Source organism: Streptomyces sp. NPDC058373 (genome assembly GCF_042723275.1).
Lineage (GTDB): Bacteria > Actinomycetota > Actinomycetes > Streptomycetales > Streptomycetaceae > Streptomyces.
Genome location: NZ_JBHXJE010000009.1, coordinates 115,344 through 168,881 on the forward strand (window position 1 = coordinate 115,344; position 53,538 = coordinate 168,881).

Genomic DNA, 53,538 nt, shown 5'->3' on the forward strand with positions numbered 1-53,538 from the left:
CGGACCGCTCGGGATCCGGCCCACCGCGGGCTCGGGCTGGGCCGAACGCAAACATCCCGACCGGGTGCCGGCCACCTACCACCGCACGCACGGGGTGCGCTACTTCCACGGCTGCTACTCGATCGGCGACGACACTCTGTGGGGCGTCAACCACCGTAGAAAAGGATCCGCGAACACGCTGGCCGCTCTGAAGTCGATCCGAGCCGATCGCCCGGACGGTGCACCGATCTACGTCATCCTGGACAACCTGTCCGCCCACAAAGGCACCGGCCTCCGCCATTGGGCGAAGAAGAACAAGGTCGAGTTGTGCTTCACCCCGACCTACGCATCGTGGGCCAACCCCATCGAAGCCCACTTCGGGCCGTTGCGGCAATTCACGATCGCCAACTCGAACTACCCCAACCACACCGTGCAGACCCGGGCGTTGCATGCCTACCTGCGGTGGCGCAACGCCAACACTCGACACCGCGACGTCCTGGCCGCCGAACGTAAGGAACGCGCCCGCATCCGCAGCGAGAAGGGCATCCGCTGGGGCGGACGCCTCCGAGTACGCGCAGCCTGACACCACCCGGCGGCCAGTGAGCTTCTTCGAGCTGGCCTCCGATCAGGTGACGGCCCTCAAAGCGCAACGAGCGAGGCCCCCGGGCTGTTGATCTAGAAGTTCAGTGGGACTGCCCATCGCGGATCAGCCGGTCCGCTGCCTCCAACTTGTGCTTGACATCCGTGAGTTCCCCTCGAAGTCGAGCAGCTTCGGCTTCCGCGCGCGCCCTTCGGTCTTCTTCGTAGCGGGCCCAATCGAAGTTCACCATGGCCCGCCGGTCATTGAGTTCGCTTTCGTCCTCGAAGAGGACTGCCTTATCCGAATCAATTTCAGCGAGTTGGTCACGCAAATCCTCCAATTGTCGGCCCAGCTCGCCGCGCAGCTGTTCGAGTTCCTCGATCTGCCGCTCCAGTTGTTCGTTGTGATTTCGCTCCTTTTCGAGTAGTTCTGCAAGGCGACTCAGCTCAGCCGCGACCCTGGACTGTTCACCAAGGACTTGGCGAAATTCGTTGCGCACATGAGTCGCATGCTCTTCGAGATTAGAGAGGATCTCCCGGAGATCCGATTTCGCGGAGTCCAGCTCCTGGAGGGTCGCGTCACCCGGCGGGGGCACGAAGTCGATTTGTACTGGTGCGGGCTTGTCAGGGGGACTGCCGTGCTGAACCTCGAGTGGCGTGGATTGTTTGGCCCGGTCACGCAGCTGCACCAAGCGTTTCCAGCGGTGGCCCCACTGCTGCAGGCGGCTGTCACCGAGCTCCACCAGGCACCCGTCCTGCTGGATCAGTAGGACGCGAACCAAGGCGAGCAGGAAGTCTCTGCTTGGCCAGCGCTTCCCGCTCATCACCTCGCTGACCCCGGAAGCCGACAGAGGTACGGAGAGTGAGTGCTTCTTTGAGAGCTTTTCGAAGTCGCGGTAGCCGATGCCGTTCACCAATTTGAGATCCTTCAGATCTCTTGCGAAGGCCGCAAGTTCCCTCTGGTACTCGTTCTCCGGCGACTGCTCCGGTCCGCTGCTCCGAGTGATCACATGCCTCCCCTGACGACGCGTGGCAATCATGGTAGGGCGACAGCAGTGGGGATGCGGCTAACATCGGCGAACAACGCCGTACAAACGCGATGTTCGCCGGAACAGCCAGCTTGTTCTGCGGCGTACAGCCCGTGTTCCGTCTCCTGACGCGCATGTTCGCGTTCCTCGCGCATCCGCATGACGAGCTGCTGCACTTGCCGGCATGGATGAGAACAAGAACAACGAGCCCGCCCATGCACGAGGTCGACTGCTCGAACTCGCCGCGCTGTTCGCCCTGGTCGGCCTGTCTCTGGCCGTGTACGCCATGGGCGGCCCCACTGCCCTCTCCGCGGTAGGCGGTACGGGGGTGGGCCTGTTCAGCACATGGCGATACCAGAACCGCCCGCCGGAAGGCTGAGTCGTCTTGCCCATTACCTTCCTTCGTAGAGCCCGGTTCGGGTTCGTGGCCTTCGGGGCCGGTATGACTCGTTGCCCCTGTCCTTGATGATCCGGGGGGTGCTGTCGCCGGTCCTGACGGCACCGGTTGATCGCTGATGGAAGCGTGTCCGCCTTCGGGCAGGGCTGCGTAATGTGGCTGCCGATCTCCGGTGCCCGGGCGGGCCACCGGTGGTGATTCCGGGGAGGGAAAGCCCGGTGACCAGCAACACTTTCGCCTCGATCGATGTGTTCTGTGCCCTGGACGTGGGCAAGTCCAGCCACCACGGCACGGCCCTGCTGCGTGATGGACGCACGACGTTCGACAAGCCGCTGCCCAACGGCGAGCCTCAACTGCGGGAGCTGTTCGCCCGCCTCCAACGCAAGGGGAAGGTCCTGGTCGTGGTCGACCAGCCGGCCTCCATCGGCACCCTGGCCGTGACCGTCGCCCGCACCTGTGGATGCGACGTCGCCTACCTGCCGGGCCTGTCGATGCGCCGGCTCGCCGACGTGCACCCCGGCACCGGCAAGACCGACGCCCGTGATGCCTACGTCATCGCCGATGCCGCCCGCACCATGCCCCACCTGCTGCACTCCATCGACCCCGACGAAAGCGTGCGGGCCGAACTGACCATGGTCCTGGGCTACGACGACGACCTCGCCCAGGACGCCACCCGCACCTCCAACCGGCTGCGCGGACTGCTCACCTCGATCCATCCCGCCCTGGAACGCGTCCTGGGACCACGGCTGCGCCACCCGGCCGTCCTGGCCCTGCTGCAGACCTTCGGCTCCCCGGCCACCCTGACTCAGGCCGCCACCGAGGAGCTCATCCAGGTCATGACCGACGCTGCCCCACGCATGCGCACCCCGCGCGAGCTGGCGGGACAGATCCATGGCGCCCTGGCCGAGCAGACCGTCCAGGTCCCCGGCACAGCCTCGGCAGGAGAGATCATCTCCGGTCTGGCCGAGTCTGTCGCCGTGCTCCTCAAGCGCCGCGAGGTCCTGGAGACCAGGATCGCCGCACTGCTGGAGACCCACCCTCTCGCGAAGGTCCTGACCTCCATGCCCGGGGTCGCAGTCAGGACCGGAGCCCGCATCCTGGCCGAGGTCGGCGACGCCAGCGCGTTCCCCACCGCCGCCCACCTGGCCTCCTACGCGGGACTGACCCCCACCACCCGTCGCTCGGGAACCTCCATCCGGGGCGAGGGGCCACCCCATGGCGGCAACAAGATACTCAAACGGGCCCTGTTCCTGGCCTCGTTCGCGGCGCTGAGCAGCCCCGAATCGCGCGCCTACTACGACAGGAAACGGGCGGAGAACAAGCGCCACAATGCCGCCCTCATCTGCCTCACCCGCCGCCGTGTCGACGTCCTGCACGCCATGCTCAAGCACCGCACCCTCTACCAAGCCGAGCACGAACACGCAGCCTGACCAAGCCCACAGACCTTGACCGAACAGATAGAAGCACCCCCCCCCGGCAGAACGCGCCCTGCGCCAATTCGTTGGACGGATGCACCGCCACGCGGAGCATGACCAGAGCGGCGTTGACCAGCAGGCTCCCCCCCTCAGCCCAGGTTGGACAAGGCACGAGCATTGCCGTGGGCGATCTTGCGGCGGTCGAGTTCACTGAACTTCTTCAGCGTTGCCGCTCCAGGGTGACGATGGCCTTGGCGATTGACGTCATGCGGTTGGGACTGCACCGGGATCTGTGGAAGATCCGCCAGAACTTCAGGCGAGCGACCGCGTTCGACCGGTGCCCGTGCCGCGGCCAGGGCTCGGTTGCGGGTCTTCTCGGTGAGGGTGGTTCCTGCAGGGGTCTGCGTTTGATGCCCGTGGTTACCCAGGGGTCAGCGCCCTGGTAGGCGAGGTCGGCCAGGATGGGGACGCCCTGGCGCTCGCAGATGCGGATGATCCAGTGGGTGCGGGCCGCGGTCAGGTCGTGGGCTCGGCCGGGCAACGCGGGTGAGAGCTACAGCAGCCGTCCGTGCGGATCGGTGACCAGCTGCACGTTCACACCGTGCCGGCGGTCGTTGTGGGAGTAGTCGGCGCGTCCGTCGCCGACCCGGTCGCACTCAGCGAGCGTGCCGTCCAGGAGGACGAAGTCGGGGTTGGTCTTGCGCAGGACCTTGAGCAGACCCGGCGCGCGGTCGGCGAGAAGGTCGATGACCCGGCTGGTGTAGGCATGGGCGGCGGACTCGCTAACCCCGAACCCGGCAGCGATCTTCGCCCAGCGTGGAGTGTTCGTGCAGGTACACCAGTGCCACCAGCGCACGTTAAGACGGGCGGAGCTTGCAGCGCCGGTCGCCCTCACGGGTGACGACCAGCATGGTCACCCACTCCACGAGTGCATGCGGCAGGTCGAGTGCGGCGGGATAGTGACCAACGAGGCCCCCGAGCAGCGTGATTGAGACGTCAGATATCTCGATCAACAGCCCGGGGACCTCGCTCGTTGCGCGCCACGGACCATCACCTGATCGGTGGCCAACTCGAAGAAGCTCAGTGATTCAAACCCCTCGGAACACGCCGTCGTCATCGACGGCGCCAACGAACTCCTCGAAGTCCATGTTCGCGCCCGAGAGATTGTTCTCAATGCTCCACAACTCGGCTGTCACAACGCGGACGCAACGTCCACGTTCACCGCGCCTGTCCACCACGAGGAGCGGCAATCCAGCCGAGGCGACAGCTTTGGAGTCCGCCAGGACAAGAAGTGGATGCTGGTACTCCGCGGGGATCAGGTCGAGGGCCTGGTCGGGCGTCAGGTCTTCGTACTGCCGGTCGTCGACAAGGGCGACGTTGGCCAGGAGGCCGTCCTTTCCGGGCGAGAACAGCGCCGCCCGCAGAGCGTCCCAAGCGCCATCTGCCGAGAAGTCGGTGCGCACGACGAGGGCTTCCAGGGTGCAGGGGAACTGGCGCATGCGCGGACAGTACCTCCAACCCGGTGAACCATCGTGGTCAGAGCACTAGGCAGCTTCGGCCGGATCAAATGTGGACCAGTCGATCCTGCTGATGACCCAGGCCGGCACGGACCACACCCCGTGGTTGCCTGGAAGATCAGTCGCGGAGACCGACAGCTGGTATGCGTCGGGGCCTTGGAACCCGTCCCTGCTGCTACCCCACCAAGAACTCGGGTCATAGGTGCACGCCACCTCGACCTCTCCGGTCAGATCGGAATCCTCTCCGGAGGGGTTGGTGCGCCAGAGAGCCGCCGTCAGTGTCCAATCACCGCCGTCACGTTTTATGTCCACGTCGACCCGGGCCGGCACTCCGTGGATCTTCGCGCTCAGGTCGGAGCTCCCATTCCAGGGGAAGTCGGTGTCAAGGTCGAGACCAGGAACGCTGGTCAGCGCCTCCGCCAGGGAGCTGAGTGCGTCATCGTCATCATCAAACGCCTGCTCGACGAGCAGGGCGGTGGCATCCGCCTCTGCCGCCACCGCGGTGATTGCGCCGTCCGTGAAGCGGAAGCTGAGCTGTGCCCGGACCAGGATGTTGTCGTAGTGAAGGACCGAGACTTCTGGATCGCCGCCGTTGAGCAACGTCTGGACCGTTGCCTCACCCTCCGCCAGGAAGAACGCCGTGGCGTAGGCGACATCGTGCTTGGCGGACCCGAGATCGTCAGGCCGGGTGCGGCCCGGGTTTTCCTCCGGACCGGCGGCGCCATCGGTGTCATCCGGCACTCCGTGCTCGACGCTGACGTCGTAAAGTCCGGCGAGAGCGACGAGCCTGCTCACGCTGGCTCCGTAGGCGCTGAGACTGGCGCCGTCACCGTCCCTCTCGTGGGCGATCGCGGATTCCAGCCCGAGGATGGGGCCGATGTCGAATCCCGCATCCTCGTCCTCGCCATCGAGGTTGCCGACGGGCAGTCGGCTGAGGAGGTAGCGCACGATGGACGACTGGGCGTGCCCGTCATCGACGGTGACATCGAACAGTGTCGGCCGCAGTTTCTCCCTTCTCAGGATCAGCGGCACCGGCTTGTTCCATGCCGTGAAGGCCCGTTTCACGTCACCGTCCGAGGAGACGATCACGATCTGTTCGGAGGAGGCGCGGTCCAGCACATCGCGCAGCCAGGCGCTGTCACTCGCGCCGGTCTTGACGTCGCCCTTGAGCTTGGCCGGCTCGTGCTGGAGAACCTGATCCTTCAACGCCGCGGTAGCGCTGGCTCCCGACAGGTTGATGATCTTTACGTGAGGTATCGCGCTCAAGTTGGCCAGCACGGTATTGATCACAGTGTCGCGGCTGCTGTAGTACGCCGCAGGCGTGTCCACTTGCAAGCCGGCCCGTTTCATCCCCTCGCGTTCTTGCCGTGCGGCGTTTTTGACGGCTTGCCAGTCGCGGGCCACATGCTCAGCCCACTCCCACGAAACCGGCTCGGGCACCCAGGTCTCGATGCCGATTGCGGCGAGACGGCCGGCGAGCCGTTTGAGGTGCTCGAAGTCAGGACGGGCCTTGCCGTAGGCGTTGGCATCGAAGACGACGGCCTTGAGACGTTCCCTTGCCCGCAAAGGGAGTTGAACATCATCCGCAGGACCTGATGAGGAAGCACGCGACATGCATCGCATTCTTCCAGGCCAGACCCCCATCACACACGATGAGCCAGCCCGGCGGATGCAGCAGACGAAGGCGGGCCGCGCCTCAAGCCCGGATCGGCACGGCGGCGATGCTGTGTCACTGACGCGCCCTCGGCACAGGCGGCCGATGGGGGAGTCGGCTCAGGACACCGCCGGCCCCAGGACGAGGGACACCCTCCCGCGAGCGCTCCCCATGCGGTGCAACGAGCAGATGAAAGGACGGGACGCGCGTCCGACTGCAGAATCGGATCACTGCCGAAGCGGCCGCCGCCGGTTGTTGAGGAGTCGATGATGACCTCGATGCCGGTCTCCATGACCTTCGGGGCGACCTGACAGAGTGAGATAGGACAGCGGCTTCATGCCGGTGGCCTTCACCTACGACCTCGGCGCACAACACGTGCTGCACGCCGTGGCGCCGGTCCCGCACCGGATGCCCGACGCCCTGGAGACCTACCACGGGGTGGACCGCCAGCGCGGCCTGTCCCTCGCCCACGCGCTGATCTGTCTGCTGAACCGGCCCGCCAACGAGCCCTGGCCGCCCGGCGCCCCCTATGCCGAACTCCTCCTGATGCTGCAAAGCCTGTCCGGCGACGAGCGCCTGCTGGCCGCGGACATCCTGGGACGCCACCTGCTCGATGCCGCCACCGACCTGCCCGCGAGCACCGTCATCGACATCCTCGACCAGCTGACCAGCTGACCAGCTGACCAGCTGACCAGTCCCCAGTGCACGGGCGCCGGCGGCCTGTCCGCCCCCACGTGGCTGGTCCTCGCCCAATGCGTCCACGAGCTCGCCGGACGTCCCGACATCCCGCACGACCAGCTGAGCCGGATCACACGCCGCTTCGGCCACCGCGCACCCGCCCTCGATACCGGCGGCGACACGCTGACTCGACTCCTGTGTCTGCTCACCCAAGCCCAGACCAGCACCATGTGGCACGCCACCGACCACCCCCGGGTCAGGCCGCACTCACCGAAGCCAGCACCCTGCTAGAGCGCCTTCCCCACCCTAGACCGCCCCAGGTGGCGGCCGGCCGCCAGGCCCGCGACCTCGGCGTCGACGACGGGCTTGCCCAACACGCCGAGCCGTTGCTGAAGACACTCGCCCTCGACGGACTGCAACGCCCGCGCCCCACCGACACCGACTGGCTGCAGCCCCTCGTCCGCGACGCGACCCTCCTGGACGAACTGACCCTTGCCACCCGCCGCTGGCGGCAGCAGTGACGGGCCGTCACAGGTGTACATGGCCGTTGCCGTCCCGGCTCCCGACATCGCGTCCCGCCCAACTCATCAGCGAGGGCGCCAAGCTGAGGGCATGTCAACAACTGACTCGGATCTGCCCAGGCCGCCAGGCGACTCCCGGTGAGCAGCGCTGCGGGAGGGTGTGCGGGCGCTGCCGTTGGCCCGGCCGACGAGGGCCTGGCCCAGCGGCGCCGCCCCCTCGGTGGCGTCAACCGTGCCCCCGGTGGGGTGGAACGGCCGAACAGATCGTCTAACGAGAACGTGCCAGCAGCATGGCCGGGATAACTGGTGGCCGTTTCACACGCCTGCGGCTCCTCGGTGATCTTGGTGATCACGGCATCCCAGCAGGAGCGGCACAAGCAGCTGCCTTCCTGCTGGTGCTCACCGCCGGCTCGATCCGCGGCTTCTCGCACGCGCTTGGCCAGCGCCTCGAACTTCGCCCGCCACTCGGATGCCGACGCCTGCAACTGCGCATTGTGACGACGGGCATCGTTGGCCTCGCTCTCAGCGCGTTGCTTGGCGCGGATCATCGGCCAATTCGGGCCTCCGCCATAGCCGTACGACATCGCAGTCCTCCTTCGTCCGACGTCCTCGGCACCGGTAACGCCCCGCTGGCCTGGTGCGGCACGGTGTTGTACTGCAGACAGGGGGTACCGAGTCCGCCGAGGGACACGGCCGACCGGTAGGACCGGTCGGCCGGGAACGATCCAGCAGGGTGCTGCATGAAGCGTTGTCAGCTGGCAACTCCGGAAGGGTGGCAGCGGCGGGCCTTGCGCCCCGACCCGCAGGGGCAGGGCGCGTTCTTGGCCACATTGCGCCCGGGCCCCTGCGGCGGGGAAGGGGTGGGGCGGCGGACCATGCTCTGGCCGCGGGCGCGCCAGCGTTGCAGCGGCGCGGGAAACTGCCCGTCCCGCTCGAGCACCCAGGGGCCGACGGCGCTGAATGCCTCGTCCCCCGCGCCGCTGGAGAAATCGCGGATCTCCTGCTCGGTGCCCTTCAACAGCAGCCCGGCGACGACCGGGTAACTCTTGTCGCGGTAGGGGCCAAATCCCTGCACCTTGAAGATGTCCTTGGCGAAGGCGGCTCCCGCCGCCAGGGCCGCACCGGCCACCTCGCCTCCTTCATCCAGCCGGTTGAACAGCCGGATGAGCTCGCCTTCCGGATCGGTGACCGGCAGGTCCTTCTCCCGTTCCAGGGCATCGGCGAACCGCCCGCGGATCTCGTCCGGGGTGCGGTAGGAGAACTCGTCTGCCTGGCCCCGGTGTTCGAAGTGCAGGGTGTAGATGCCGGGCTGGAGCTGCGACTCGAAGGCGTGCACCGCACTGGTGGACTCGAAGCCCGCGAACCGCACCATGGGGTCGCGCACCGTTCCCTTGCGCCCTTCGTCCCCGAGGCGGGAGCGGGGGGAGAACAGGTAGGGGCACACCTGTGCCGCATACAGTGCGCACACCTCGTGCACCGGTGCCTCCCCGCTGATGACGGAGGACGGCAACGGCCCGTCCTGGAGGACCATCTGCCAGCGCAGCTCGTCCGCGAAGGCCATGCCGCACACCGCACACCAGTCGAACGCGGCCAAGGCCAGCTTCCGCCGCTCGCTGATGGCCCCGAAGTCCACCTCCTTCGGACTGCGGTCCACCGTCGCAATCACCGGATAGCCGCGGCGGTCGACCTTAAGGTGCGTCATCCTCCGGGGTAACGCGACTGTCCCCTGCGGCGTGTGCCTCACCCTCATCCCCCTTCTCTCTCGGCCCCATCACGTTCGGGCCGTACGAACAACAACTCATCATGCAGGCCAAACCGGCAGACGTCTCAGCAAAGATGATGTGCGGGCCCTTGGACCTCCCTCCCCGGCTCCCGGGCCTGGCCCGTGATGGCCCGGCGCCTACGTGCTCCTGCTCGGCGGACCCTGGGACGGCAGCCGGGCAGCGCCTGCAGCTGCCTGGCGGCGTGTCCCGCCCGTGGGGCTACCGGCTGCAGTAGACGGTGAAGTCGCCGGCGCTGGTGTCCCGGACGAACTTCTCTGCGCCGGCCAGCAGCAGGAGCTGCTCGTTGGTGGCCTTGCCGGCCTGCAGGCCGGGTTGGACGATGATCGTGTGGAGGCGGGGCCGCAGCAGGCGGCCCTGGTCACGGATGGCGAACAGGGCCTTGGAGTTGCCGACTTCGTAGGGCGAGATACCGCCGTTGCGCTGGGCGTACTGGATGGCACGGCCGTGCAGATGGTCCAGCAACGGCAGGGCGTTCCCGCGCCGCCACTTGGCACCGCGCATGGCCTGCCCGCACACCTCGTACAGGTCCTCGACTCGTCTGCCTGGGGTGGGCTTGTGCGAGTACTTGCAGTGCACGAGCGTCACATCCAGGTAGCGGCCGTCGACTCTGAGACCGACGAGGTCGGCTGCCTCGCCTGAGCCGTCGTCGTCGAGAAGGACGTCGAAGGAGCCGGTGGCCTGCAGGTGGGCCGACATGTAGTACTGGATGGAGTCGGTGCGGCGGTGCGGCTTCTGGGACTCCTTGCTGAGGTCCACGTCTCGCCAGTCCAGTGGCATGAGCAGGGACGGGTCGTAGGGGCGGCGGGTGTAGCGCGGGGCGATGAGTTTGCCTTCGTCATCGATGAGGCGGTCGCCCTCCAGGAACAGATCAGGCTTGTGGGCGTTGAGCCATTCCTCAAGTGGCTGCGGCTCGGCCGTGGGGCCGCTGGAGACGATGACGGCGTCCCGCTCACGTGGCCGGTAGACCAGGCCTTTGGTGTCGTAGTCGGCCTGGTAGGCGACCCGCCAGGCGGGGGTGGTCAGGGAGAACAGGAACGGGCCGGTGGGGGAGTAGTCGTCGACCTCGAAGTCCACGTCGGTCAGCGCGTAGCGGACGCTGTCATAGGTGAGGGTGTACCGGTCGCGGGAGCCCAGGAAGACCTGCCAGGGCCACTCCACGCCCAGCAGCGCGTACGGCGGCCGTTTGGTGATGTCCCCGGGGATGATGAATCCGTCGAAGATCTGCTCAGGTTGATGGTGCTGTCCAGCAGCTTGGTGCCCTGCTGGTCGCACCAGTCGGTCCAGGCCTTCAGGCTCGGCGCGGTGGTGGGGGACCAGAAGCGGCCCGAGTGGGCCGCGCTGATCGAGACGCTGTCGCCGTCGTCGAAGCCGGATGTGGCGATGTGGGTCTGGCTCTTGTGCTCCTGGGCGGTGGTGAAGCCCTGCGAGACGTCGCTGCCGACGTGGAGGGAGAACCGCGTGAAGTAGTCGCGGGCGTCCTTGAGACCCACGTTGGTGGGCACCAGTCGGTCCAGGCGGGCCAGCACCCGGAAGGTGCGCTTGCCGTTGATCAGTTCGCAGTCCTCGCCCAGCACCGCCTCGGCCAGGTCTTTGTAGGCGCTCGACTTCTCCGAGCCGTGGATGTACAGCAACCGCCTGGTGGTGTCGAAGTAGAGGACGATCAGCTCGTAGACGACCTGTTCCAACTCCTGGGGTGCGCCCCAGCGTACGGGGGTGCGGCGTTCGATGACGTACCAGGCCACGGGGGAGTCCTCGCCGCCCAGGGCCATGGCGTCGTCCAGGACGCGCTCGTTGTCCTTGCACAGCGCGAGGGCGGCCTCGGGCTTCCACTCCGCGGTGGCCGCGCGGTAGGCGACCGCGCTCATCTTCGGCTCCAGCACGCTGACCGCCACGTCCTCGGGCGCACCGGTGAACGTGGTGTCGAAGGCGCTGGTCTCCTCCGCGGCCAGGGTGGCGCGGTCGGTCAGGTCGCGCAGCAGATGATTCCAGTCGGCGTCCTCGCGCAGCAGGCGGCGCAGCGGTGAGGCGCCGGCGCCCGGTTCCTGCGCGACGAACACGGTGGCCTCACCCAGTCCGTCGGCGGCCCGGGTGAAACGGCCGATGAACTGGATCATGGGGCTCAGGCTCTTGCGGGCCGCGTGCATGGCCGCGATCTTCAGGGCGGGTTCGTCGAATCCCTCGCCGAGCATGTCGACGCAGATGATGATGCGGCACTCGCGCTTCCGCAGCGCCTGTACGGCCGCCTTGCGGCGGGTGACGCCCACGTTCTGGTGGACCACGGTGGGATGGAACTCGGGCGCCAGCCCCTGATAGAGCACACCGAGTTCTTCCGCCTTCGGAATGCTCTCGGCCCGCGCCATCAGCAGGTGGTCGTGCCCGGCTTCCCGGTCGGCGCGCAACTGATCCACGGCCAGCTCGGCCAGCTCCCGGTCGACGTCCTGGACACCGAACACGGCCCGGTAGTTGATCCGCCGGAAGTACTCCAGCCGCTGGGCCTCCCGCAGCGGGAAACGGAACACGGTACGGCCGGGCAGCCGACGGCCGTCCTCCCTGAACGGGGTGGCGGTGAACAGCAGCACGGGCCGGTCGGAGAAGTCATCGATCACCCGCGCCCACGTGTCCGCGGGGGAGTGATGTGCCTCGTCCACCGATCAGATGGGAGAACGACGACAGCAGCACCATCCGCACACTCCCCACGGCCCTGCTGAGGATCTGCGGGGTGGCGACGACGACGTTGCACGCCTGAACGAACCGAGCTGCTTCTTCCGGGTCCTTGAACCCGTGCTCGAGCCGGCCCACCCGCGGTCGCAAGGCGGCGGGCGTGACGATCTGCTCCTGCTGCAGGATGCCCAGTGTCTCGAACTTCCCCGCGATCTGGTCCCGCAAAGCGGCGCTGGGCACCAGCACCAGCAGTCGTTCCATTCGCGCGGCCACCAGCAGGGCCAGCATGGTCTCGGTCTTGCCGGTGCCGGTGGGCATGACCACGATGCCCGGATCGCCAAGGCCCGAGGCCCAGTGCCCCAGTACCGCGTGCAGGGCGCCGATCTGCGGGCGGCGCAGGCTGCGGGGCTCGCCGTGTGGGCGAAAGCCGATGGCTTCCCTGTACGACTCCACCACTGCCTGCGGCGAATACGCCGTGCGGCCGCCCTGCCAGCGCACGTTCCCGGAGCGGCTGGGCAGCACTGCGGTCAGCGCGTCGGCCGTTTCCGCAGCGGTGCGTACCGCGGGCCAGCTGCCATAAACGTTGGAAACCCGCAGGAGCGGTCTTCGTCCGTGACATCCAACGTGCTGTCGGGGACCAGGAGCTGGCGGACCTTGTTGTGCTCGAATCTCTCTTCAGCCCACACGGGCTGGGTGCTCACGTTCATGCAAGGTGTGCTCTCTGTTACGGATCTGTCGAACGGCCGCGTGGGCCGGGCAGAAGAGGAAAGGGCGTTCGAGAGTGCCGGGCATCGGCTCGCCATCGGCAATGCCCGCGGCTCAGCGGCGGTGTGGGCGTCCGGGGGAACGCGCAGGGACGCTGAGGAAGTTTTCGAACCAGTTGTCCGGATGCAAGGCTGCCGGGATGCCGGAGGGCCCTGGGCCCTCCGCTCCAGGAGCGTCGTCGTCGTACGTGCCGTCGTACAGCCACAGCACGTCGTGGTCCTGGAAGAAGACTTCCGAGCAGGCGTCGAAGTCGTAGTCGTCACGGTGCTGGGGCAGCGCCGCATGTGCGCTGTCGTCGGCTACCAGATGGGTGGGGGCCTCGTCGAGGGCGAAATGCAGCACCATCTCCTCGGCCGCGCAGGAGGGCCGGGGCCACTTGCCGCGCCGGAGGTCGCCTGCCAGGTCGTCGCAGGCCCGGGCCAGATCGCGCCGCCACTGCATGCTCTGACGCCATGTCACCTGCGGCAGCCGGGCGAAGAAACCCCACACACCGTCATCGTCCTTGGTGACGGGCCGCTCGCCCAGCTCGGCAGCCTCGTCGTACGCCGCCTCAGCAAGCTCGTCCAGCGCGCTGAACAGCAGGTCGGCTGTGCGGGGGGTGAACGTCCAGCGGCACTTCTGGCAGTCCTCCTCCTCGCAGCCGCACGCCTCGGGCAGCGCGAAGAGGGAAGCGAAGTCCGGCAGCAGCTCCTCGGAAACCGGCGGGGTCGTGCCGGGGCGCGGTGCAGTGGCATAGGGGTTGGCGGCCTGCCGCAGCCGCCAGCCGGTACCGAAGTTGATGCGGACGGGTTCAGCCGACCAGTCGGCGACCTCGTCTCCCCGCCCGGGCAGCAGCAGCTGGCCTTCCTGCGCATCGGTCAGCCAGTCCATACCCGGCAGCTCTCCTGTGGTCTCCGCGGCGAACATGACCGCACCCACCACGTCATACGGATCGTCCTCGCCCAGCTCCTCCTCCGGCACCGGCACCCAGCCGCAGGCCGCCGCGGCAGCGAGCACCTTGGCCTGGTCGTACACATGGAACTCACGCAGCTGCACCACCCGGACTACCGGGCCCGGAAGATCGGCCAGCCGGGCGTCCTTGGGTGAGCGGGCCGCCGAGACGGGAAGGTCGGGCTCGTCCTGCGCCGGCTCCTCGAGCGGGTCGTCTGCAGGCCATGAGAACGATGCGGGGGCGGTGCTCGGCCACACGCCGGCCCGAGCACGCTCCAGGGCCTGACGAAAGGACGCTGCCGGGGCATGAGGCAGTTGCGTGGCGATCTTGTGGGCCGTGGTCTCCTGCTGCTCGGTGAGGGCCCCGTTCAGGGCGGCGGACGACAACAACCGGGCCGCCTGCTGGGCCGCATGGGCGTCCCGGCATGTGAATACGGCCTGCACGCAGGCCGGTCCGTCCGGATGAGCCAGCAGGACAAGGACACGGCTCTTGCTGCTTGCGTGCTCGCAGAGGAACTCGCGGGGTACGGCCGACACCGGTGGGGCTGTCACAGGAGCGCTCCAACGACCGCGGCCGGACACGGGCCGACCGCATGCGGGAAGGGAAAGCTGCTGGTAGGTGCGGTGCAGCCGCATCTCCGGACAGCGCAAGAATCGAAAGTGACTGGTGTCGTCGATACGATCGACAACCCGGGTCCGTGGAAGACGATAGCCGGTAAGCCCGTCTGCGTGAGGCGTTTCAGCATCATCGCCCCCAGCAGACCAGGACGGCGCCCGCATCGTGCCTGCGTCACGCCCGCCCCCAACGAGCACAGGTCTTTCATCCTGAAACGCATCCGCGGTGGCTGTCAGACCAGCCCGCTACTCTCCCCAGACATGACTGCATCCCCCCGTCCGGTGCCCGAACTGCCCGGCGACCCGAGCCGGTTGCGACTGGTCTACACCCACAACCACTCCGCCGAGCCCTACGACTTCGAGGACACCCTGGAGCGGTGGCACGTCTCGGTACGCCTCTTCCACGCAGAGGAGGAGGAATGCCCCCACGGGTGCAGCGAGGCCTGCGAACGGGCCACCGAGGAAGGCACGGAGATCGGCTACCTGCACCTGTGCCGGCTGCGTGACTACACCGCAGACAACCGATGGGAGGCCGCCGACGCGGAATCGGGTGACCTGGAATCCATCGTCTCCACCGTCCTCGACCCCCGGACCGGGCACTACACCGACGCCTTCGACGAGGCCATCGAATGCCCCGTCGGCGACCTGCTGATCCTCGACCGGGTCTTCCTGGACAAGCCATGGCGCGGCTTCGGACTGGGCCCCATCCTTGCGGCCGAGACGATCCGGCGCCTGTCCGGCGGCTGTTGCGCGGTGGCCGCCGAACCCGGCATGGCCGAGTGGCCCGACAATCGGGAGGAGGTGTCCGAGTCCTACCGGCAACAAGCCCGCCGCAAGATCGCTGCGTTGTGGGAGAGCATCGGATTCACCCCCTTCCGAAACGGTGTCTACCTGCTGGATCCCGCCCTGCGACAGCCGGGCGAGCTACTGACCCAGAAGCGGAATGAACTGCTCCAGCTCGCGCAGGCCTACCGTTCACAAGCCACCGCCCTCACGACCCTTCCCGAGCCCGAACCCGAGCCGACACCCGCGGCAGCGCGCGGAGGTCGTGCGGTGAACCGGCAACTGCCGGCGCGGGAAGACCGGTTGGAGACCATCGGGAGTGTGCGTGCCCAGGACACCCTGCTCTATCTGCAGGGCCGCTGCCAGCAGGCCGGGTGGGACAGTCGTGACAAGCGAACAGCGCTGGCCCTGGCCGCCGAAGTGACCAGCGAAACGGATCTGCGAGAGCTGGGCGCGCAGATCCAGGACGTCCACTTCGGACTGCACAAGGCGTTTGCCGACGCGATCACGTTCTCCGCCGACTCCTTCGACGTCGGCCCCTTCCGCGCAGATCCCAGCCGACTGGGGCCGCTGGCCGGAGTATGGGTGTACGGATCGAACCTGCACGGCCGGTATACGGGCCGCTCCCACGGCGTCGGTGATGCCTGCCAGCACGCGCGGTCGTTGGGCGCGCGCCTGGAGCGGATCTCCCTCGCGCAACTGCTGTCCCTGGAAGAGTTCTGGCAATGGAACGGCCCCATGTGCTCGTTCTGCAGCGGCTGGTCGGGACAGCGCCTGACCGAGGAGCAGTACACCCACTACCTCAGCGTCAGGGCCAACAACAGTCCGCGAACGGCCGCCCCCTGAGGACCAGATTTGGCATGACCGCAGAAGTACGGCGGCAGACGAAACAGTAGTGTCCTTGAGGAGTGCGGGGCTGGCCAGCCGCCCGGCCGTCGGAAACCGACCGGCCGCTCTGCACCCCCGAGACGGCCGGCGGGAAGCGGTCGGGCAGACGCTCAGCGGGGCTTGCCGCTGTCCTGTTCCGGAGCGCCGCCGCCTTCCCCTGGGCCAGCACACAGAGGAAGATCTTTCTCCTGGCGCGATGGGAGGGGCAGGGAAGCGTGGGGGTGGACCCGTTGAACCCGTTGAGTTCTGGGCGAGTGTGCCACCACGCGGGGGCGGCTCCGGGTTCACCAAGGCGTGGTGGGTTTGACGGTGGGACCGTGGTGCCTGTGCGGCGGCATCCCGCCGCTTCCGGCTGGTGATGGGCGCCACGGCTGCTCGACCAGTTCCGGTAGCCGGTATCGCTGGACGCGGCGAGTCTAGGCTTGGTCGGCTGGCGTCGCTGGCGGGTCGCCCGGATCCTGTCCGGCATCCGCGCGCCGGTAGTCGATCAGGGCTTGGACCTTGTGCTCGGGGTCCGGGAGTTCGTCGACCTTCTTCATCATGAACGAATCGAGCCTGCGCTGGGCCCGGTCCCGCAGCGCACGGCGTACCGGTTCCGCCAGCAGGACCAGGGCGCACAGCGTGATGACCCACCAGGGAACGTCGGCCAAGGCAGGGGAAACGGCGCCCGCGGCCACGCCGCGAAGCAGGGGCATCACCGTTGGTCCTCCCAGTCCTTTTGGTGCGGTGAGCCGTGCGCGCAGGCATGAGGTGGCTGACGGCGGGCGGTGACGAGTGTTGCGGACGGTCGGCCGGCGGTGCGCCGGCGCCGCGGGCCGCCGAGGGGCGGCTTCCGGAGCCGGAGCGCGCATTCTCCTGCGGGTACCTCTCCGCTGAGGGTGCTCAAATATGCTCAGCTGGAGGGGCGGAGAGACTGCAGCGGTTGGCCGGTGGCGTCAACGGTCCAGAATGACCAGCCGTTCCTGTTGGTCCGGATGCCCGGCTTCAGGGCGTGCAGGACCGCGCTCGCCGCCCCGCTTGGTGTCCTGTGATGCCCGGCTCCCGGGCCCTCTGGGATGGTCAGGCTCCGGCTGGCAGGATCGAAGTACCCGCTGATGCGCCGTCCCTCGTAGAGGGCGTGCACTGCGACGGGGCCGTCCGGGGCGGGGTCGGGGGTGGGCGGTGCGGCGGGGGAGTTCCAGAAATGCTCGATCAGCCGGCCTACCGCCTCGGACGGCGAGGCGTCCCAGGCGTCGGCGAGCAGGGTGAGCTTCGCGTGGGTGGTGCGGTCGAGCGGAACTGCGTACTGGTTGGGCATGAGAAAGAGGATACCTCGATTGAGGAGAATGAGCAAGAGTGAGGAAGGTGAGGGGATGGCGGAGGAGGGTAGGCAGGCGGCGGGCCGGGCCGTCCGCCCGGCCCAGAGGATGCGCCTCCCGGCGCAGGATGTGGCCGTCGAGCAGGAGTTGCTCGGCCTGCCGCGTCAGGCAAGGGGCCAGCCACGACATGCGGCCCGGATCTCCTCGGGCGCGGCTGGGGCCAGGGCCGGGAGCTTTGTGCATCAGGGTGTGGATAGAGGCCGGTCGCCGGGACCAGCTCCGACAGACCGGCCCCGGGCGGCTGCCAGTTGCGCGCACTCGAGTCCGTTGACGTCGATGTCGGTGTATAGCAGCAAGTCGGTGAGCGGGTGGCGGCGTTCGGCGAATGTCTCGGCGCAGGCTGGTGAAGGCAGCGCTGTTCTCCACAATCAGCATCCGCGGGCCCGAGTTCGAAGATGGCCAGCGGTGCCGGAGCGACGAAGGCCCGCAGGTGCGCAGGGATGCTCAACAGGCTGGTGGCGACCAAGTGGTGCGTGTCGGGCCGGGGGCGGATATTTCTCGTGGCAGTCGTCTCGTGCGTACCGAGTGCCTTGCCTGCGCTTTGGGCCATCGCGTCGCAGTCGTTGGGATCACGAAGTCCTTGATCGTCGGCGTAGCCATGCCTGCAGGCTTCGGACGCGGCCGTCTGGGACGAGCCGGGAGAGGGGGGCGCAGCATCTGCCCGGTGCCCGTGGGCTGTTGCCTCTGGGGGCCACGGTCACGATCGTGGATGCCGCGCTGTGACCTCGGGGCGGGCATTCGTTCATGTGAGGAAGCGGCCCGTCGCGGGTCGGGGCTGCGCACCTGCGGAAGGTCGTAGCGGTCCTCATCGTCGGCGAGGGCGTCCTGTGACATCAGGCGGTAGCGGTGCAGCAGCGTGGCCAACTGCTCCGGCCGGGTCTCTACGCTGGCCACCAGCGCTGCCAACGGCTCGGCGCGTGAGGTGCGTTCACCATCGGCTGTGGCGGCACGGACCAGGATGCTCAGTCGGCGGTCGATGTCCTCCGGCCACTGCACTGAGGTCGTGCGGCGCTGTTGCTGCAGATGCAGCAACTTCATGGCTCCCCCTCATGCGCGTCGTGTCCGCCAACCTGGTCCACGTCGGCGTCCTGGCGGCGCCCGAGAGCCAGTCGGATACCGGGTACGTCACCGGCATCCAGCGCCTGCTGGCTCCCGACTACGACTCCCGCGCCGCGCGCCGACTGACCGACGAGCCGGCCGACGGGTGAGGAGAACCGGTCGGCCGGCCGCACTGACTCGTGTCCCGGTCAGGCTGCCTCAACTTCCAGCTGGGCGGGGATGTAGCGGTTGCTGCGGTCCAGGCGGATCTCACGCACCCCGGTCAGCGGGCGCGTCAGAGGATCGTTGACCGCGGCGATGATCTGCATCGGCGTTCCGTCCGCGTCCGCGACGGCGGCCGCGTCGGCGAGCTGCTCCAGGAGCCGCTCGGCCATCTGCCCGTCCAGTCCCTGTCCACCTAGGCCGCTGAGCGGCGAGTCGACCATGAAGAACAGCGGGAGCAGCACCGTCGGCACCGCACGCGCCACATCGCGCAGGGCGAGCATGGCGCACAGGTTGGCCAGGGTCTGCGGGCCCCCGGCCACCGCCTGGTCGTCAAAGGCCAGCCCGTCCACGTGCGGCAGGAACGTCTCGGGGTCGATGTGGGCGTGGCGCACATCAGGGTTGACCGCCCTGAGCCGGGCCAGGAAGTGGTGCGACCACTGCTCCACCAGATGCTTGAGCTCGGTGGCGAGCTTCTTCTCGGCTTCCTTCCACATCTCGTGCGCCTGGTCCTTGGCCTCCTGCAGCCGGTCCCGTTCGGCCTCCAGCGCCGTCAGGACCCCGACCTCCTTGATGCGCTCCTGGAGCTGGTCCAGGCGTCCGGCGAGGTGAGCGGCCTTCTTCTCGTGCGTCAGGGCCGCCGCGCGGCAGGGGTCGAGGGTGGAACGCGTGACGTCACCGATTACCTGCTCGGCCGCCCGTACTGTCTCCCGGGCCGTGTCTTCCGTCTCCTGTGCCCGTGCCAGCTCGATTTCCAGCCGCCCGCAGGCCTGCCGGGCCGAGGCGAGCGACTTTTCCGTCTCCGCGAGGAGGGCCGCCTGGCCCGCCAGCCGCTGCGCGTGCAGCGCGTCCGGCTGCTTGCACACCCGGCAGTGGTCCTCGGGCAGGCCGTCCGCCTGCAACACCTGAGTGCACTGCGGGCAGTGCTGCGGCACGGACCCCTCCTTCCGGAGCCCCTCCAGACGGCCTTCCAGACGTCCCTCATGGCGCAGGGCCTGCCGCAGCCGTTCCTCCACAGCACCGGTATGGCGGCGCGCCGACTGATGTGCCGTCTTCGCCTGCTCGCGCTGCCTGTCCAGCTCGGCCACGTGCCGCTGATGCCTGCTCAGCTCCCCCTGAGCCTGCTTCGCCCGCTCGGCCGCGGCCGCGTGCTCCTGCTTCCACAGCTGCTCGGTCGCCTCCAGGTCCATCGGGCCGGGCAGCCCGGCGTCACGGCGCGCCGCGAGCATCGCCGCGGCCGACGCCTTCGCCTGTGCGTGGGCCGACTTGGCCTCCTGAAACCGCTGCTGGAGGCCGTCGATGTGCTCGTCGTGCAGGCCCAGCAGCACCCGCCCCGTCAGCCGGCGGACCGCGTCGCTTCCTCCGCCCAGGTAAGCGGTGGCAATGGTGGACTGCCGCAGCGCCATCCACCGCTCCACCTCGGCCAGCCCGACCCGGCCCCCGCCGCTGCCCAGGATCGGGATCCCCAGCAACTCCATCACGAACTCGCTGGCGCTTTGCTCACCGCCGCGCCCGCGAGCGACCGGCCGACGCACCTCGCCGACCGCCGGGTCGCTGAGGTTCTCGAAGGACACATAGCCGCCCCGGTGCACCGCCGGCCGCGTCGCCTGCCACCGCGTATCGCCGACACGGAACACCAGACGGACCTGGGTACACGACCGCACCGCATGCATGATCTTCCCGCTGTTCAGGCCCAGCGGATACAGCAGCGACTCGAAACCCGTCGACTTGCCGGACCCGGAACAGCCCACGAGCAAGGTCACCACGCCGGTGAAAACCTGACCCACCCAGTTGCCTTGGACTTGGAATTCGTGCCGCTCGATGATGAAAGACCGCCTACGCACCGCGCACATCTCCCTCCGCCCGGCCCGCATGGCCGAGTGCCCTGGCGCCAACGAACAGCGCGCGCCGCACGAGACGGGTGCCGTCGCATCTCATCCGCACGGATGATCAGCCAGCCCGCGTTCTCGGGCGTGACCTTCCGGCCGGGCGGTCTCGCGCAGGCACCTCCGAAGGGGAAGACCGCCGCCACGACACCGCTGCCCACGTACGACCCCGAAGCGCCCGCGGGAAGCCACCCATCGGTGGTGCTGCGAGGGGCCCATCCGGAGCGTCAACCCGTCATCGCGGCGGGGAGTTGACGTGACGTCATCACCAGGCAGACGCCCGTGTCCGACCGCACAAGCGGAGCCTGCCCGGAACGGGCGTCATACGCCTGCCCGCCGGATCGCGTAAATGCTCGACCATCACACGAAGTAGCGAGAAGGTGATCACATTCACCGCTCTTCGTCTCATCGGTCGTTGTCCCGGGGGAGAGACACCGCCGGCCAAAGGGGCCCGGTCATCTCCGTGACGAAGCAGGGGGCATCCATGGGACGTATGAAGAAGAACAAGCCGCGCCACAAGCTGCGCGGACTGCACGACGCCAGCCAGCGCCGAAGCACCAAGACCCGCGCGGCGCAGATCGCCTGGACGCCGCTGAAGCAGGCCTGCGGCTGTGTAGTCGACTGGGGATGGAGCAGCCAGAGTGCCGACCCGATGACGTTCACGGACTGGTACACCAGCCGCCTGACCTCCGCCTGTCCCTGGCACACCGATCCCGTGACCGGGGCGTCCGGCGCTGCTCTGCCCAACGAACTGACCCTCCAGCCGCACGGCACCGGCGTGCTGCTGCACGCGCGCAAGGCCGCCGCCGACCGCCACGAGCTCGGTGGCGAACTCGCCACCCGCCTCGCCCACGTACTGGAGACTGCCAGGCGGGGGAAACTGGCACTCCTGGACGACGCGCCGGCCGGATTCCGCAGCTGGCTGATCGCCAACACCGACGATCCGGCCCAGGCCTGGCTCGACCACGAGCTGTGCGAGATCGTCCTCAACCAGGGCCGTTCCGCCCTGCCGCGGGAGCTGCTCGAGCACCTGCCCGAGCAGCTCCGGACTTCTTCCGCCGAAGGCCCTCAGCCGGAGAGCGCGGCCTGCAACATCTGCTCCTTCTCCGCCGCCGAGGGCGGCATCCGGTGCGCCTGCGGACACGACTGGTCGTGCCACCCCGGCAAGGCAGGACAGGGCGAGCCGTGCTCGCACTGCCCCTGTACCGACATGCAGCACGTCTGAATGCCCGCACATGCCCTGCAAAGGACCAGCCCAGTGAACGCCTACGTCTCTGCCCTGCCTGTCTCCTGTCCTCCCGCCCCCGACCCCGGCGCATCCCGCGCAGTGTCCGTGTGGGAGCTCCTCCACGAGGCCCTGCACGCGCCCGCCCATCCCTGCCAGGGCGGCACGATGACTTACACCTCCAGCCTGCTGGGCGTCCCGGTGGCCCGCGACAGCCTCCTCGGCCTGGCCGATCTGCTGGCCGCCTCCGGCAGCGAACCGGAAGACACCTCCCTGCGGCTGGAAGGCCACGACAAGGAGGGCGCCGTCCTGGCCGAGACCACGCGGCGTGCCCGGCGCTTCCGACTGGGCCGCGGCTACGGGTCCGGGGTGTACCAGCTGTGTCGGCAGCCCGGCTGCGGCCTCGAGCTCACCCCGTACCGCACCCTGTGCGATGTACATATGACGGCCGCGGGTGCACAAACCGTCCAGGAACAGACCCGCCTGGTTGCCCAGGGCCTGAAGGCGGAGCGTGCGGACGCGGACTACAACGGCAGTCAGTCCATGCGGCAGCTGATGAAGGCCGCACTCGACGTCGGCATCACGGCCGCAGAACATGCCCGCTACATCGCCGCGCGACTCAACCTGCCCGACGCCGACAGCGAGGACGACTGGGACTACGACGACCACGAGTACGCGATCAGGGAGGACGAGGTGCGCCTGCTGCGCTACGGCACAGCCCGACCGGACGCAGGCCACAGCGCCGCCCGCCCGATCGGCCCCCGTGATCCCCTGCAACTTCCCGGCTCCCCCGAGCACTTGAGACTGGACTTCGCGTACATGACCGACGGGCTGTCGTTCCCTCTGCCCGACGACCTGCAGTACTGGCAGGTGCGCGTGCTCCACCGGGTACAGAAGGCCCTTTCGTACCCGGAACATGACCTGGGGCAGGTCGGCCGGCTGATCCTGGCAAGGACGGGCTGGCAACAGGACGCCTCCCTGCTGCACGACCTCGCCACTGCACACGTCGATGCCAGCGCCACCGCGATGGCCGCCCACCAGGCCGTCGACGACCCGGACAGCCCGATCCACCGGCTGGGCATCGGCGAGCACGGTGACCTGCTGCTCCTGCTCAACGTGGAGCTGGACCCGGCGTGGCGGGGCTTCGGACTCGGCTCTCTCCTCACCCGCCAGGCACTGCACGTCCTCGGCCGGGGAAGCCGGCTGATCGCCACCGGCGTTGAGGACATGGACTCGCCGGCCGGCCACCTGGTGCGCACCGCCGGGTTCCATCCGGTCGGCCCCCGCCTGGCCGTCTTCGACCGATCCTGTCAGGAGCAGCAGGCGGTGGGGCTGCGGACGCTCCACAGCGACCTTGTGGTTTCCTTGGCCAACCCGGAGCGGGACCGGCTGATGCCCTTCTGATCCGCCGGTGAGCGCAGCACTGGACAGGCCGTCCGGCCTGTCCAGCGGCGGCCGTTCGCGCCCCGCAGCGGGTACGGGCGCAGTCCTGCGTTCCATCACCAGGTCTGCAGCGGATCGTCCTCGAAATGGCCCACCAGCTGGCTGTCGAGCAGTTCCTCGGTGATGGCCTCGGCGCCGGTCTCGATGGCTTCCTGCGCGGCCTGGCACACCAGGTAGGACAGCGCCTTCATGTAGCCGCCGGTACGGCGGTGCAGGTGGGCGGCGAGCTTGAGCAGGTCACCGGGACGGTGCTGGTGCAGGCGCAGGTCCCCGTCGAGAGCCTTGACGACCTGGTGGAACAGCTCGTAGTCGGCGGCACTGTAGGGGATCGGGTTGACCGCCAGGGTGGGGATGCCGCCGGCGCCGCCGTCGGGCGGTGCGGGCCGTTTGCCGCGCCGGGCCTCGTTGACGATCTCCCGGGAGCCGGCCCCGCAGTAGACGAAGGAGACATTGCACTCGGCGGCGAGATAGCCGAAGTAGTCGAAGGCCGTCTTCAGTTCGGAGGTCTCCAGCCGGTCGATGCCGTCGACGAGGACCAGGCGGGTGCCGCGGGTCTTCATGACGTGGCAGACGGGGCCGGTCATGTCGGTGCTGCGCTGGCTGCTCTCGGGGTCTTTGGTGTGCTTGTGGCCCAGGAACTCGGCGAACGGGACCGACATGTCCAGCCTGCTGCCCGGGGCCAGCGGGGTGTTGATGTGGATGACGGGGATCCGTTTGGGGTCGGCGGGCAGCCGGTCACGGATGATGCCCTCGTAGGCCCGGCCGATCTGCCGCAGCACCGTGGTCATCCCGGTCTCGCCCGGCCCGTCGACGGCCAGGTGCAGCGGTCCCTCGCTGCGGGGGCCGCCCACCAGCCACAGCCGCCGTGCGACGGCTACCGCCTTCTTCAGCGCCGGAGTCTGCACAGTGCGCATGGTGGCGTGGTAGAGGATGCGTGGGTCGTCGAGCCCGAGGGGGTCTTCGGTCAGCGGGCAGGCTGCCAGGTCGGGCGGGTCGATGACGCGGTCGAGCTGGGCCAGCCAGCCCGGGTGGGTCGTCGGCGGCAAGAACCGGCCGGAGGCGTCGGGGATTTCGGGGAAAGCCATGGCGTGTGTCCTTGGAGACGGCCGGCGGTGGCCGGCGGGGGGTATCCGGCGCCGGCCACCGCTCGCAGACGGGGAAAGAGCTAGGACTGTTCGGCGGATGCGGAGTCGTGACCGTCGGCCGACTGGGGCGCGTGCGATGGGCTGCCCGGCAGCGCGAGACGCACAGTTGGCGCGCACAGCTGGCGCGGGTCGACGTCCATCACGGGCAGGCTGGCCACGCTGTGGTAGGCGGGGGCGGGGATGCCGCGGTAGGGGTCCTGTACCGGCGTCGGCCCGACCTGCATGCCCCGGTCGATGGGGGCTGGTTGCGGCGCAGTGGTGCGGGACGGGCCGCGGCCGGCGCGTTCGAGCAGGGAGCGCACCAGCCGGGCGATGGCCGTCTCGTCGCGGGTGTGGCCGCCCTTGTCGAGGTGGGCGGCGCTGGCCTGGTCCCAGACGTGTTCGCTCCAGGCGTCCCCGATCAGCCGCTGGTAGACGAAGTCCGCTTCCGCCCAGGTGTTGCTGCGACGGTCCTCGAGCCAGATCTTCTCCGGCTGGTGGGGGTGGTAGCGCACCGGCCACCGCTGGCCCTTGCCCGGCCACCCGGAGCGGGCGTTGCGGTAGCTGTTCAGGGCGCGGCTGTCGTAGGTGCGGTTGTTCAGGCGGATGCCCTTGTCGGTGACCTGCACCCAGGCGGTGGGCAGCAGCCGCAGCCGGTCCTCGGCGCTCAGGCGGACGGGGACGTAGCCGCTGCTGGCGATGTGGGCGGCGAACACCTGGTTGGGGGTGCGCGGCGGCATGGACGGCAGGAACGGGTTGCGCAGTTCGCTGTGCGGGCGCTGCTGCCAGCCCAGGGCGATCCACTGCTGCAGGAAGTCGTTGATCTGGTCGATGCGCCACAACCGCTCACCCGCGACGTTCTTGCCGCGGTGGGTGAGGTCCTTGCCGGTGTAGCCGGGCAGGAACTGGCTGAAGAGGCTTTTGACCGAGCCGAAGGTCCGCTCGATGATCGCCTTGTGGGTGGGGGAGTAGGCGCAGGCCGGGCGTACGGAGATGCCGAGCTGGGCGCAGGCGTCCATGAAGGCACGCCCGGCGAACACCTTCCCGTTGTCCATGATGATCATCTCCGGGATGATCACCGGCCGGGCGGCCGCGCCCGCCATCCGCTCGTCGGCCTCCACCAGCTGGGCGTAGGGCAGATCGGAGTCCTTCGCGCCCGCCCTGAGCGCCCAGTGCGGGCGCATCGGCTGCGGGGTGCACATCTCGGCCAGCAGGAACAGGGCGTCCACCGCCTTGGTGGCCCGCCCGCCGCGACGGCGGGAGCTGGAACCGGTTTTGGTGCCGCTGGACTTGGGCCGGATGACCGCGGCCAGGACCGACCGGCTGACCACGTCGATGGCCGCGGTCAGTTCCAGGGAGACGACGCGTCCGGTCTCGTCCAGGCCCAGCATGTCCAGCGAGGTGGTGTCGATCTGCACCTGCTCGCCCGGCGCCGTGGCCATGGCCGGCGTGAACGGCGGCTCGGGGCGGTGGCTGCCATCGCCGCGCCGGGCGGCGGCCTGCTTTCCGCAGACGATCCCGAGCCGGTCCAGCAGCCGGTAGAACGTCGCCCGGGAAGGCATCAGCTTCTCCGCCTTCTTCTTGAACTTCCGCACGCATGCCCTCCTGAGCAGCTCAAACAGCCGTGACCTGGTCCCGATCGACTTCTTCTCATGCCGCTTGTGCACCTTGCGCAGCAGCGTGACGACCTGTTCGTCGACCCGGCCGTGCCGGCTGGGGCCGCGCACCCGCCGCTTGTCGAGCAGCCCCCACACGCCCTGCTCCAGCCAGGCCAGCCGCTTGCGTTCCACCGTGGCCGCCGACACCTGGTGATGCGCGGCGCGCAGTTCGGCGGCCTTGGTCGCATACCGCTCGCGCAGGGTGGTGCGCTCGGGGTCGTAGCAGGCACGCGGAGCAGCGCCCGGCGCGGCGAATCCGGGCAGTCCCGTGTGTACTTCCAGGACATGGTCGAGCCAGAAGGTGACCTCCTTGCGGGCCTCCTCCGACAGCCCCTCCAGCAGGTCCGCGCCGCCCAGGGGCCGGCGCCCGGACACCGGCGGCGGGGCAGGTCCGTCGTCTGGGGCCGGTGCGTCCGGGGAGTCCAGCACGTGGAAGCCGGGGGAGCGGTGCAGCGTGTCCAGCAGCACGACGGCGTCCTCGCCGTCGGCATGCTGACTGAGCAGGTGCACTTTGCTGCCCTGCAGCGCGGTCACCAGATACGTCTCGCCGTGCCAGTGCACGGCGCTGCCCACCGCCACAACTTTGGGCCGGGCCGGTGCGTGCACCGCCATCAGCGCACCCCTCGCGGTGACCACACCAGGGAGCGGGCGGGCACGAACGGGGTGCTCCAGTCGATGAGGAGCTCGCGCTCCCAGACCAGATGCAACGCCCGGGCCACCGTGGCCAGTTCGGGAAGAGCACTGGCCCTCACCCCGTCGGTGAACGGGCGCGGCTGGGCGAACACCTGGTGCAGGACGCGCGCGGTGTCCGCATCCGCCAGCCGTGTGTGCCGGTAGCGGGCCAGCCGCTGCCGGTTCGCGGCCGCGGACGTGTCATCCGCGCCCGGATGCACTCGCGCCTCCCAGCCGGTCTGCTCGCCGGCCGCCTTCAGGAGCCTCGATGCCTCCTCCCAGCCGCCCGCGGTCCGCTGCGAGGTCTGGCACACCAGCAGCCGCGCGCGCCCGTCGGCCAGCCGGGCGAAGAAGTCCGGCACGTACCCTTCTGCGCTGTCCGCCCAGGCCAGCCGCACCGGCCAGCCCGTGAACGACGCCACCTGCGGATCGAACTCCAGCGACAGCGCCGCCTCCAGGGCACCCAGGCTCGCGCAGCCCGCCAGGTGGGCCTGTCCGGCAGGCCGCCACCAGGTGGCGATCGCCCGCCGGCCCCGGTACCGCGTCGGTCTCCACACCTCGCCCCGCTCCTCCAGCCGCTCCTGACGGACCTGGCTCACGGGTTTCTCCAGCAGCCGCCCAGCGGGGGACAGGAACTGCGCCCACACCACCTCAGCCACGATCCACACCTCTCACAACGCCACAGCACGGATATCGCCTGTGTGATCGATCAGGGCGATGCCGATCACCGTGGCCGCCCGCCGCGCGCAGGGAAAGCGATCCGGGTCGAACACCCTCGAACGAGCGAGCGCGCGCCGCCCCCGCGCGCCGTTCGATCGCACGGGCGAACCGGCCGTTGTGCCAGGTGAACCCGTATCGAGAAGACCGGGTAAGGGGGCGCAGGGCAACATCCGGCGCGCGCCTCGCTCGAACAGAGAGGGGACGCCGGGCAACACCCTGTGTGCGGGTCGCTCGAACGGAGCGGATTTTCCGGCCCGCTTCCTCGGCATCTGCGCAGGTCGACAGCCAACAAAACGTTCATGCGTGTAACGCATGCACTTTGCGGATTCCTGCATGCTGCGCTGACAAGCGCATCTGCTTCGACCGGCAGTGCCGCATCCCGGACCAAACGCCAGCGGGGGAGCCGACCCAACCTTGGACGGACTGTTCGACCTCGACATCATTCCAGAGCCCGGACCGCGGTCCGGCGGCCTGCCCGTGCCGGAGCAACGGCGCAGACTGCGCCGCCAGTCCAGGCTCTCCCTGCACCAGATCGCCGACGCCTGCGGCGTGAGCGAGGACACCGTCCGCGCCTGGGAACAGGGCAGCACCACCCCGCGCGGCGACACCGCGGCCATCTACCGCCATCTGCTGACCGCCCTGCAGGCCCGGCAGGAGGGCACTGCCGGGCCTCAACCCTCACCGGCACAGGCACCTGACTGGGCCGCGTTGGGCGTCCTTCGGCACGAGATCCCCGCCCAGGCGGCAGTCCACGCACCGTGCCGCCGCTGCCAGCAGCCCACACCGCACCGTGTCGGCGGCCACCCCCAACACCTGGGCACCCGCTGCCCCACACTCGACGCCGACCGGGCCCTGCCGGCCTCGCCCGCCCCCGGGCCGGGTCCTTCACGGTTCGCGGCCGGCGGTCCTGCGCTGCCGGTGCAGCGGCCGCTGCTCGAGGCCGGCCCCACGATGCGGCTGGCCTATCCGCCGATCAAGGCCCGGGGCATGTCCGACGGCCCCCTGGCCGTCCTCGAGGCCGGCCCGGCGGGGCTGATCGCCCATCTCGCCGACGGCCGCACCCGGACCTGTCCCGCCCACGATCTGCACGGGCTGCTGGCCTGGGCCGTGCGCACCCCGCTCGGCGCGGCCCCTGTCCGCCGCGAAGCCCTGCCGCCCGGCCCGCTGCTGGTACTCACGTCCACCGCCCGCGCCCGCCTGGCGCTGCCCGCCGGTCTGCCCGCCCTGCCCGCACGGCATCCACGCAGCGACCACCCGCTGCTGCAGCAGGCCCGGGCGATCGGCTGGCAGACCGACGCCGACGGCCTGGGCGCCTGGACCCGGCTGCACCCCAGTGGCGGTGATCCCGCCTGCGACCGCATCCACCTCGCCGCCACCGACTGGGGCGCCCTGCACCACGACGCCTGGAACCTGCCCGAACACCTCACCCCCGCCGAACTCGCCGCCGCCCTGGGCCAGTACACCGCGCTCGTGCGCACCCCGCTAGGCACTCCCGGTGCCTGCGGACACCAGCTCATGCGCGACCTGCGCCCGCCCGCCCACCGCCACACCGCCACCGGTGCCCTGCTGACCGGGGGCGTGGGCGGAGCCCTGACCAGACCAGTCGACCCGGCCCCCTGCGAGGCCCCGCCCGGCCACCAACTGGCCAGCCACCGCGCCGATCAGGACGCCCTCGCCGACACCGACATCGACTGGTGGCGCCCTCCCGCCCCCGACGAAGCCGACCGCCCATACGCGGTGTGCCTGGCGGTGAACCTGTTCCACCTCGCCGGCATCAGAGAGATCCAGGTCGCCGACGGGCCGGCCCACCACGTCCTCCGCCCGCCCATCGACCCCAAGCAGCCCGGCAGTTGGCTCATCGACCTCTCCGCCGTCCCCCAACACCCGATGCTGCCCCCGGCCTTCGCCGGCACCGGCCCCGCCTGGCACACCACACCCGCCGTCGCCTACGCCGCGCTGCGCGTGGGCACAGCCCAGCTGCCACCCCCCGCCGAGGGCTGGCTGCGCCCCGACCCGACCGGCCCCTACCTGGCCCCCTGGTACGACCACCTGCGCCTGGCCCGCCTCGCCGTCCTGGAACGCCTCGGGATCACCGCCACCATGGACAACCCCGACCTCCTGGCCGCCCTCGCCGCACTGGCCCAGGCCGACCCCCTGCAGCGGGCCCTCCTGCACGCCATGCACGCCACCGGCCAGGACGGGCTGGCCGCTCTGGCCCAGCCGCCCGCCCAGCCCGATCAGGCCGCGCTGGCCGCCTGGCCCAGCCCGAAGGAACCCACCTGGCGCCCCGACCTGTACGCCGCGGTCGTCGCCAACGCCCGCGCCAACATCCACCGCAAGCTCGCCCGTACAGCCCGCAGCGGCTACTGGCCCCTCGCGGTCGCCGGCGGCCACATCGTGTACGCCACCCGCACCCCGCACCTGACCGAGATCACCGACACCCCCTACAGCGATTTCAGGATCGGCATCTCGCCCGGCCATGTCCTTCCCGTCGCGGTGCGCCCGCTGCACTGGTACACGGCCCGCTGCGCCGAGGGCACCAACCCCGCCCAGCTGCTGAAGGACACCTGCCCGTCATGGTGAGCGCCCAGCGCGCCCGCGGCGCCCATCGCCCGTGTCGGGCGGGCGCCAGCTTCTCACTCCGCGGCGGCCACCGGCCGGCCCAGCCGCCAGTCAAGGCACGAGGCGTCCTCCAGCATCCCTCGTTCCGGCAGGCCGTGATGCGGGTCCATCACCGGCAGATGCCCCGTCCGGTAGCCGGGCGGCGGCGCGGGCTGGGCCAGCCGGTCCACCACCGGCGCGGTGATGCGATGCTGCAGCGTCCACTGGCGCAGCATCCGGTAGCCGCCGTGCTCCATCGGGCCGGGCATACCCAGACGCTCGCCCACGAAGGCGATCCAGCGCTTCGAGACCCAGCCCGGTGCACCGCCTGCGAACTCCCGGCCCCAGTGCCGCTGCCGCTCGTACACGGCCATGGCCTCGGCGACGATGACGGCCTCCGGGTAGACGACCAGCGGCACCGCCCACCGCTGCCGACCCGTGCCCAGCACCGCCTCCCGGCCGGCCCAGAGCGTTTCCGAGCCCATCTGGCGGCCCTGCCACCAGGCCGCGGCCACCTGCAGCGCATCGGCCAGCAGCGCCCGCGCGTACGGTCCCACCCGCTGCTGCAGCCGAACTCGACGCCGATGCGCCCGCACCACCTCCCCAAGCCCGGCCAGAGAGACCTGGGCGGGGCCGCCGCCGGCGGTGCTGCGCAGCCACCGGCCGTGGCGCACACACACCTGCCACGGCTCGCCGCCGGCCAGCACCACCGGGGTCACGAGGTCAGCGTGCCGGGTCAGGCACGCCGCGCACGGCTCGAGCGGCGTCCACTGCCCGGGCCAGGACTCCACCCGTACCGACGGGCGGCGGCCGCCACCGGTGCCGGCGGCCAGCGTGGGCAGAGCGCGGCACAGTTCCTCCGGAGTGCGCCGGGCCATCACCGCCAGTCGCGCGGCGGCCGGTTCGCCCAGGAACACCTCCTGCGCCCACGGATCCAGCTCCCCAGGCGGCCGGTGTGCTCCCGCCTCCCGCAGCACCTCCTTCACGGGCAGCTCGTTGAGGTGGGCCAGCCGCAGGACGAAGGAGGCCGCCGCCTCACCCGGCACCGGCTCCACCCCCACCAGTTTCGGCACCGCCTCCGTGTCCATGCCCGCCTCCCGCATCCCGGCCCGGGCCCCGCCCGGCCCCTTCACCGCGGACAACGACCAGCCACGACCCCGGTAACCCCCGGCAGGAGACCACCCCACCGTGCCGCTGCTGAACACCTCCGTCGCCCACGCGCTCGACCTCGCCGACGCCCGGCACTGGACACGGCAACCCCCCAAACGCCCGGCCACACGCCTGCGTCACCTGCTGCGCCAGACCAGCCCCAGCGCCCTGGCGCCACGCCTGTTCGCCTATCCCCACGCCCTGACCCGGTGGGCCGAGGGCGAGATCGGCGACCTCACGTCCGCCCAGGCCACCCTCATCGAGCGCGAGATCTACCGCACCTGGCAGCCGGACGTCCGCCGCCGTGCACATCAGCAGATCCTCGACCACGGCGGCTGTGTCACCGCTGAGCTCCACGCCCGTTTCGCCTACACCACCCTCAGCGGCGAATTCCACGACCCCCGCCTGCTGCGCGTCATCGAGGACCTGCCCGCCCACCACGCCCGCCACCTCTTCGACGCCCGCCACCGAGACGCCGAAGAAGACGAACTGCGCCGCATCCTCGCCGACGGAATCGGCGAGGCCTACTTCTTCCGCGCCCTGCCCGCCGACCAGCAGCAGGCCGCCGTGACCATCAGCGACCTGCACCTCATCCAGTTCCACTACTGAGCCAAGGAAATGGCCCATGACAGTCATCTACGCCTTCCAAGACCGCAGCGGCCACTGGCACGGCGACCCCGACGCCCCCCTGCTCGACCCCACCGACGAGCCCGGCCGCGGCATCCTCACCTACCAGCCCGTTCCCGGAACCCCCGAAGCAACCAGCCCCTTCGCCGGCCAGCGGCTCACCGTCCTGTACGGCGTCACCGACCTGGAGGCCGGCCCCGTCGCCTACCAACTCGACACCGGCGGCCGCTTCCTGGCCACCTGGCACATCCACACCCTCCTCGCCTCCCCGATGGGCGCCACGCCTGTGCCCGCACCGTCCGCCACGCCGTCCGACCCCATCCCGGCGCCCTGCCTGGAGTCCGCCTTGACTGAAGACGGCCGCCGCTACGTCCTGACGGGCACCCGCTGCGATAACGGACAGCTCACCCTGGAATGCACCGTCAGCGGTGAGCGAGGAGAGGTCCACGGCGAACTCTGCGGCGCCGTCACCGCGGACGACCTCGCGCCCCTGGCCCGCCTCCTGGACGCAGCCTCCCGCACTCTCACCACCTCCGCCGCCATCCCGCCACCCCGCCAGGGCGGCGGGTGGGCACCCGCAAACAGCGCCCGGCTCGCCACCCGCTTCCGCCGGGAACGCGACTTCGGCATTCTCGCCGCGGAGTTCGGCTGTTCCCGCGCTGCCATCTACGACGAACTCACACGCCAGGGACTGATCCGCGCGCGCGGAACCGACCGCGCCGCCCCCGCCAGCCGGCCCCTTTCGGAGGCCATGCGGCAACGACGTGAGATCCACCCCAACTCCCACACCGGCTGGAAACCAGAAGATGACCAGCGGCTGGCCCGCCTCTCGGCCGAAGGAGTAGTGAACCCCGAACTCAGCAAGGAGTTCGGGCGAAGCGAAACGGCCATCGACGCCCGGCTGCTGAAGATCGGGGCAGTCGGTCCCGCTGCGGACCAAGCCCGCCTCAATGCCCTCTGACATTGCAAGCCCGATCAGATATCTGATCGGGCTTGCAATGCGGGTTGGATGCCGCTAGCGTCCTGTTGCGGCACCACACACAAGCGGGGAGGCGGACATGGCCGTGCTGCTGACCACGGGTCAGGCCGCTGCCGAACTGGGCTGCGCCATCACCACCCTGCGCCGCCTCATCCGCGCCGACGTCCTGCCCGGCCTGTCCCGCCGCGGCGTCCGCGTCATGATCCCCCTCGACATCGTCCAGTCCCTCCAGCAGCGCCCGCACGCCCCGCTGCACCGCCTCGACGCCTCAGAGATCGCCGTGCTGCGCGTCGACACGGCACGCCGCGTCGACGAAGACGACCGCACCTGGATCGGCTACGCCCCCCACCTCGGGCCCACCCGTCTCCTCGAGAGCCTGCACGGCTGGTGGCGCTGCGATCCCGCCAGCATCGCCGCGGCAGGCCTGCTGCCCGTCACCCTGTCCGGCTACGTCGTCGCCGTCCTGACCGGCCTCGACACCTGGCAGCGCAACGACCAGGGCCGCTACGCCTTCCCCGGCGCCCGCCTGGCCGGCTACATCACCGACCTCGCCGCCCCCACGATGGAACTGCCCTCCGCCCGAGAAGACGACCGCGCCCTGGCCGCCCTGCTGCTCGGCACCCGCCTGCACTCCCACTCCGGCGGCGCGATCGCCTACGTCACCCCCGACACCACCGTCAGCTGACCAAGCCGCCCACGAGGAACCACGATGGATGCACAGACCTACACCGAAGGCCTCGCTGAGCTGCGCACGCTGCGCGACGACATCAAAAAGACCACAGCCGCCCTGGCACGTCTGGAAGCACAACGCGACAAGACCGTCACCGTCCTGGCCGCGCACGACAAGGCCAAGGCCGAACGGATCGCGCCCGCGGCCGGGCTCGGCATCGCCGACGTCGTCGCCCTGGCCCCCCAACTCGCCCCCCAAGACATGGACACCACCGTCCCCGCCGCGGGCGCCGCCGAACCGGCGCAGTCGGCTGTCCAACCGGCCGCCCCCGCACCGGATGCGCCCCCACCTCCCGCGCCGCAGCAGCAGCCGGCCGATCCCGCCACCCCCCGCGAACTGCCCTCCCTGCCCCAGGACACCGACACCGACCGCTGGTTCACCCCTACCTCGGGCCTGGCCTCCCAGTACCCCAACTTCGTCCAGCAGCCCCACCCCGCCGTCTTCCTGGACGCCGCCACCGGGATCCTCGTCCACCGCGACCACACCGTCCGCCTCGACCTGGGCGACCGGTCGGCCGCAGCCCTCCTGACCGCCGTCTTCCACGCCGTCCCCGACACCATCCGGCGCATCTACATCACCGCCGGGGCCCCCTGGCACCGCGACGCCGACCGCTACCCCTACCTCCGGGACGCCGTCGCCGCCTGGCTGAACGCACCCACTCCCGGCTGGCGCGTCGACACCGGCCGCGGCCGTGACCGGATGGCCGGACACTTCGTCCACGCCCGCAACCCCGTCGCCCGCTACCAGCGCACCAACGGCGACCACCACGTCGAAATCCGCAGCGTGGGGGAGTGGTTCGACCTCGAGACAACCGACCACCCCGGCATCGTCCGCGACGCCTTCCGCCTGCTGTGGGAGGAACTGCGCCGCCACTTCCCCGACGCCGTCATCCTCGGCTCGCCCTCCCAGACCGGCCGGGACCTGTGGACCCGCACCATCCCCCGCCGGGGCAAACACGCCGACGGCTTCCCCGTCCTGTCCGAGGAACTGCGCGGCCTGCTGCACGCCACCGCAGGACAGGGCCGCAACGAACTCCTCACCCCGCCCAGCGTCCCGGAGCAACTGCCCGCGCTGATCGAATACGACCGCACCTTCGCCTACGCCAAACACACCTGGAAGTCCCCGGTCGGTGCCCCCCGCCGCGTCACCGGCAAGGCCTTCGCCTCCTGGCCGGTCAAGCAACAGCACGACGCCCTCTACGGCTGCGGCCACTGGCACATCCGCGTCACCGTCCCCAACGGCTGGAACCACGTCGGCCTGCTGCCCGCCCCCGCCCCCGGCGACCGCGCCTGGAACTACCCGGCTGCGCCCGGCACCACCTTCACCACCTGGGCCGGCGGACCCGAAGTCCACACCGCCCTGACCAACCCCCTGACGCCGTGGAAGGTGGAGATCCTCGACGGCATCCTGTGGGAGGCAGGCAAACCCCTCGACGAATGGTCCAAGAAACTCAAGGACACCTGGACGAACCTCTCCGCCCAGGCCCACTTCCAGGGCGACGCCCAGCAGTCCCGGGCCGCCCACCTCGCCTCCCGCGCGGTGCGCTCCATCCTGCTCTATGGCATCGGTTCCTTCGCCCAGCGTCCCCGCATGGTCACCGGCACCACCCCCCGCAGCATGGAACGCGACGTACCCCCGGACGCCGAAATCGTCGGCTTCGACGACGACCTGATCACCTGGCAGAAACCCACCGGCTTCGCCCGCGACCCCAACGCCCACCCCGAATGGGCCGCCGCCATCTGGTCCGCCGCACGCGCCGCCCTGCTCACCCAGTACCACCGCGACGACGACACCCACGCCGGAGCCCTGCACACCCCGCCCGGCACCGTCGTCGCCTTCCGCACCGACGCCCTCTACCTCACCCAGCCCCAGCACTGGCCCTACCACCACCGCCCCGGCGACTACCTCCTCAAGGGCCACCTCTCCGGCCCCGTCAACGCCCCCACCAGCGAAGAAGAACTCCTCACCCTGCGCGACACCGGCCGCCAGAACAACGCACCGGAAGAAGCCTGATGCCGCCCCGCCGCCGACCCACCCCCCAGCCCGCACACAACGAAGCCGCCCAACTCGCCGACCAACTCCAGCAAGCCGGCTACACCAAACGCGACATCGCCCGCATCATCGACCGCGACCCCTCCCTGGTCTCGCAGTTCTACACCAAGAACAAAGGCGCCGCCTTCGTCCCCGCCCTGCGCGAAGTCCTCACCGCTGTGCAGACCGGCGGCATCACCGACCTGCCCGAACTCACCGCCATCGCCGCCCGCCACACCCACCGGCGCACCACCGCCTCCGGTGCCCGCGCCCGCGTCCGCGGCAAAGCCCTCCTGATCACCCCCACCGGCTCCGGCACCGGACGCGTCGGCGCCCAGGCCATCGCCTCCGGCTCCGCCCGCCTGCGCCCCCTGATCGCCGAAGCCGCCCGCCGCGGCCTGCGCCTGGCCTTCACCGTCCGCCTGGCCAAGACCGCCTACCTGCACCCCTCCGGCAGCCGCACCGACTCACCCGGCATCCGCCGCGACGTCATCCAGCGCGCCGACCACACCGAAGAACGCTCCTACGGCTCCGCCCAGACCGGCGGCTTCGACGCCGCCGACTTCGCCCGCCGCGTCAACGCCGCCGGAGGCGACGTCACCGCAGCCGTGCACCAGTGGCTGGTGGAGACCGGACGCATCCACTCGGACGCCCACATCCTCCACCTCGAAATCCGCACCTGGCGCCCGCGCTGACCACTCCGCCACAGCACACCGGCAACTCCCTGGCACACCGTCGTGCCCACGTACCGGTGACGGACAGCGGTAAGTTGAACACCATGGTGCTGTCGTCGGGGGAACGCGTGAGGGCCGCGATCGCCGCGCTCATGCAGTTGACGGGAGAGACACAGGCCGATCTCGCCATGGCGCTGGGACTCAGCCAGGCACAGGTCAGCCGCCGCCAGTCCGGCGCCGCGGCATGGCCCCTGGACGACTGCGACCGTGTGGCGGCCCACTACGCCATCGACGTACTTGATCTCCTGGCCGGCCCCACCCGCGCGTGCGAAGGCCTGCCGGCGACGCGCCGACGCACTCCTCAGCGCCAGTAGCTCCAGAAACTGCCGGAAATCCCCAAAACGAGCGACACCTTGATCGGGCTATGTCTTCGCCGACGTCCGGCGCGGGACAGCGCCCGGAGGGCGCCATCCGCGGTCACCGTTCTGCCGCCCTCCGACCCGGACGGGTGCTCCCGGCGGCGTCTCGGTGTACTACTCCGTTTTGGGCGCGGCCCTCAGTGACAGGCTTCAAGCGTGATCAACGATTCCGGGGCCGGAGGAGGATCACAGAGACGGTGCTGAAGGGGTCTGCTGCCAGGGTTGGCGGACGCGGGTGACCTCGACGGTCGCCTCGGGGCAGCTGTCGAGGACATCGGTGGGTGCGGACCGTTCGGCGGGGTCGATGGCGAGTCCCCGCGAGTTTTGACGGCCCCAGTTGGTTGCGTAGGTGCAGCGGTAGCCGCCCGGGGGCTGCCAGGTGGCCGGGTCCTGGTCGGCCCGACCCTGGGCAGGCCCCGGTGACTGGCTGCGGACACGGCGATCAGAGCACGGGGGGCGTCGCCGGTCCCCCCGGCCCCTGGCACCACACAGGGGCGGGGGCCTCCGGCTACAGCCGTGGAGCGTTCCGACCGGCTCCGGCGGTACAGCTGTCACCGCCCCCACACCGCCGCCAGCGGCCGAGCCCCGATCCGTGGCGGCACCGACTTGTCCGACTGGTCACCTGGGGCTGCTGCAAGGCCCCCAAAAAAAGGACACGCTCTCTTGCCGGCCTGGTCCAGGCCGGCAAGAGAGCGTGTCAGCGGCGATTGCCGTCGTTCCGGCGGGCGATCCTGATCCGGACCGTGGAACCGGGCAACCACTTGGCGACGGACGGCCGCGATCGTGGTTCACCAGTCCCTGGTGAGACGGGCAGAGTCACAGGTTCTCTTGGATGCGGTCGATGAGAGCTCGCAGCGACTCTCCCTGTGAGGCTGTCAGCGTTCCCTCGTCAACCTGCTGAGTGGTCCAGTCTCCGATGTCGTCCAGCCGCGCCAGGGCCCGGTCCACGTGCTGGTCGGTGCTCTGCGCACCGCCCGCCACGTAGGTGGTCCAGGCGGCCTTGACGGAGGTCTGGACCTGCCGGGCCTTTTCGTTTGCCGTCGGCGCGCCCGGAGCGTCCAGGCCCGCCACGAGGTCGCGCAGTTCTCTGGCTGCTTCCTTGGCTTCGCCGAGGCCGCCGAGGACGGCGTCGACGCCGAAGCTGTAGGACCCCGATCCGACTTCGAACACGGCGGCCCCGTCGTCCATCCGGAGGAACCGCACACCCTTGGCGTCGTCGGCCGGCCGGCCGCTCTCGGTGACCGCCCAACGGGTCTTGGTCGGCACGTGGACCTCCGCGACGGTGTTGACCAGCACCCTCACCTTCAGATCGACAGCGCCGTCGTGGGCGCTCCACTTCGACGACAGGCGGCCATAAACGGTCCTGAGGGTTCCGGAGCCCTCCGTCAGATTTCCGCCGGGCACCGGCGCGATCCGAGAGCGCTTGTAGCCGGGCTCTATCGCCGAGAGGCCACCGATGTTCTGGAACATCCAGTCACCCACGGCGCCGTAGGCGTAGTGGTTGAAGGAGTTCATGTCGACCGGGCCGAAGTCGCCGTTGGGCATGATCGAGTTCCAGCGTTCCCACATGGTGGTGGCGCCGTTGGCGACCTCGTAGCCCCAGGACGGGTAGTCCTTGTGCAGCAGCATCTTGTAGGCGAGGTCGTCCCGGCCGATCTTGCTCAGCGCGGGCAGCAGCAGCGGTGTGCCGATGAAGCCGGTCCGCAGGTGGTAGTCGGTGAGCGCCAGTTTGGCCACGAACTTGCTCCCGACCTTCTCGGCCAGTGCAGGATCCGGGACCAGGTCCATGCCGAGGGCCAGCGCGTATCCGGTCTGCGAGTTGCGCTTGACGGTGCCGTCGGCGGCGACGTACGCCTTGGTGAAGGCGTCGCGGATATCGGCGGAGCGCCTGCTGTAGTCGGCGGCCGCCGCGTCATCACCCAGGGCCTTGGCCATTTCGGCCATCATGCGGGCGTTCTCGGCGTAGTAGGCCGTGCCCAGGATGCCCTGCTCGGTCGGGTCGTCCAGGTGCAGCCAGTCGTTGGTGAAGAAGGTGGTGCGGCCGGGTTCGAGGAGGGCCGCTCCCGCGCTGGTGCGCACGAACTGGAAGAACTTCTGCATGGCGGGGTAGTTCTCGCGGAGGATACGGGTGTCGTCGTAGGAGCGCCACACCTGGTACGGCACGGTGATCATCACGTCGGACCACCCGACACCGCTGTCGCCGAACTGGCCCTGCGGGGTCGGTACGACCGCCGGCAGGTCACTGTTGGCGTACTGGGAGTTGCGTACGTCCGCCATCCAGTGGGACAGGAAAGCGCGGGTGTCGACCAGGTAGTTGGCCGTCGGCGCGAACAGGCTGATGTCGCCTGTCCAGCCCAGGCGTTCGTCGCGGGCCGGGGTGTCGGTGGGGATGGAGAGGAAGTTGCCGCGCTGGCTCCAGGAGATGTTGCTCACCAGTTGGTTGAGCATGCCGTCCGAGGTCTTCAGCGTGCCGGTGGCGGGGAGGTCGGATCCCCATACGGCGCCCTTGACGTCCAGGAGAGCGGGAGGTTCGTTCACCCCGGTGATCTCGATGTAGCGGAACCCGTGCTGGGTGAAGGTGGGTTCGTAGGTGACCGTTCCGGTCTCGGCGAAGGTGTAGAGGTCGGTGACCTTGGCACTGCGGAAGTTGTCGGTGTAGAGGGTGCCGTTCTTGTTGAGCACCTCCGCGTAGCGGATCTTGACTGTCTGGCCGGTGGAGCCGGTCAGCTCCAGCCGTGACACGCCGACCATGTTCTGGCCGAGGTCGTAGACGTAGGTCCCGGCTGTGGGCTCGGTCATCTTCTGGGCCTGGAGCACCTGGGTCTGACGCACCGGCTCGTCGCTCTGCGGGACCAGGAGGGCGGTGCGGGACGTAAGGCTCGCGGCGGGCTCCCACTTCGCGTCGTCGAATTCCGGCCGGCTCCAGTCCGACGGCTTCAGACGGGCGTCATAGATCTCGCCGTCCTGCAGGTCGGCCTTCGTGAAGGGGCCGTCCGAGGCCTTCCACGAACCGTCCGTGGCGATCCACTGGATCGAGCCGTCGGTGTAGGTGATGCACACCTTCGCGACCAGTGCGGGAGTGTCCCCGTACTGGCGGCTCCAGCCGAGCCCGACCTTGCCGGCCCACCAGCCGTCCGCCAGGGACGCACCGATCGCGTTGTCGCCGCTGTTGAGCAGCTTCGTCACGTCGTAGGTCTGGGACTGGATGCGCTTGTGGTAGTTCATCCAGCCCGGGGCGAGCACCTGGTCACCGACCGGCTTGCCGTTGATCTCCAGTTGGTAGAGGCCGAGTGCCGATGCGTAGACGCGCGCGGAGGCCACCTCCTTGCCGGCCTTGGTCGCGAAGTCCTTGCGCAGCAGCGGCAGCGGCCGGGCCGCGGGTCCGTAGAGGGCGTCCGTGGTGCCGGAGACCGCGAGGGCGGAGTCGACGATCTCACCGCCGGTGAACGGGTTCCGGCCGGAGGCGAAGTCGGTGTCGAGCAGCGTGCCGCCGTCGGTGCCGGTCACGACGGCGTCGTAGACGGTTTCCCGTTCGCCGCAACACGCGGTCGTACGCAAACCGATGTAGCCCTTGGTGAACGTGGCGTCGGTGAAGGTGCTGACCAGCTTGCCGTCGAGCGTCGTCTTGATGGTCGTACCCGCCGCGTCATAGCGGACGGTGTGCCGGCCGGCGAGGAGACCGGCGTTGGTGAAGCCGTGGGGTGCGAGATCCACCTGCTGAACCACGCTGTAGTTGCCCTTGACCTGCTTACGCAGTCTCAGCATCGGGGTGGAGCCCGTGACGTTGAACTGCCACATGTACCCGTTGCTCACATCCGAGGCACGCAGGAATGCCGAAAGCAGCGCTGTCGAGGTAAGTGTTGCGCGGAAGCTGTGGCACGGAGGAGTTGATGCTCCTCCGTGCCACAGCGCTACACCGGTGTTTTGGCGGTGCCTTGCTTCGTCGACCGGTCGCGGAGAGGGAGGTCCGTGGAGGTGGGGGCGCCGTGGTGGAGGAGGGCGAGGGCGGGGGAGGTGGCCACGGTGGTGATGAGGGCCATGAGGACCAGCATGGTGAAGACCTCAGAGCTGATCACGCCGAGGTCGAGACCGATGTTGAGTACGACGAGCTCGGTGAGGCCGCGGCAGTTCATGAGGGCGCCGATGGTGAGGGAGTCTCGCCAGGAGCGGCCCGTGAGGCGGGCGGTGAGGGCGCTGCCGCCCCATTTGCCGAAGGCCGCGACGATCAGGATGGCGCCGGCCCACAGCCATGCCGAGGCATTGTCACCCAGCAGTCCGAAGTTGGTGCGCAGGCCTGTCTGGACGAAGAAGAGGGGCAGCAGCACCGGTACGACGAAGGCTCCGAGCCGGGTGGTGGAGCGGGCCACGGTCGGCGAGTCGCGGGGGACGATCGTCCCGAAGACGAAGGCGCCGAACAGGGAGTGAACGCCGATCTCATCGGTGGCCAGGGAGGCCAGACAGGCGCCGCTGAAGAGCAGGGCCAGGACGAGGCCGTCGCGTGGCTGGGTGGCACGGCGCACCCAGAGCGCCAGCAGAGGGCGAACCACGTAGAGCATCGCCAGGAGGAACGAGGCCGCCAGGGCGGCCGTCGTCAGGGCGTCGAGGGCCGAGCCGCTGCCTGCGATGGCGACCACCACAGCCAGCAGACACCAGGCGGCGACGTCGTCGACGGCGGCGCAGGCGATCGCTAGGGCGGCGAGTGGGGTGCCGGTCAGTCCGCGGTCGGCGAGAATCCTGGCCAGCACGGGAAACGCCGTGATGCTCATGGACACGGCTATGAACAGCACGAACGGCGTGCGCCCGACGCCCTTGGGAGCCAGCGGACCATACATCGCCAAGGCCAGCAGGGCACCACACACGGCGGGCAGGGCGATACTCACCTGGCTGACGGCGAGAGCAGTGCGGCTGTGGCCGCGCAGCGTTGCCAGGTCGAGTTCCGTGCCGATCAGGAACATGAAGGACAGCAGGCCGAGCTGCCCCAGTCCGTCGAGGAAGGGCGTGGTGGACGAGGAGAGCAGCCAGTGCTGTCCTTCGGGCCAGAGCGCGCCGAACAGTGAGGGGCCCAGCGCGATGCCCATGGCTATCTCACCGATCACGGGTGGCTGACCCAGCCGACGGAAGACGGCGCCTCCCAACTGGCAGGTGAGGACCACCGCGGGAACGGCGAGGAGGATCTGGGTCAGGGGAAGGGAGCTGGAAGTCACACCTACTCCTCACAGGGGTGCGCAGACAGGGGACGGGGCCCGCCGGATCCTTGCCTGGGAAAAGGCCGGATCGGGCTGGCCCCGTCAGGTGGTCAGTCCGCTGTGAGCGGATGGATGCCAGTGCCCTGCCCGGGCCCCTGGCTCAGACCTCGTAGTCGAGAGTCCATTCGGCTGGCTTGCCCATGTGCATGACGAAGCTGCCGCTGCCGGTCAGACCGGCCAGCTCGCCGCTGCCCGAGCCGGGAACCACGGTCAGATCGGCCTTGACAGTGCCGTCGGCGAATTCACCCTCGTGGCGCAGTACGAAGCTGCCGCTGCGTCCGGCCAGCGTGGTGGTGATGTGCTCGACACCGATGAAGGTGACCGCGGCTCCTTCCTGCTCCGGGTAGACCAGCAGGTACTCGACCGTGCTCCCTTCGGTCTCGATGTCGCCCCGGTAAGCGTTGCCTACCTCGGCCCGGTGCAACTTGGGGGCGACACCTTCCGCGGTGAGCGGCTTCTCGTCCCAGCTCTTGTTGTCGAACTGTCCGGCTGCGTGACTCATCTTTGCTCCAAGACTTCGATTGCTTTGCTGTGTGTTCTGCCTCGTCCTCGGGGAACCATCCCGCAGACGGGGTCAGTTGGAGGCGCCTGCCGACCGGTTCGCGTCGGCATCGGCAGGCTTCGGCGCTTCGGGTGCTCCCCGCAGCGGTACCTCACGCAGGGCCAAGGACACCGGCACAGCGAGTGCCATCACCACCGCCGCGATCCAAAACACCGGGTGCAGAGCATCGGCCAGTACCTCCGGGCGTACCGTGCCCGCGGAGTGCCCGTCCAACCGCGTCGCCATCACCGCGCCGAGCACCGCGAGCGCGACCGGGCCGCCGAGCATCCGCCAGAACTGGATCTGACTCGTACCCACACCGATCTGCTCCATCGGCAGGGCGCTCTGCATCACCAGCGTGGTCAGCGGAAGCACCGTACCCAGGCCCGCGCCGACGAGCACGATGGACAGCACTGGCACCCATACTCCGGTGTCGGGGCGCACCAGCGTCAGAAGCACGAGCGCGAGCGCCGCCACCGCCATGGGCAGGGCGAACAGGTAACGGTAGCGCGGCACTTGGTGGACCACCCGGCCGGCGAGCATGCTGGTCACCACGAGTGCCAGCATCATCGGGGCCAGCAGGTTGCCCGAGGAGGTCGCGGACGAGCCCAGCACACCCTGGTACATCAGCGGCACCAGGTAGACCGCGCCCATCATCGCGAACGCGGACAGGAACGCCGTGCCGATGAGCACCGTGAAGGTGCGGTTGCGGAACAGGCCGAACGGCACGATCGGGTGCGCGGCGCGGGCCTCTACCCGGCCGAACAGCGTAAGCAGGACGACCCCGGCCAGCAGCGGACCCCAGACGATCGGCTCGCCCCAGCCGTGTCCCTCGCCAGCCCAGGACAGCCCCAGCAGCAGCGGCACTATCCCGGCAGCCAGGGTCACGGCGCCCGGGAAGTCGATGTCCCGCCATACCGCGTCCGTACGGATCATCGGCAGTGCCGCAGCCACGACGACGAGGGAGACGAGACCGACCGGCACATTGACGTAGAAGATCCAGCGCCAGTCCAGCGCGTCGGTGATCCAGCCGCCCAGCGGGGGGCCCAGCACCGAACTCAGGCCGAACAGCGAACCCGCCAGACCCTGGATCTTGCCCCGGCTCTCCGGCGGGTGGATCTCGCCCAGAGTGGTCAGACAGTTGGACAGCAGCAGTCCGCCGAACAGGCCCTGGAGACCACGCAGTGCGATGAGTTCCCCCATGCCCTGGGACAGCCCGCACAGCCAGGACGCGGCCATGAACCCGGCGATGCCGCACAGCAGGAACAGCTTGCGGCCGAACATGTCGCCGAGCTTCCCGCCGATCGGGATGACCACGGCACCGGCCACCATGTAGGAGGTGCCCACCCAGGTGTACAGCGACAGCCCGTCGAGATCCCGGGAGATCTGAGGCATGGCCGCACCGACCACCGACTGGTCGAGCGACGACAGCACCAGGGCGAGCAGCACACCGACGGTGGCGGCGGTCCGCTGCCCCGGGGTCAGCAGCGAGGCCCGGTCGGTCGGCGCGGGTGGCTTGGCGGGCGGGGCGGACTCTTCCGTGTCTTCGTTCACGTTGCCTTCCTGGGGCGATCTAGTGATTGCAGCGGACCGTGCGCGTTGTCCCGCGCTGGGCCCCCCTCGCGCAACGCACATGAGTGTGTACTGCACGTGGATGCGGTCCGGCGACTTCCGGCCAGATCGGGCTCGCGGATCAGTCGCGCCGGGCGAACACCGCCAGCCGCACCCGCCACACCTGCTGACGGGGAACGTCCGGGTCAGGCAGCGCCCGCAGCGCCGCCACCACCGGAGCAACCCGCTCGGCGAACTCCTCGTCGGACAGTCGCAGGACGAACGACGGCTCCCGGCGCTCCAGACTGCCGGCGAAGTCCGACGGCGACATGGCCCGCGGATGAGCGGCCGCCGGAGCGCTCGTCACCGGCTCCAGCCCCGCAGCCCCGCAGGCACCGGCAATCGCCTCCGGTGAGTCGGTTCGTGCCTGCTGGAGCTCGTCCAGCGCCGCCATCGTCGTCACCACGTCGTCCCGTACATCGGGCTCCGGGCTGCCGTGCAGCGCCAGCAGCCGGCCACCGAGCCGCATCACGCGGGCCGCCTCGGCGACCGCCCGGTCCAGGTCGCCCACCAGGTGCAGGACGTGCGCGAACAGCACATTGGCGAACGACTCCGAGGCGAACGGCAGCGCGGCGGCGTCGGCGCACACCACGGCGGGACCCAACCGGTCGGCGGCCTGCCGCAGCATCGGCAGCGACAGGTCTGCTCCCACCACGTGGCGTTCCGCCGCGAGCAGCGCCGCCGCCACCGCCCCGGTGCCCACGCCCACGTCGAGGACGGTGCCCGGGACCAGGTGCGGCAGCAGGTCACCGGCGGCCTGCCGGCCCCGTTCGAGGCCGCCGCGCGCCGCATCGTACGATGCCGCCTGACGGTCGAAGGCCACGCTCATCGGTCAGCGGGCCAACAGCTCGAAGGCGATCGCGGGACGGCCGCCGAATCGTTCCCCGGTGAACTTCGCGAACTGGGTGAGCGGAGTGCGCACGTCGGCCATCCGCGGGCCCAGCGCGGCCAGGTAGGCACTGTGCGCCTCCAGCGACTCCACCGCCCGATCCAGCGAGTCGGTGATGTCGACGGCGTGCGTGGGCTGCGGGGAGCTGGCGATCGCCACGTACTTCACGGCGTCCCACGGCTCCAGACCGAGCTCGGGGAAGATCCAGCGGTTGCCCGCGTCGCCCACGGCGTCCAGCAGGGCCCGTCCCGCGTTGCGGTGGTCCGGCGTGTTCCACTTGCCGCTGCCGAACAGGTCATGGTGATTGAAGCCCACCACCAGCTCCGGCTGGAACCGGCGTATGGACGCGGCCAGATCACGGCGAAGCGGCAACCCGTACTCGATGGTCCCGTCCGGATGGTCGAGGAACTCGACCCGCTCCACGCCCACGATCCTCGCCGCAGCGATCTGCTCCTCGGCACGGGCGGCGGCGGCAGCCTCGGGCTCCATCGAGTTGATGCCCGCCTCCCCCCGCGTCATCAGCAGGTATGCGACATCCTTGCCCTTGTCGGTCCATGCGGCGACGGCTCCGGCCGCGCCGAACTCGATGTCGTCGGGGTGTGCCACCGCCACGAGGGCGCGTTCCCAGTCGTCGGGCAGCTGGGCAAGCTCGTTCTCGCTCATGACCGGCTTCTCGATTCTTCTCGCAGGACGCGGATCCAATGCCACCCAAGCACGGTCCGGCCGGCGAATCATGCTCAATCCTGCTCAACCCCGCACGCCGGTTGGTGAAACCTTGGTCAAGCGGGCCGCACGCGCAGATTTGAGCAGCCGCTCGTGCCCTGTGCCTTTAAGTTCCCGAACAAACATCCATGGTGAATTCCCCATGACAAAGAGGAAGCCATGTCCCCGCACGCAAGGCTGCGCGCCGTTACTTTCGACTGCCCCGACCCCGGAAAAATGGCCGAGTTCTATCGGGCGTTCGCCGGATGGGAGGTGTCCCACAGCGACGACTCCTTCGTCGGACTCGTCAGCCAGGACGGGCTGTGGATCGGCTTCCAGAGAGTCGACGGGTACCGGGCACCGCAGTGGCCAGGGCAGGACATCCCGCAGCAGTGCCACTTCGACTTCGGTGCATCCGACCTCGACGCCGCGGAGGAGCGGCTGACCGAACTCGGGGCGGACAAGCCCGCTCACCAGCCGGGCGGTGACCGCTGGCGGGTCTTCACCGACCCGGCAGGCCATCCCTTCTGCGTCAGCCGCGCCTGACCGCGCCCGTACCAAGGAGACCCCTCGTGCCCGACTACGACGTCATCGTCGTGGGTGCTCGCTGTGGCGGCGCCCCGACGTCCATGCTCCTCGCCCGCGCCGGATACCGGGTGCTGCTGCTGGACCGTGCCACCTTTCCGTCGGACACCCTGTCCACCAACTACATACACCAGCCCGGCGTCGCCCGCCTGGCCCGCTGGGGCCTGCTCGACCAGGTCGTCGCCTCCGGCTGCCCGCCCCTGGAGCGGATGCGTTACCGGCTCGGGGACGTCGAACTGTCCGGCTGTGCCAGCGGCGTGGACGGGCACCGCGCCGCCTACGCGCCCCGCCGGCACGTGCTGGACAAGATCCTCGTCGACGCCGCGGTGGTGGCCGGCGTCGAACTGCGCGAGGGCGCCTCCGTGAGCGGCCTACGCCGCCGTGGCGAGCGGGTGACCGGCGTCGAGTACACCGCCTCCGGCCCCCGGCACACCGCGGACGCAACACTGGTGGTCGGCGCCGACGGCATGCGCTCCACCGTCGCCCGCCTCGCGGGGGCCCGCCGCCGGATCTCCGACGCCCGTATGACCTGTGCGTACTACACCTTCTGGGAGGATGTGCCGGCCGACTTCGAGCTCTACGAGAGTCCCGGGCGCTGGGTCGGCGCGGTCCCCACCCACGACAACGCCACCCTGGTCGCCACGTACTTCCCCCAGGACGAGTTCGCCTCCATCCGCTCCCGCGCCAAGGAGACCTATCTGGAGACCATCCGTACCACGGCTCCCGGCCTGTGGGAGCGGATGGAGGGCAAGCGGCAGACTGAGCGGCTGCGGGGCACCGGCGACCAGCAAAACTTCTTCCGCACCGCGCACGGCCCCGGCTGGGTTCTGGTCGGCGACGCCGGCCACCACAAGGACTCCATCAGCGCCCGCGGCATCACCGACGCCTTCCTCCAGGCCGAACTGCTCACTGAGGGCATAGGCACCGACCTGCACGACGAGGAACTGCTCGACAAGGCCCTGCACACCTTCGGCGAACAGCGCGACCAGGAACTCATGGAGAGCTACCAAGCCACCCTCACGGTCGCCCGGCTCGACGCGCGAGAGCAGCGCACCGCGCTGCTGCGCGTCATCCAGTCCGACCCCGAGCTGACCGTCAAGTACTTCGACACCGTCGCCGGGATCCGGCCGATCCGCGAGCTGTACACCCCCGAACTCATGGCCCGCCTCAGCCCGGTGGGATGAGCGCGACGCTCGGCGCCCGATGCGGCGTGACGGCAGGACGTGACACGAGGGCCGCCGGTACCCGAAGGGACCGGCGGCCCTCGCCGCATCGGTGGCCGCTCAGGCCGCCCCGGCGCCCGGCATCGCGATCTTCCGCGTCGTGTACATCCCCCAGTGCTGCGGCGTGAGCGCCAGATCGGACAGCGTCGCGTCGATGAACATGCGGTCCCAGGTGCCGCCGCCCTTCTCCGGGGAGATCCGCTCCTTGGTGTAGACGTCCCGGACGTCCTCCTCCATCCACGCCCGCATGTCGATCAGCGAGTAGTAGGACGCCAGCGACTTCATGTGGATGAACCAGTGGATACGGTCCGAGGTGCCGAACGCCTCCTCGTACAGGAGGACCGTCACTTCGCCGCCCTGCTTTGCGTTGATCGCCTCCGCCACGTCGCGGGCGAACTGCCGGCCCTCGGCGCGGAACTCGTAGGTCAGCTGGCCGACCCGGTGGATGAGGATGCCGGCCGTCGCCGAGTTCAGGGTCTCCTCGGGCAGCAGCGAGGTCTGGTGCTGCGCGGGCGGGACCACCGCGGCGCCGCCCAGCTTCGGGCGCTCGGCCTGCTCGTCGACGTCGAGGCCCGTGCCGTACATGCCGGTGAACTGGGGGAGCAGCACGGTCTCCTGCAGCGAGCCGTCCACGAACATGCGGTCCCAGGTGCCGCCGCCCTTCTCCGGGGAGATCCGCTCCTTGGTGAAGATGTCCCGGAAGCCCGCGTCGGTGCTGCCCATCCTCACCAGCGTCTCGTACGCCTCCAGCGACCTGACGTGGATCAGCCAGTGGATCTGGTCCTTGCGGCCGAACGTCTCCTCGTAGACGTACACCGACGCGACGCCCACCTGGTGGGTGTTGATGTACTCGGCCAGCTCCCGGGCGAACATCCGTGCCTCGGAGCGGAACTCGCTCTTGATCAGGCCCACCCGCTCCACGATCACCCCGGCGTTCGCCGAGTGCAGCAGCTGGTCGAGCGGAACCGACGTCTGGTACTGGGCGGACGGGATGGTGAATGCCTCCGGCGGCATCACAATGGGCGACTCGTCGGACATGGCAAAGAACTCCTACTACATATCGGGGCAGAAGACGGAGCGTCCCGATTCTTCACGTGTGTCGGCCCTCGGATCTGCTCAGTATTGAGTGCTCAGGGCTTTACGGACTTCGTTGTCGCCCGCAATGGGGCTGTGAGAGGTTGGGGGCCATGACGACGTACATCGCGCTCCTGCGCGGCATCAATGTCGGCGGCAATGCCAAGATTGGCATGAAGGACCTGCGCGGCCTGTTCGCCGATATGGGATTCGAGTCCGCCCAGACGTATCTCCAGAGCGGGAACGTGGTGTTTGGCGCCCCGGACGGACCGGCCCCCGCCGAGCTTGCCGCGGGCATCGAGAAGCGCATCGAGTCCGACCTCGGCGTGTCCGTCACCGTACTGCTGCGCACGGCCGAATCCCTAGCCCGCACCCTCGCCGCGAACCCCTACCTCGACCGCGAGGACGACCCGACCAAGCTGCACGTCACCTTCCTCGCTGAGGCGCCGACCGCCGAGCAGGCAGGCCGGCTGGAGACGCCGGCCGGAGAGACCGCCGAATTCTCCCTGGCCGGCGACGAGATCCACCTGCACGTCCCCGGCGGCTACGGCAGGACCAAGCTCAACAACGCCTTCATCGAGCGGCGTCTTGGCATCCCCGCCACCACCCGCAACTGGAAGACGGTCAACGCCCTGCACGAGCTGGCCGCCGACGGCTGATCCGCCGCTCTATCGCCGGGCCGCCGACTGGCCCAGGTCCTCCCGCAGATGGCGGACGACGTCCGGCCGCCCGTCCTTGAGATAGAAGTGGTCGCCCGCCAGCACCCGCAGGGTGAACCGGTCCCCGGTGGTCTCGTGCCAGCCCGCCAGCTCGACACAGTCCACCTCGGGATCGTCCGCCCCCATGTAGGCGACGACCGGGCACGACAGCCGCGGACCCGGCAGCGGCTGGTAGAGCTCGTTCAGCTCGAAGTCGGCACGCAGCGCGGGCAGGAACGCCTCCAGCAGCTGCGGCTGGCCCAGGACTTCGACGGGCGTGCCGTTCAGGGCGCTCAGCTCCGCGAGGAACGCCTCGTCCGGCAGCATCGAGAACATCCGCCGCTGCGAGGGCAGTTGCGGCGCCCGCCGCCCCGACACCACCAGGGCCAGCGGGCCCCCGAACGGCCCTCCGGTGAAGCGGCGGGCCACCTCGTAGGCCACCACGGACCCCATGCTGTGCCCGAAGAACGCGTACGGCCGGTCCAGATGCCCCGAGAGGACCTCGCAGAGCGGGTCGAGCAGCTGCTCCACCCGCCGGTACGGCAGCTCGTGCAGCCGCGACTCCCGGCCCGGCAGCAGCACCGGGCACACATCGATGTCCGGCGCGAGCGCGGTCCGCCACGGCCGGAACAGCGCCGTACCGCCGCCCGCGTGGGCGAAGCAGAACAGCCGTGTCCTCGCCTCCGGCGCGAACCGGCCCGGTCCGCCCGCCAGCCACTTCTCCGACCGGTAGGGCCGCCGCGCCCGCTCCTGTGCCGCCGTCGGTCCCGCCACGGTCATCACTCCCTCGTCCGTTCCGCCGCCTGTGCCGTGCCGGTCCGTGCCGCGTCCGGCGCCGTCGCCCCGCCCGTACGGGCCAGCACCACGGAGGCGTTGAACCCGCCGAAGCCGAAGCTGCTGGAGAGCGCGAACTCCACCTCGGCCGTACGCGCCCGTCCGCCGGCGAAGCGGATCCCCTCGTCGATGGGGCATTCCAGGTTGGCGTTCGGATGCACGAAGCCACCGCGCAGCTGCACCACCGTCGCCACGGCCTCGACCACTCCCGCCGCGCACAGCCCGTGCCCCACCAGCCCCTTGGTCGCGTTCACCCATGGGCGGCCCGCGGCGGGGCCGAACACCCGCCGCAGTGCCCGCAGTTCCGTCTCGTCACCGAGCCGGGACGCCGTGCCGTGCGTGTTCACGTACCCGATCCGCTCCGCTGGGAGCCCGGCGCGCGCGAGGGCCGCGGACATCGTCCGCGCCTCACCGTCCTCGCTGGGGTCCGCGAGGCTGTTGCCGTCCAGCCGCACCGCCCAGCCGGGCAGCCCGGCCAGCGGGACGGCGTCCCGGGCCCGGGCATGCGCCGCCGACTCCAGCACCAGGCACGCCGCGGCCTGCGCGGGGACGAAGCCCTCCCGGTCGCGGTCGAAGGGCCGGCACCGCGTCGCGGGCCGGTCCGTACCGCGCCCGCCCGCCATCGCACCGAGGTTGAAGAACGCCTGCCGTTCCATCGGCGACAGCTCGGTCAGCGCGCCGATCACCAGACACACGTCGGCCTCGCCCGAGGCCACCAGCCGTGCCCCGTGGGCGAGGCCGACCGTGCCGCTCGCCGATGCGCCGCCCACCGTGCAGCCCTCCCCGGTGATACCGAGGACCTGACTGACCGTGCCCACGTGGTCGGTGTCCTGGAAGTGGAGGGCGTAGCGGGGCGGCAGATACGCCGGGTCCGCCTCGAACTTGGGGCGCACCCGCTCCGACTGCGCTCCGCCCAGATTGTGGCCGGCCACCACCAGGGCGGCCCGGCCCGGCTCCGGCGCCCCGCCGGCGCGGTGCAGCCCCGCCGACTCCCACGCCTCCAGCGCCACCGCCAGGGACGCCTGGACGGACAGTGGCGACCGCCCCGCCGTCCGCAGGGCGCCGCGCCGCAGCCGCTCGGGCATGTGCCGGCGGGCGGCCACGGCCTCGGCGAACACGAAGTCGCGCAGGTCGGCGGCGAGCACCGGTCCCGGCGCGCCCGGGGCGGTGCCGCCCGGGCGGGCCGCGACCCCGCTGCGGCCCGCCCGCAGGGCCTCGGCAAACGCGGCGGTGTCCGGCCCGAGCGCGCACAGCACGCCCGTGCCGGTGACCACGACGTCCGAGGTCACCCCCGCCCGCCGTGGTACCGGTCCAGCAGCTCGACGAGCGTCCGCAGGTCGTGCACCTGGTGGAACTCGGTGACCGGCACCTGGATGCCCAGATCCTCCATGGTCATGGTGACCACATCGGCCCGGTCGATGGAGTTGCAGCCCAGCTCGCTCAGCGAGCGGTCCAGGGTGATCGCCGCCGGGTCCAGGTCCGGGACCACCACCAGCACATTGCGCCGGATCGTCTCGAAGAGCGGCGACTGCTCGGTCAGCCGCCCGTGGTTGTCGATGTCCATCGTCCCGTCCGTTCTCGGTCTCGTGCCGTCGTGGTGCCGATCAGGTCCAGGCGTACTGGCGGTGGAAGTCCTTCGTCGCCGTGTGCACGAGCAGCCGCTCGGCCGGAAGGTGGGAGGCGTAGCGTTCGACGTCGACCGTGCGGTGCTTCTCCGGGACGAGGCAGCGCAGCGTCTCGGTCAGCAGCTCGGTGTACTCGCCGAAGGCGATCGGGGCCCGGCGGTCGAGCTGCTCCGCGATCCGCATCGGCGCCAGCGCAGCCCGCGAGCCGGGGTCGACCACACCGCTGAAGAACTCGGAGGAGCAGCCCGAGCCGTACGAGTACAGGCCCACCCGGCTGGGACGCTCCAGCGCCGCGTGGTCGACGAGGCTGGCCAGCGCCAGGTACACGGAACCGGAGCACAGGTTGCCGACCAGCGCCGGATACACCAGCGACGGGGCGACCCGGCGCGCGAAGTCCTCCTCGACGACCTCCGGCGCCACATCGCCCGAAGCCCGCATCATCTTGCGGTGTCCCGCCTTCACCAGGCCGGCGAACGGGGTGTGCATCGCGAGCTGGTCGAAGGTGGTGACGAAGTCCGCGTCCTCCACCCGCGAGCGGTAGTCCTCGAAGCTGTTCGTCAGACAGTCCAGGTACGCGAACAGGGACCGGTCGACGTCGGCGATGTCGAACTCGGGCGTGGGCCGCGCCGAGTCCATCGTCTCGTAGCTGTAATTGCCGAACGCGCCCAGGTCGGCGGCGAGGACGCGGGGAGCGTCGCCGATCAGGACGGCCGCCGCGCCGTGCCCGGTGGCCGGCTCGGCGAGCCCCGCCCGCTCGTCGACGAGGGCCACGTCCGTCGCGATCACCAGGGCCTTGCCGCCCGGGGACACCCCCGACGCGGCGTACCCGATGGCGAGCTGGACCGCGGCCGTTGCGGCGTAGCAGGCCTGCTTGACCTCCACCAGGCGGCAGTTCCGGCTCAGCCCCAGATATTCGTGGACGTAGCTGGACACCGACTTGCTGTAGTCGATGCCCGATTCGGTGGAGGTCACCAGCAGCTCTATCCGCTCCCGCTCCGGCGGGGACAGCGCGTCCACCAGCGGCCTCGCGGCGTTGACCGCGTTGGTCACGGGATCCTCGAAGGGCAGGCCGACGGAGCGCTCGCGCATCATGATGTTGCCGACGCGCGCGAGGTCCATCCCCCGCCCGGCGACCAGCTCGGTCACCGGGATACGGGCCAGCCCGGCGTAGACGTTCAGCGCCTCGATGCCGTAGCGGGGCGGTGTCGTGGAGTCCGAGGTCCGCGTCATGTCAGCGCCGCTTCGTCGTACAGAGCAGTTCGATGAGGGCGTCGATGTCGGGGACCTCGCTGAAGCGGGACATCGGCTCGGACACGCCGAGCCGCTCCATCAGCGCGAGGATGATCTCGACCCGGTCGACGGAGTCGGCGCCCAGGTCCTTCAGATGCCGGTCACCGCTGATGTTCTCGCGGGGCACGCCCGGCAGGATCGTGACGATCGTGTCGTGGACGATCCGGGCGGTCTCGGCGCGGTCCGCGCCGGCGGTCTGTGTCATGGGCGTACCGCTTCCTGAGTGGTCGTGAGCGTGCAGACGGCGAGGGCGCGGCCGGTGCGCGCGTCACCGAGGACCAGGTCGACGAGTTCGGTGCCGGACGGGTCCCCGGGCCGGTTCCAGGCTCGTACGCCGATGGAGAGGACGGCGTCGAGGTCGGCGTTGCCGAGGTAGCACAGCCGCTGGTCCACGACGATCCGGTCGAGGAACGCGGTGTCGGGGCGGCCCAGCGCACGCCAGTATCGCAGCAGTGCCCAGTCGACGATGG

The 53,538-nt window shown here is 69.9% G+C and carries 47 protein-coding genes and 2 pseudogenes (1 of these 49 cut by a window edge); 19 read left to right on the plus strand and 30 right to left on the minus strand.

Annotated features, from left to right (window positions below; translation table 11 throughout):
• Positions 1-562, plus strand: a pseudogene (locus tag ACFWMZ_RS08755) (IS630 family transposase); it begins 560 nt to the left of the window's first position.
• A gap of 100 nt (positions 563-662) precedes the next feature.
• Here the strand turns inward: ACFWMZ_RS08755 and ACFWMZ_RS08760 are convergent.
• Positions 663-1,472, minus strand: coding sequence for a hypothetical protein (locus ACFWMZ_RS08760; protein WP_383200366.1), 810 nt, complete (start codon positions 1,470-1,472; stop codon positions 663-665).
• Positions 1,473-1,770: 298 nt separating this feature from the next.
• Between ACFWMZ_RS08760 and ACFWMZ_RS08765 the strand changes: the two genes are divergently transcribed.
• Together ACFWMZ_RS08765 and ACFWMZ_RS08770 are read left to right on the plus strand one after the other, a co-directional pair.
• Positions 1,771-1,965 (plus strand): hypothetical protein, encoded by a 195-nt coding sequence (locus ACFWMZ_RS08765; protein WP_125537055.1) that lies wholly within the window; start codon positions 1,771-1,773, stop codon positions 1,963-1,965.
• A 236-nt stretch (positions 1,966-2,201) separates the two neighbouring features.
• Positions 2,202-3,413, plus strand: coding sequence for an IS110 family transposase (locus ACFWMZ_RS08770; protein ID WP_383200369.1), 1,212 nt, complete (start codon positions 2,202-2,204; stop codon positions 3,411-3,413).
• Between the two features lie 205 nt (positions 3,414-3,618).
• Here the strand turns inward: ACFWMZ_RS08770 and ACFWMZ_RS08775 are convergent, their stop codons facing one another.
• The 4 genes from ACFWMZ_RS08775 to ACFWMZ_RS08790 all read right to left on the minus strand — a co-directional run bounded on the left by ACFWMZ_RS08775 (position 3,619) and on the right by ACFWMZ_RS08790 (position 6,529).
• The gene (locus ACFWMZ_RS08775; protein WP_383200372.1) at positions 3,619-3,939 is read right to left on the minus strand and encodes a hypothetical protein; all 321 of its coding nucleotides are present in this window, start codon (positions 3,937-3,939) and stop codon (positions 3,619-3,621) included.
• A 12-nt stretch (positions 3,940-3,951) separates the two neighbouring features.
• On the minus strand, positions 3,952-4,254 hold the full coding sequence (locus ACFWMZ_RS08780; protein ID WP_383200375.1) for a transposase family protein: 303 nt from the start codon (positions 4,252-4,254) through the stop codon (positions 3,952-3,954).
• Positions 4,255-4,486: 232 nt separating this feature from the next.
• The gene (locus ACFWMZ_RS08785; protein ID WP_383200378.1) at positions 4,487-4,897 is read right to left on the minus strand and encodes a DUF6924 domain-containing protein; all 411 of its coding nucleotides are present in this window, start codon (positions 4,895-4,897) and stop codon (positions 4,487-4,489) included.
• Between the two features lie 45 nt (positions 4,898-4,942).
• The gene (locus tag ACFWMZ_RS08790) at positions 4,943-6,529 is read right to left on the minus strand and encodes a hypothetical protein (protein ID WP_383200381.1); all 1,587 of its coding nucleotides are present in this window, start codon (positions 6,527-6,529) and stop codon (positions 4,943-4,945) included.
• Positions 6,530-6,905: 376 nt separating this feature from the next.
• Between ACFWMZ_RS08790 and ACFWMZ_RS08795 the strand changes: the two genes are divergently transcribed.
• Both ACFWMZ_RS08795 and ACFWMZ_RS08800 read left to right on the plus strand, forming a co-directional pair.
• The gene (locus ACFWMZ_RS08795) at positions 6,906-7,244 is read left to right on the plus strand and encodes a hypothetical protein (RefSeq protein ID WP_383200384.1); all 339 of its coding nucleotides are present in this window, start codon (positions 6,906-6,908) and stop codon (positions 7,242-7,244) included.
• 323 nt (positions 7,245-7,567) lie between these two features.
• A complete protein-coding gene (locus ACFWMZ_RS08800) occupies positions 7,568-7,768 on the plus strand; it encodes a hypothetical protein (protein ID WP_383200387.1) in 201 nt (66 codons plus the stop codon).
• 751 nt (positions 7,769-8,519) lie between these two features.
• On the opposite strand, the gene ACFWMZ_RS08805 is transcribed toward ACFWMZ_RS08800, so the two are convergent.
• From ACFWMZ_RS08805 to ACFWMZ_RS08825, 5 genes are all read right to left on the minus strand, one after another.
• The gene (locus ACFWMZ_RS08805) at positions 8,520-9,470 is read right to left on the minus strand and encodes an SEC-C metal-binding domain-containing protein (protein WP_383200390.1); all 951 of its coding nucleotides are present in this window, start codon (positions 9,468-9,470) and stop codon (positions 8,520-8,522) included.
• Between the two features lie 280 nt (positions 9,471-9,750).
• Positions 9,751-10,710, minus strand: coding sequence for a hypothetical protein (locus ACFWMZ_RS08810; protein WP_383200393.1), 960 nt, complete (start codon positions 10,708-10,710; stop codon positions 9,751-9,753).
• The gene (locus ACFWMZ_RS08815) at positions 10,632-12,200 is read right to left on the minus strand and encodes a DEAD/DEAH box helicase (RefSeq protein ID WP_383200396.1); all 1,569 of its coding nucleotides are present in this window, start codon (positions 12,198-12,200) and stop codon (positions 10,632-10,634) included. The genes ACFWMZ_RS08810 and ACFWMZ_RS08815 overlap by 79 nt, the downstream gene beginning before the upstream one ends.
• The gene (locus tag ACFWMZ_RS08820) at positions 12,148-12,735 is read right to left on the minus strand and encodes a DEAD/DEAH box helicase family protein (protein ID WP_383200399.1); all 588 of its coding nucleotides are present in this window, start codon (positions 12,733-12,735) and stop codon (positions 12,148-12,150) included. The genes ACFWMZ_RS08815 and ACFWMZ_RS08820 overlap by 53 nt, the downstream gene beginning before the upstream one ends.
• A gap of 297 nt (positions 12,736-13,032) precedes the next feature.
• A complete protein-coding gene (locus tag ACFWMZ_RS08825; protein WP_383200401.1) occupies positions 13,033-14,445 on the minus strand; it encodes a hypothetical protein in 1,413 nt (470 codons plus the stop codon).
• Positions 14,446-14,784: 339 nt separating this feature from the next.
• Here ACFWMZ_RS08825 and ACFWMZ_RS08830 point away from each other — a divergent pair, with 339 nt between their 5' ends.
• Positions 14,785-16,152, plus strand: coding sequence for a hypothetical protein (locus tag ACFWMZ_RS08830; protein WP_383200404.1), 1,368 nt, complete (start codon positions 14,785-14,787; stop codon positions 16,150-16,152).
• A 458-nt stretch (positions 16,153-16,610) separates the two neighbouring features.
• On the opposite strand, the gene ACFWMZ_RS08835 is transcribed toward ACFWMZ_RS08830, so the two are convergent.
• Both ACFWMZ_RS08835 and ACFWMZ_RS08840 read right to left on the minus strand, forming a co-directional pair.
• Positions 16,611-16,889, minus strand: a complete 279-nt coding sequence (locus ACFWMZ_RS08835; protein WP_265701059.1) for a hypothetical protein — start codon at positions 16,887-16,889, stop codon at positions 16,611-16,613.
• Positions 16,890-17,086: 197 nt separating this feature from the next.
• On the minus strand, positions 17,087-17,491 hold the full coding sequence (locus tag ACFWMZ_RS08840; protein WP_383200407.1) for a hypothetical protein: 405 nt from the start codon (positions 17,489-17,491) through the stop codon (positions 17,087-17,089).
• A gap of 1,110 nt (positions 17,492-18,601) precedes the next feature.
• Between ACFWMZ_RS08840 and ACFWMZ_RS08845 the strand changes: the two genes are divergently transcribed.
• On the plus strand, positions 18,602-18,760 hold the full coding sequence (locus ACFWMZ_RS08845; RefSeq protein ID WP_383200410.1) for a hypothetical protein: 159 nt from the start codon (positions 18,602-18,604) through the stop codon (positions 18,758-18,760).
• 39 nt (positions 18,761-18,799) lie between these two features.
• Here ACFWMZ_RS08845 and ACFWMZ_RS08850 read toward each other — a convergent pair whose 3' ends face one another.
• On the minus strand, positions 18,800-20,665 hold the full coding sequence (locus ACFWMZ_RS08850; protein ID WP_383200413.1) for a hypothetical protein: 1,866 nt from the start codon (positions 20,663-20,665) through the stop codon (positions 18,800-18,802).
• A 517-nt stretch (positions 20,666-21,182) separates the two neighbouring features.
• Here ACFWMZ_RS08850 and ACFWMZ_RS08855 point away from each other — a divergent pair.
• Positions 21,183-21,923 (plus strand): hypothetical protein, encoded by a 741-nt coding sequence (locus tag ACFWMZ_RS08855; protein WP_383200416.1) that lies wholly within the window; start codon positions 21,183-21,185, stop codon positions 21,921-21,923.
• A 33-nt stretch (positions 21,924-21,956) separates the two neighbouring features.
• Entirely contained in the window at positions 21,957-23,327 is a 1,371-nt protein-coding gene (locus tag ACFWMZ_RS08860) for a hypothetical protein (RefSeq protein WP_383200418.1), read from the plus strand.
• A gap of 95 nt (positions 23,328-23,422) precedes the next feature.
• Here the strand turns inward: ACFWMZ_RS08860 and ACFWMZ_RS08865 are convergent, their stop codons facing one another.
• The 3 genes from ACFWMZ_RS08865 to ACFWMZ_RS08875 form a co-directional block, all read right to left on the minus strand.
• Entirely contained in the window at positions 23,423-24,451 is a 1,029-nt protein-coding gene (locus ACFWMZ_RS08865; protein WP_383200421.1) for a TniB family NTP-binding protein, read from the minus strand.
• 80 nt (positions 24,452-24,531) lie between these two features.
• On the minus strand, positions 24,532-26,760 hold the full coding sequence (locus tag ACFWMZ_RS08870) for a Mu transposase C-terminal domain-containing protein (protein ID WP_383200424.1): 2,229 nt from the start codon (positions 26,758-26,760) through the stop codon (positions 24,532-24,534).
• Complete coding sequence (locus ACFWMZ_RS08875; protein WP_383200427.1) at positions 26,760-27,479, minus strand: TnsA-like heteromeric transposase endonuclease subunit; 720 nt, start codon at positions 27,477-27,479, stop codon at positions 26,760-26,762. The genes ACFWMZ_RS08870 and ACFWMZ_RS08875 overlap by 1 nt, the downstream gene beginning before the upstream one ends.
• A 475-nt stretch (positions 27,480-27,954) precedes the next feature.
• Here ACFWMZ_RS08875 and ACFWMZ_RS08880 point away from each other — a divergent pair, with 475 nt between their 5' ends.
• Positions 27,955-30,123: a helix-turn-helix domain-containing protein gene (locus ACFWMZ_RS08880; RefSeq protein WP_383200430.1), complete on the plus strand. Its 2,169-nt coding sequence runs from the start codon at positions 27,955-27,957 to the stop codon at positions 30,121-30,123.
• A gap of 53 nt (positions 30,124-30,176) precedes the next feature.
• Here the strand turns inward: ACFWMZ_RS08880 and ACFWMZ_RS08885 are convergent, their stop codons facing one another.
• Complete coding sequence (locus ACFWMZ_RS08885) at positions 30,177-31,229, minus strand: TniQ family protein (RefSeq protein WP_383176966.1); 1,053 nt, start codon at positions 31,227-31,229, stop codon at positions 30,177-30,179.
• Between the two features lie 100 nt (positions 31,230-31,329).
• Between ACFWMZ_RS08885 and tpg the strand changes: the two genes are divergently transcribed.
• The 6 genes from tpg to ACFWMZ_RS08915 all read left to right on the plus strand — a co-directional run bounded on the left by tpg (position 31,330) and on the right by ACFWMZ_RS08915 (position 36,705).
• Positions 31,330-31,899, plus strand: coding sequence for a telomere-protecting terminal protein Tpg (gene tpg, locus ACFWMZ_RS08890; protein WP_383176963.1), 570 nt, complete (start codon positions 31,330-31,332; stop codon positions 31,897-31,899).
• Between the two features lie 16 nt (positions 31,900-31,915).
• On the plus strand, positions 31,916-32,878 hold the full coding sequence (locus ACFWMZ_RS08895) for a hypothetical protein (protein WP_265701046.1): 963 nt from the start codon (positions 31,916-31,918) through the stop codon (positions 32,876-32,878).
• A 97-nt stretch (positions 32,879-32,975) separates the two neighbouring features.
• Positions 32,976-33,581 carry a helix-turn-helix domain-containing protein gene (locus ACFWMZ_RS08900; RefSeq protein WP_383176957.1) on the plus strand — a complete coding sequence of 202 codons (606 nt, stop codon included), beginning with the start codon at positions 32,976-32,978 and terminating at the stop codon, positions 33,579-33,581.
• Positions 33,582-33,605: 24 nt separating this feature from the next.
• A complete protein-coding gene (locus tag ACFWMZ_RS08905) occupies positions 33,606-35,639 on the plus strand; it encodes a hypothetical protein (protein WP_383200433.1) in 2,034 nt (677 codons plus the stop codon).
• Positions 35,639-36,352 (plus strand): helix-turn-helix domain containing protein, encoded by a 714-nt coding sequence (locus ACFWMZ_RS08910; protein WP_383176951.1) that lies wholly within the window; start codon positions 35,639-35,641, stop codon positions 36,350-36,352. Before ACFWMZ_RS08905 ends, ACFWMZ_RS08910 begins: the two co-directional genes overlap by 1 nt.
• Positions 36,353-36,435: 83 nt before the next feature.
• On the plus strand, positions 36,436-36,705 hold the full coding sequence (locus ACFWMZ_RS08915; protein ID WP_265701040.1) for a helix-turn-helix transcriptional regulator: 270 nt from the start codon (positions 36,436-36,438) through the stop codon (positions 36,703-36,705).
• A gap of 861 nt (positions 36,706-37,566) precedes the next feature.
• Here the strand turns inward: ACFWMZ_RS08915 and ACFWMZ_RS08920 are convergent.
• The 6 genes from ACFWMZ_RS08920 to ACFWMZ_RS08945 all read right to left on the minus strand — a co-directional run bounded on the left by ACFWMZ_RS08920 (position 37,567) and on the right by ACFWMZ_RS08945 (position 45,700).
• A complete protein-coding gene (locus ACFWMZ_RS08920) occupies positions 37,567-40,548 on the minus strand; it encodes a family 78 glycoside hydrolase catalytic domain (protein ID WP_383176948.1) in 2,982 nt (993 codons plus the stop codon).
• A gap of 113 nt (positions 40,549-40,661) precedes the next feature.
• The gene (locus tag ACFWMZ_RS08925) at positions 40,662-41,954 is read right to left on the minus strand and encodes a cation:proton antiporter (RefSeq protein ID WP_383176945.1); all 1,293 of its coding nucleotides are present in this window, start codon (positions 41,952-41,954) and stop codon (positions 40,662-40,664) included.
• A 142-nt stretch (positions 41,955-42,096) separates the two neighbouring features.
• Positions 42,097-42,498 carry a DUF3224 domain-containing protein gene (locus ACFWMZ_RS08930; RefSeq protein ID WP_383176942.1) on the minus strand — a complete coding sequence of 134 codons (402 nt, stop codon included), beginning with the start codon at positions 42,496-42,498 and terminating at the stop codon, positions 42,097-42,099.
• A 72-nt stretch (positions 42,499-42,570) separates the two neighbouring features.
• Positions 42,571-44,091: a DHA2 family efflux MFS transporter permease subunit gene (locus ACFWMZ_RS08935; protein WP_383176939.1), complete on the minus strand. Its 1,521-nt coding sequence runs from the start codon at positions 44,089-44,091 to the stop codon at positions 42,571-42,573.
• A 139-nt stretch (positions 44,092-44,230) separates the two neighbouring features.
• Positions 44,231-44,977, minus strand: a complete 747-nt coding sequence (locus ACFWMZ_RS08940; RefSeq protein ID WP_383200436.1) for a class I SAM-dependent methyltransferase — start codon at positions 44,975-44,977, stop codon at positions 44,231-44,233.
• Positions 44,978-44,980: 3 nt separating this feature from the next.
• Entirely contained in the window at positions 44,981-45,700 is a 720-nt protein-coding gene (locus tag ACFWMZ_RS08945; protein WP_383176933.1) for a PIG-L deacetylase family protein, read from the minus strand.
• A gap of 219 nt (positions 45,701-45,919) precedes the next feature.
• On the opposite strand from ACFWMZ_RS08945, the gene ACFWMZ_RS08950 reads away from it, so the two are divergent.
• On the plus strand, positions 45,920-46,285 hold the full coding sequence (locus tag ACFWMZ_RS08950; RefSeq protein WP_383176930.1) for a VOC family protein: 366 nt from the start codon (positions 45,920-45,922) through the stop codon (positions 46,283-46,285).
• 26 nt (positions 46,286-46,311) lie between these two features.
• Positions 46,312-47,508: an NAD(P)/FAD-dependent oxidoreductase gene (locus ACFWMZ_RS08955; RefSeq protein ID WP_383176927.1), complete on the plus strand. Its 1,197-nt coding sequence runs from the start codon at positions 46,312-46,314 to the stop codon at positions 47,506-47,508.
• 99 nt (positions 47,509-47,607) lie between these two features.
• Here the strand turns inward: ACFWMZ_RS08955 and ACFWMZ_RS08960 are convergent, their stop codons facing one another.
• On the minus strand, positions 47,608-48,585 hold the full coding sequence (locus tag ACFWMZ_RS08960; RefSeq protein ID WP_383176924.1) for a DUF6039 family protein: 978 nt from the start codon (positions 48,583-48,585) through the stop codon (positions 47,608-47,610).
• 149 nt (positions 48,586-48,734) lie between these two features.
• Here ACFWMZ_RS08960 and ACFWMZ_RS08965 point away from each other — a divergent pair, with 149 nt between their 5' ends.
• Positions 48,735-49,280 carry a DUF1697 domain-containing protein gene (locus tag ACFWMZ_RS08965; protein WP_383176921.1) on the plus strand — a complete coding sequence of 182 codons (546 nt, stop codon included), beginning with the start codon at positions 48,735-48,737 and terminating at the stop codon, positions 49,278-49,280.
• A gap of 9 nt (positions 49,281-49,289) precedes the next feature.
• Here ACFWMZ_RS08965 and ACFWMZ_RS08970 read toward each other — a convergent pair whose 3' ends face one another.
• The 6 genes and pseudogenes from ACFWMZ_RS08970 to ACFWMZ_RS08995 all read right to left on the minus strand — a co-directional run.
• The gene (locus ACFWMZ_RS08970) at positions 49,290-50,093 is read right to left on the minus strand and encodes a thioesterase II family protein (RefSeq protein WP_383176918.1); all 804 of its coding nucleotides are present in this window, start codon (positions 50,091-50,093) and stop codon (positions 49,290-49,292) included.
• Positions 50,094-50,098: 5 nt separating this feature from the next.
• The gene (locus ACFWMZ_RS08975) at positions 50,099-51,442 is read right to left on the minus strand and encodes a beta-ketoacyl synthase N-terminal-like domain-containing protein (RefSeq protein ID WP_383176915.1); all 1,344 of its coding nucleotides are present in this window, start codon (positions 51,440-51,442) and stop codon (positions 50,099-50,101) included.
• The gene (locus ACFWMZ_RS08980) at positions 51,439-51,717 is read right to left on the minus strand and encodes a phosphopantetheine-binding protein (RefSeq protein ID WP_383176913.1); all 279 of its coding nucleotides are present in this window, start codon (positions 51,715-51,717) and stop codon (positions 51,439-51,441) included. Before ACFWMZ_RS08980 ends, ACFWMZ_RS08975 begins: the two co-directional genes overlap by 4 nt.
• A gap of 40 nt (positions 51,718-51,757) precedes the next feature.
• Positions 51,758-53,008 carry a hydroxymethylglutaryl-CoA synthase family protein gene (locus tag ACFWMZ_RS08985; RefSeq protein ID WP_383176910.1) on the minus strand — a complete coding sequence of 417 codons (1,251 nt, stop codon included), beginning with the start codon at positions 53,006-53,008 and terminating at the stop codon, positions 51,758-51,760.
• 1 nt (position 53,009) lies between these two features.
• Positions 53,010-53,273: a phosphopantetheine-binding protein gene (locus ACFWMZ_RS08990; RefSeq protein WP_383176907.1), complete on the minus strand. Its 264-nt coding sequence runs from the start codon at positions 53,271-53,273 to the stop codon at positions 53,010-53,012.
• A pseudogene (locus ACFWMZ_RS08995) lies at positions 53,270-53,538 on the minus strand (hypothetical protein); the annotation flags it as partial. The gene ACFWMZ_RS08990 and the pseudogene ACFWMZ_RS08995, both read right to left, overlap by 4 nt.

Bases quoted from the DNA above. Each gene is read 5' to 3' on its own strand.
- ACFWMZ_RS08765 (WP_125537055.1), top strand. From the start codon at position 1,771: ATGGATGAGAACAAGAACAACGAGCCCGCCCATGCACGAGGTCGACTG.
- ACFWMZ_RS08785 (WP_383200378.1), bottom strand. From the start codon at position 4,897: ATGCGCCAGTTCCCCTGCACCCTGGAAGCCCTCGTCGTGCGCACCGAC.
- ACFWMZ_RS08790 (WP_383200381.1), bottom strand. From the start codon at position 6,529: ATGTCGCGTGCTTCCTCATCAGGTCCTGCGGATGATGTTCAACTCCCT.
- ACFWMZ_RS08795 (WP_383200384.1), top strand. From the start codon at position 6,906: ATGCCGGTGGCCTTCACCTACGACCTCGGCGCACAACACGTGCTGCAC.
- ACFWMZ_RS08805 (WP_383200390.1), bottom strand. From the start codon at position 9,470: ATGACGCACCTTAAGGTCGACCGCCGCGGCTATCCGGTGATTGCGACG.
- ACFWMZ_RS08830 (WP_383200404.1), top strand. From the start codon at position 14,785: ATGACTGCATCCCCCCGTCCGGTGCCCGAACTGCCCGGCGACCCGAGC.
- ACFWMZ_RS08835 (WP_265701059.1), bottom strand. From the start codon at position 16,889: ATGCCCCTGCTTCGCGGCGTGGCCGCGGGCGCCGTTTCCCCTGCCTTG.
- ACFWMZ_RS08840 (WP_383200407.1), bottom strand. From the start codon at position 17,491: ATGCCCAACCAGTACGCAGTTCCGCTCGACCGCACCACCCACGCGAAG.
- ACFWMZ_RS08845 (WP_383200410.1), top strand. From the start codon at position 18,602: ATGCGCGTCGTGTCCGCCAACCTGGTCCACGTCGGCGTCCTGGCGGCG.
- ACFWMZ_RS08850 (WP_383200413.1), bottom strand. From the start codon at position 20,665: ATGTGCGCGGTGCGTAGGCGGTCTTTCATCATCGAGCGGCACGAATTC.
- ACFWMZ_RS08855 (WP_383200416.1), top strand. From the start codon at position 21,183: ATGGGACGTATGAAGAAGAACAAGCCGCGCCACAAGCTGCGCGGACTG.
- ACFWMZ_RS08865 (WP_383200421.1), bottom strand. From the start codon at position 24,451: ATGGCTTTCCCCGAAATCCCCGACGCCTCCGGCCGGTTCTTGCCGCCG.
- ACFWMZ_RS08870 (WP_383200424.1), bottom strand. From the start codon at position 26,760: ATGGCGGTGCACGCACCGGCCCGGCCCAAAGTTGTGGCGGTGGGCAGC.
- ACFWMZ_RS08885 (WP_383176966.1), bottom strand. From the start codon at position 31,229: ATGGACACGGAGGCGGTGCCGAAACTGGTGGGGGTGGAGCCGGTGCCG.
- ACFWMZ_RS08895 (WP_265701046.1), top strand. From the start codon at position 31,916: ATGACAGTCATCTACGCCTTCCAAGACCGCAGCGGCCACTGGCACGGC.
- ACFWMZ_RS08900 (WP_383176957.1), top strand. From the start codon at position 32,976: ATGGCCGTGCTGCTGACCACGGGTCAGGCCGCTGCCGAACTGGGCTGC.
- ACFWMZ_RS08905 (WP_383200433.1), top strand. From the start codon at position 33,606: ATGGATGCACAGACCTACACCGAAGGCCTCGCTGAGCTGCGCACGCTG.
- ACFWMZ_RS08910 (WP_383176951.1), top strand. From the start codon at position 35,639: ATGCCGCCCCGCCGCCGACCCACCCCCCAGCCCGCACACAACGAAGCC.
- ACFWMZ_RS08915 (WP_265701040.1), top strand. From the start codon at position 36,436: ATGGTGCTGTCGTCGGGGGAACGCGTGAGGGCCGCGATCGCCGCGCTC.
- ACFWMZ_RS08920 (WP_383176948.1), bottom strand. From the start codon at position 40,548: ATGTGGCAGTTCAACGTCACGGGCTCCACCCCGATGCTGAGACTGCGT.
- ACFWMZ_RS08930 (WP_383176942.1), bottom strand. From the start codon at position 42,498: ATGAGTCACGCAGCCGGACAGTTCGACAACAAGAGCTGGGACGAGAAG.
- ACFWMZ_RS08940 (WP_383200436.1), bottom strand. From the start codon at position 44,977: ATGAGCGTGGCCTTCGACCGTCAGGCGGCATCGTACGATGCGGCGCGC.
- ACFWMZ_RS08945 (WP_383176933.1), bottom strand. From the start codon at position 45,700: ATGAGCGAGAACGAGCTTGCCCAGCTGCCCGACGACTGGGAACGCGCC.
- ACFWMZ_RS08950 (WP_383176930.1), top strand. From the start codon at position 45,920: ATGTCCCCGCACGCAAGGCTGCGCGCCGTTACTTTCGACTGCCCCGAC.
- ACFWMZ_RS08960 (WP_383176924.1), bottom strand. From the start codon at position 48,585: ATGTCCGACGAGTCGCCCATTGTGATGCCGCCGGAGGCATTCACCATC.
- ACFWMZ_RS08965 (WP_383176921.1), top strand. From the start codon at position 48,735: ATGACGACGTACATCGCGCTCCTGCGCGGCATCAATGTCGGCGGCAAT.
- ACFWMZ_RS08980 (WP_383176913.1), bottom strand. From the start codon at position 51,717: ATGGACATCGACAACCACGGGCGGCTGACCGAGCAGTCGCCGCTCTTC.
- ACFWMZ_RS08985 (WP_383176910.1), bottom strand. From the start codon at position 53,008: ATGACGCGGACCTCGGACTCCACGACACCGCCCCGCTACGGCATCGAG.
- ACFWMZ_RS08990 (WP_383176907.1), bottom strand. From the start codon at position 53,273: ATGACACAGACCGCCGGCGCGGACCGCGCCGAGACCGCCCGGATCGTC.